Below are 57,671 nucleotides of genomic sequence, written 5' to 3' on the forward strand. Positions count from 1 at the left end.
CATGCAAAAACGCTGCTTAAAAACTCCGATGACAAGGTTTATAAAGTAGCCAAGCAGCTTGGCTTCGACAATCCGAAATACTTCTTCCGGGTATTCAAAAAAATCACTGGCGCGACACCCGAGGAATTCAGAAAAAGCTGATCATCAAGTGTAAACGGCTGAAGCCGTTTTTTCTATAGACGGCATGGTTTCGGCGAAACGAATAGAGAAGGGATGAGCAAACTCATATCCTCTCCTATACGTCAAGAAGAAACGGCTTCACTGTCCTCTGCAAGAGAAAGGTGTCCGTTTCTCCTAGAAACAGAAGACTACTTTATCGCTTGAAACATATAAAGTCTTATATTTGCAGCAAAAACAGCCTGCCCTCAAATGAGGAGCAGGCTGTTTTCTCTTTACAAAATTACGGGATCAAATTCACGATAGTGCCTTGTGTACGGAGGGCAACAGCAGCAAGCTCCGCACGGGTAATGGTGCTTGCAGGCAGCAATTGCTGCGCAGGCGTCCCTTTGAAAATGCCGTATTTGATAGCAATAGCCATTGCGCTACGGTTCTCTTTGGAAATGCTTGATGCGTCCTTATAGCTTTGGAGCAGCTTGCTGACCTCTGCATCGCTCAGCGCAATGTCAACGCCTGCATGCTTAAGGGCATTAGCAAGCACAGCAGCCATTCCTTCGCGCGACATGGGCGTATCGGATGCCAGAGTTGAATAATCTACCAGCTTAAGCTGGCCCGCCGCTCTCACAACCGCATCATACCATTTCGTATCGGAAGTGCTTGTAATTGGAGCTATGCCGAGCACGTTCAGCGCAACCATTAGCGTTTGCGCTTTCGTGGTAGGAGCGCTCGGTTGCATCGTCGAAGTCGTCACGCCATTGATCAGCAGCAGGCTATTCGCCTTCGCGATTTCACTGGCGTACCAAGCACTTGCAGCCACGTCGGTGAACTCGCGTTCCGAAGAAATGGCTACATATGTGCCGCTCTTAGAAACGAGCGCTTTAATAACGGTCTTCCCGCTCGCATCCGTCGTCAGCTTGCCAGGCACCGGTGTCAGCGTACCGTCATCCGCAACCAAAGCGAGCGCCGTCACCTTTTTGCCGGCTTCTTTCTCTACCGTAACGGTCGCTGTTGCATAGGAACCGCTCAGTTGATTGACTTTGATGCTTACCGGCGCTGAAGCTACCGTAACGCCGTCTGCTTTAACATTGTTCACTTTCGCTATATCCGCGGCGCTCGCGGGCGTAACCTGCACGGCAGGCGTCGAAGTGACCGGGGCGCCTCCTCCGCCATTTGTTGGAGCCGCTTCAATCGCAAGCGTCAGCTTGTTGCTGTCCGTCACATTGCCGTTAAACGCAGCCGCTTTTGCAAGGATGCTGATCGAAGCAGCTTTCGCTGTGCCATTGAGCTGAAGCGCTGCTTCCGTGCCTGATTCATTTACTTGAACCGAAGCCAGCGTAAGTCCGCTTAATGCTGGGTCAAAGCTCCAGTTATCGATGTTTGAAGCCTCATTCGCAAACGGAGCGCTGTCGCTTTTAATTACAATAATCGGATTTACTTGTCCTGCTGTGAGCTGGCTGGCTGTGCTCACAGCGGCTTCGCTCTCGAATGCCAAGCTGTCGATACGTAGGTCAGCCGATTTGAATACAACATACAAATGATGCTCGCCTTTCAAGCTTGTGTTGCTCAAATCTGAATGAACGTCAACATAACCAAGCTCCGTTACCGGAACCGCTGCATTTGCAATCGTGTAGGATCGAGGCTGTGTGGTCGGAACCTCAATCATAGCGATCGGCGCGCTGCTTGGCGAGTCCGCATGCAAAGTGATAATCCCGCCTGCAGCATCGGATGCAACGGATGCGCTCACACGCAATGCACCTGTCATATCTACATTAGGAATGGCAACGTATGAGCCATTTTGTTTGGATCTAACCGCATAATAGCCGCCTACGACATTTTTCGCTTTCAGGTTTTGTGCCGTACGCTCTTTGGACACCTCGTGATAGATGACCTCATTCGTGACAAATGAATGGTCAAACACATTAAACGGCTCATAAACCTTCAGAGTTGCCACATCGTCGCCATTGATTTGAATCGTCTTCTCGCCGTGGATATCTTGGGAGGAAGACCCTACCAGCAATGAATAAGCGCCTTTTTCTACAACGAAGCTATTTTGGTTCACATCCCAAATGCCAAAGTCGCTTGCGTCAACCGTCAAAGTAACGGTACGGCTCTCTCCGGCAGCCAAATGAACTTTCTCAAAGCCGACAAGCTGCTGCTTGGGAGCAGCATCGCCATAGGCGGATTGCTTGTTTTTAATATAAAGCTGCACGACTTCAGAAGTATCCACGCTGCCTTCGTTTTTCACTTTAACGGAAACGGTAAACGTGTCATCTCCATTTGCGCTCACAGGAGCAGCGAAATCGCTGTATGAGAACGAACTGTAAGAAAGACCGAATCCAAATGGATACGTAACCTGCGCATCTGTGTACATATAGGTAAGCTTGGACTCGATTGGGTCAGCATTCGTCATGTCAAGCGTAAACCGCGGATCAATCGTTGCAAGCGAAGCGGTTTTATTGCCTTCTGGAACGACATATTTATTAATGGCCGGGAATGCTGACATATCGGCATACCAGGAAGAGGTTAAACGGCCTGTTGGCGCATAGTCGCCGTATAATACTTGGGCCAGCGCTTGCGAATCATATTGGCCGCCATAAGGCTGGTATACGATAGCCGCAACATTCGGATTGTTTTGAATTTCTTCCACGCCTACAGGGAAGCTGCTTTTAACAACAACAATTGACTTTTTGCCTTTTGCCGCGAAAGCAGCCGATACCTTATCAACCAGCTCATAATCGGCATCGCCCATGTACAGGCTCGAGCGATCATTGCCTTCGCCCGCGCTATGACGCGGAACTGCGCCGACGAATACGACAGCATAATCGTCAATCGCTGCACGTGCAACCGTATCTTCGCCAACTTCCTTCACTATGGTTTCCTTGAATTTCACGTCTGCGCTGCGAACCGCTGCGTTCGCAGCGTTGCCCAGTACCGCTGACGCTGCCTTCAGCTTAGCATCCGCGCCTGCCGTAACGAAACGGCCATTCGAGTAATACCAGTTCGTGAAGTCGCCGGAGAAGCCGCTTCTGTATCCGTTCGCTACAAGGGAGATCGTCTGGTCCGCGTTATTTTCTATGCGAAGCCTTGGCGGAATCGCACTCGTATTGCCAAGCATCGCCGCAAGATCCCAGTCATTATCAGTCAGGTTCAATCTTGTAGCATCCGTATTGCCTACAACCGCATTGTTTGCAGTCGGAGATGTCACCCAGCGATTGTTTTTGAGCGAGAGCAAGCTGGACCCTTCCTGACCCCAATCGAATACCTCGAACAATTGGGCTGTATCAGCTGGATTCACCGGATCAGCCGTCGTAATAAGCTGAGCTCCGCTTGCAATAACAGCCGGGTCGTATACATTCGCCGTAACCGTCTGATTAGTGCCCATAGCTGTAAGAGCTATGACTTTGCCTGCTGGATCATACGAGACGTGGTTCGCGCCATTCGCATTAATGATCGCCAGCAGCGGCGAGATTCCCGATTGCGGAAGCGTAGGCGTCGTGCCTACCGAATAAGTCGTTTTGAATCTGGCATCCGCGTAAACACCGGAGATGGCCGCATTTTTATTTTTCGCGAGCGGCAGCACGCCGTCATTTTTGAGCAAAACAATGCTTTCTTGTGCTGCTTGGAGCGCAACTTCCTGATGCTCCGGCAAGCTATAGGTTGCAGCCGCAGCCGTACGCACGTCCTTAGCATCTTGGGCAAATGGATAAAACTTCGGAATACCGTTCTCATCCACCTCGTTAAAAATGCCCACACGCACCATTTGGTTCACATGCGATCTTGCAGCCTTGATCAGATCATCGGCAGTTATGCCGTACTCGCCCTTGTTCACGAGCGCAACAAGATCAGGAACATCCGCAGGCGTCGTCCCTGACGGACGGCCGGCATTCGCTTCAGCGAGCGCCATAAGTACAGTCGCATGCGTGCGATCAACAGCATAGTTGGCATCATAGCCGTTGCTAAGGTTGCCGGAGCTCGAAACATGAGCGTCGCCATTAAAGTCAGGCGAGCTGTAAGCCCCGTATTTGGAGAAATCATTTGCATGAAGCTGTAGCGGCGAAAGTATATTAGGAATACCGTTCGTACGTCCAAATGATGTCATAACGCCCGCAATTGCGCCAGATTCCAACCCTTTGAGCGGACTGCGCGTCTGGTACTCGAACATAGCTCTTGCCCCAGCGCTGTTGTTCGCACTCTCGCGGAACCACTGCGCATTATATACCGAATAATGTTTAGTGCCGACAGCTGCACGCATCCAGAAGCCGTCTTCGCTGGCTGGCTGGTCAATACCGCTTAGTCCAGATGCCATCTCGTCGATAAGTGTCCCTGCCATATACGGATCCTCGGAGTAGCCTTCATCAAATCGCCCACTCAATGGGTTGATCCGCATATCGCTGACGACCGTAAAGGCAACAGTCGCAGATGCATTGGCGCCGCCATGAATATTCGACTCACCTTGTTTTACCTTGAGCAAACTGATTTTTTCATTTCCCATCACCTTGCCAATATCCGCAAGCAGCTCCTTATTCCAGGTTTGTCCCATTCCGACCAGTGCAGGAAAGTCGGTTGATACGCCTTGAACGTTATCCGCAGCAGCCAATGCACCAGGAATAACTTTTCCGGCATTGGCTCCTTGGGTGAGCGTGTAATGATTGCGTGAGCCTGTCACATAGACCGCCGGACCCTCCAGGCCCGTATAATCGAAATAAGTATCCACATAAGCGTCCAAGTGTTCCGGATTGCCGTCAAACAACGGCATCCCGTTGAAGACCCCTCCGACTTGTGTTTTAAAAACAATGTTCTCCGCCGCATAGACAGGTGTTCCGGCATTTGCTGACACACTGGTCACGAGGACTCCGGCAAGCACCATCGACAACATCTTTTTTCCCCATTTTCGTTGAATCGTTTGATTCATTCTTCCGCACCCTTTCTCCCGTCAATTTGAAACCGCTTTCATATTTGTCCCATGCTTATTATACAATTGCAAAGAGTACACTTTGTTTTTACCTTTTGGTGCAATAATTTTAGATTCGAGCAATGCCTCACATTAAGGTCATGATTGCTCTTTCCCTGCAGCTTCACCTCTGATAAGATATTCACAAATGAACAGCGAATGGAGGAATGGTGATGGGCAACCTACACAATCGAGTCGCCATCATTAGCGGAGCTGGAAGCGGGCTGGGGCGCGCTGCATCGATTTCTTTTGCAGCCGCGGGCGCGGAGGTCGTATTGTTGGGAAGGCGCTTATCCAAATTAGAAGAGACGGCAGCACTCGTTAAGGCGAAGTCTCAGAAGGAAGCGCTCATTTTGCAAACGGATGTTGCGGAGGAGCAGCAAGTTCAGGATACCATCGCAGCTGTCATCGAACATTTCGGACGCATCGATATTCTGCTGAACAACGCTGCAGTATTTGAATCCGGCACTGTGCTCGAGCTTACCTCCGAAGAATGGCAAAACCAAATCGCGACAAACCTAACGGGTCCCTTTTTGTTGACGAAAGCCGCACTGCCAGCTATGCGCAAAGCAAAATACGGGCGCATTATCAATATAACCTCGGGACTATCATGGAGCGGCGCTGGCGGCTATGCCGCTTACAGCGCAGCCAAGGCTGGATTAGAATCTTTGACGCGCACGCTCGCAGGCGAGGAGCATGAGCACGGTATTCTAGCCAACCTCTATAATCCAGGGACGCTGCGCTCAGAAATGCATGCGACAGGCAAAGATCCCGCCATCGTAACGCCTGACCTGATTCGGTTAGCGAGCTTGCCAGTTGGCGGACCAACAGGCACAATCGTTTCATATGGTTAATGGAGCTTTTCTTGATTCATGGAGGAGTTGTCCCAGAAGGTAACCCCGAGTCGTCCAATCCCATAACATGCGCAAAAAACCTTCAGCACCACTATAAAAGTGGTGCTGAAGGTTTTTTAACCGTATATAGATTAACAAATGGAAACTGAAAGCTCCAAAAATGCCTTTTAAGATAGCCCGGTTGCAATGCAACGTTACTTACTCGGGCAGCTAGCTATGCTCAATGAGCTCAATCCACTCATTATATTCCGTCTGCAGCTTCGAATACTCGTTTTTCAGCTTATGGTGCTGCTCCTGCAAGTCGGCATGATCTTCTGCGAGCTTCTCAGCAGAGCGGGTTGCTTCATCCCGTTCAAAGGAGAGTGACTCCAGTGCGCTGGCTGCCGCTTCACGCTCTCTGGCAAGCTTCAGGGCATGCTCGCTTAGCTCCTCTTTGAGCTCAGTGGCTGCTGCAGCCTCTTGCATGGCCAGCTCAAGCCGCTCACGCATGGCTTTCTCCTCCGCTTCACGCGATAGCTTCTCGCGCGCAAGCCGGTCCGCTTCAGCTGCAGCCAGCTCCGCGAATTGCTGCTGATCTTGCAATTGGCTGCTAAGCTCACGTTCGCGGGCCGAAGCTGCTTCAAGCTGCTGTGCAGCAATCCGCTCTCTGGCAGCCGTCCACTCAAGCTGCTCGGTAAGTTCCTGCTCTCTAAGCTGCAGCTGCTCCAACTCCGTTTTCATCGATTGCTCCACATGGGCTGCGGAAGCTGCGATTTGCTCAATTTGGTCCAACTGCGCCTGCAGCTTCTGAAGCATTCTCTCGTAATCATGCTGCTGCTGCAGAAGAAGCTCCTCTTGGTTTGCTGCCAACTGCTTAAGATGCTCGTCATGCTCAGACTCCATTTGAACAATGCGATCCTGCTGCTCTTGTACCAGCAAGGCCCGCTCTTCTTCCTGCTTAGCAGCAAGGGCAATGTATCGTTCCTCATATTGGTCAACCAGCTGCTCGGAGCGGGCTGACTGCTGTGCTGCGTAAGCTTTGGCCTTCTGCTCGTACTCGTCAGCCAGCTGCTTGTTCTGCTCCTCATGCTCGCGAATAAGCTGTTTAACATGTTCCTCGTGCTGCATTGCTTGCTCCAGAAGCTGCTCTTCATATTGATTGGCAAGCTCCTTTTGCTTACCTGCGAACTCGGCACTCTTCTGCCCTAGCTGCTCCTCATGCTCGCGAGCAAGCTGTTTAACCTGCTCCTCTTGCTGCATCGTTTGCTCCAGAAGCTGGTCTTCATATTGATTGGCAAGCTGCTTGTACTGGCCTTCAAGCTCGGCACTTTTCTGCCCTAGCTGCTCCTCATGCTCGCGAGCAAGCTGCTTAACCTGCTCCTCTTGCTGCATCACTTGCTCCAGAAGCTGCTCTTCATATTGATTGGCAAGCTGCTTATTCTGATCTTCAAACTCAGCGCTCTTCTGCCTCAACTGCTCGTCATGCTCGCGAGCAAGCAGCTTAACCTGCTCCTCGTGCTGCATCGCTTGCTCCAGAAGCTGTTCTTCCAGCTGTTGGGCCAGCTTGCTGCCTTGCTCGGCATGATCGGCATCCTTCTGCAGAAGCTGACTTTCAAATGCAAGAGTTAGCTGTTTGCGCTGTTCCTCGTTTTGCATTTCTTGCTCCAGCAACTGCTCCTCGTAGCGATTAACAAGCTGATTCTGCTTCGTTTCATGCTCTTCTGCCATTGAGGCAAGGCGAGCGTCGCGCTCTGCAGCAAGCTGATCATAACGCTCGCTGTTCTCCGCGGACAGCTGCTTGAACAGCTCATCATTTTCTGCCTCGACGATTCTAAGCTGCTCCTCGTGTTCCAAGCGCAGCGTTCTTGCCTGCTCGCGCTTCTCTTCCTCCACCCCAGCAAGCTGGTGTTCATGCTCTGCTTGCAGCTGGTCGCGCTGATTCTCAAGCTCGGTGCGCAGCAGAGTTCGCTGTTCTTCCCTTTGCACCTGCTCGCCAAGCGCCTTCTCCTCAAGCTCAAGCTGCAGCTGCAGCACTTGCTCCTCAAGCCGTTTTTGCAGTTCTTCGAGCTGCGCCAGCTCTTGTCCTTGCTGCTGCTCGCGCTCCAGAGCATCCTTCAGACGCTGCTGCAAGTCCGAGGCCCGCTTATCCGCAGCCGAGACATGGCTGCGTTCATGGACAAGCTTCTGTTCAAGCTCTTGGATCTGAGCAGCCGCCCCAGTAAGGCTTTCGCGCAGTTCTTCAACCTGCAAGGCATTCTCTGCAAACTCGCTTTGAATAAGCTGCAATTCGGTTTCTTTATCACCTAATCGGATCTCCAGCTCCGCGTATGAGGTTCGGGACGCTTCTTCCTGCTCCATCGCCTGAACGAGCTGCTCCTCTGCCTCCGATATGCGCGCTCCGAGCGTATCCTTGTCTGCCGTCCAACCTTGCTGGAGCTCTGCAATCTGCGTCTGCAGCCTGCTTCGCTCCTCCAGCCAGCCGTTTCTGCGGCGCTCCAGGTCTGCGCGGAATGCCTGCTCCGCTTTTGCTGCTTCAGCTTTCCAAGCCTGCTCCCGCTCCTCGCTGAGACGTGCCAGCTCCAATTGCGATGATTCCGCATGAGCAAGCCAGCTTAACTCCCGCTCATCCCACTTGGATTGCCAGCCCTCCGCAAGCTCGGCGAGCAGCTGCTCCTTCTCGCCGATTGCCGCGTGCAGCGCTGCTTCATGCGCTGTTGTCAACGTACTTAGCTGCTCGTCTTTTTCCTCACGCAGCACCCTCAGCTCATTATCCTTCCTGCTTTCAAGCTCTGAAAGCTGGATGTCCTTCTCCAGCTCAAGCTCCTGCTGCAAGCTTGCTTTCGCTTCCCTCAGCTCATAAATTTCAGCTTCCGTTACCCTTTTCAGCGCAGCAAGCTCAGCTTCTCGCTGACCTTGAAGCTCCTCTAGCTCTAATTCCTTCATGGTTTGCAGCTCTGAGAGTTCCGACTCTTTCTGACTTTGCAGCTCTGCTAACTCCGTCTCCTTCTGGCTTTGCAATGCGGCAAGCTCCAGCTGAAGATGGCTTTTCTGCCTCGCAAGCTCCGCATCCTTCGTGCTTCGCAACTCTGACAGCTGCGCCTCCAGCGTCCGTTTTAGCTCATGCAGCTCGGAATCCTTTTTAGACTGGATCTGGGCCAGCTGCTCGTCCTTCTTCGTCCGCAGCTCGGCCAGCTGTTCCGCATGCTCTTGTGTCAGAAATGCAAGGGCAGCCTCCTGCTGCTCCATCGCCTCGGCGGCAGCGGCTTTCTCCGCGGCAGCCTGCTCCGTTGCCAGCGCCAGCATTTCGGCCAGCTCGGCCTCCGCCGCGTCCTTCGCTTGCTGCAGCTGCTCGCTTGCCATGCGCTTCGTCTCTGCAAGCTCCGCCTTCAGCGCCTCGGCCTGCTCGCTGATCTGCTCCAGCTCTCTAATGAGCAGATTCAGCTTCGCTTCCTCCTCCAGAAGCCGAACGTTATCACGACGAAGCCGGAACACTTCCTCCGTAATTTGAACCGCGGAGAGCACCGCAAGCTTTGGCATATCGAGGCGTGGATAACCTTTTGCCAGCTTCTTCATGCTCTCGTCTATCGCTGTTGCAACTCTCTTCATATATTCCACATTGGAATGACCTTTTAATTTATATTGAACTCCATATATATCAACCGTAACTACCGTTTGTTCAGCATCCATTAAGGCGAATCCTCCTATTGTCCAAGTAGAGCAAGCATAGACGTCTTTCGTCCAGATAAAGGAGCTGCTTTCTTTTCGCGGTGAATGAAAGGCATAAATCGACCTGCATCGTGCGTTATGCCTCATGTTCAAAAGGAAAAAAGCCGCATCATTAGCTCACTAGGAACTATTTCGATGCGGCTTTAAAGGTTTCCTGCCTACTTGCGCAATTCAGCAGCAAAAGATTGTTCTAATTGTAAAACGACCTTGCCATGCAGCTCTGTTACCTCTTCATCGGTCAGCGTGCGCTCGCCATGACGGTAAACGAGGGACAGCGCTACGCTTTTCTTGCCTGCGCCAAGCTTCTCTCCCGTGAATACGTCAAAGATTCGAGCCGACTCCAGCAATTCGCCGGCAATATCCCATGCGACGCCTGTCAGCTTGGCAGCGGCTACCTCATGATCCACCACGACTGCAATATCACGCTGCATTGACGGATAACGAGGAAGCACCTTATAAGCAATCGCGGAATCTGCTAGATCGTAAACAAGATCAAGTCCGATTTCGAGCACGTAGGTGTCAGCTAGATCAGCTTCCAGTTGAAGGGCTGGATGCAATTGACCCACATAGCCGATAACCTCGTTGCCTTTCGGCGTATGAAGAACGACGGCTGCCGTTCTGCCTGGATGGAAATGCTCCGGCTGCGCCGCCTCATAAGATACGCTTGCCGTTAAGCCAAGCACTGCAAATACCGTCTCAAGGATGCCTTTTGCATCATAGAAGTCTACCTGAGCAGCCTTTGCGTTCCACTGCGCGTCCGAGCGATTGCCTGTAAGCAATGCTGCAAAACGGTGCTTCTCCTGCGGCAAACGCGTAAGCTGCGCTTCATCGGTATGGAATACGCTGCCGATTTCAAACAACAATGCGGATTCATTTTTGCGATTGCGATTATAAGCGGCTGTTTCCAGCAGCTGTGCAATCAGCGTCGTACGCAGTACGCTCCGGTCTTCGCTCATTGGCATTGCGAGCTTTACAGGTTGAGCTTGCTCAGCAAGTGCTGGGAAGAGCCTCGTACGCTCAGGTCCCGTGAAGGAATAGCTGACCACCTCATGCATTCCCGCATCCGATAGGCGCTTGCGCAGCTCGCGGCGGATCGCCTGCGGCTTCGTCAAAGAGCCAGGCACCACATCGCCGTGAATCAAGGTTGTCGGAATTTCATCATAGCCGTGGAGACGAGCGACTTCCTCGATGAGGTCAACCGCACGTGTAATATCGCCTCGGCGCGATGGCACGTTCACGGTAAATACATTGCTGTCAGACAGCTCATACTCAAAGTGCAAACGCCCGAATATGGTTTGTACCTCTAGGCGGGATAGTTCCGTTCCAAGGTAGCCATTGATTTTGTCCAGCGATACCGCTACTTTGGCTGGCTTCGCTTCCGCTGACGCAGCCTCTACGATTCCTTCTGTGACTAATCCTTGCGCGAGCTCAGCGATAAGCGCCGCGGCACGATCCAGCGCCGGAATAACGCGTGCAGGGTCAACCTCTTTCTCGAAGCGGATGCTTGACTCCGAACGAAGGCCGAGCTGACGCGATGTTTTGCGTACCGTACCGCCGTCGAACTTCGCCGATTCCAGCAATATATTAACCGTTTCGCCCGTTACCTCCGTGCTAGCTCCGCCCATCACGCCTGCCAGGGCAATCGGCTGTGCTCCGTCAGTAATTACGAGCATATGAGGCTCAAGCTTGCGCTCCTGATCATCCAACGTTACCAAGGTTTCTCCCGATTTCGCAAGCCGGACATCAATACGGCCGCCTGGCAAACGATCCGCATCGAATGCATGCAGCGGCTGGCCATATTCGAGCATCACGAAGTTGGTCACATCCACGACGTTATTGATAGGACGAACGCCTGCAGCCATCAAACGGTTCTGCAGCCATAGCGGCGAAGCCGCAATCTTAACGCCTTTAATGTAACGTGCGGAATAGTGCGAGCATTGCTCTGGCGCACTGATGCTCACCGATACCAAGCTGTCCGTACGTACTGTCGTATGATTAATATTTGCGCTCGGAAGGCGAACCTCTCGGCCAGTCAATGCACCAATCTCATAGGCTACGCCCAGCATGCTAAGGCAGTCCGAGCGATTAGGCGTCAGATCAAGCTCAAGCACCTCATCGTTAATGCCAAGCACATCGCCGATAGGCGTTCCGATTTTGGCCGATTCCGGCAGGACGAGAATGCCCTCCTGCTGCTCCTTCGGCAGAAGCTTCTCATTCAAGCCGAGCTCCTTTGCCGAGCAGATCATGCCTTGCGACTCTACGCCGCGCAGCTTAGCGCGCTTAATCTTGAAATCGCCTGGCAGAACCGCTCCGATAACGGCAACAGGAACGAGCTGGCCTGCATCAACGTTTTTGGCGCCGCATACGATCTGCAGCTCCTCGCCTGTGCCCACATCCACCTTGCACACGTTCAATTTATCGGCATCCGGGTGCTTTTCCTTCGATTTCACATAGCCGACAACAACGCCGTTTACGCCTTTATTGCGGGATTCGACAACGTCGATTTCGATGCCGCCGCGTGTCATTTTCTCCGCCAGCTCCTGCCCTGTGAAGCCGGACAGGTCGATATATTCGTTTAACCATTTATAGGATACGTTCATCTGTTATCATCCTTTCTCTCTTTGCTACATTCTTGCGAATTGACTTAAGAACCTCAGGTCGTTCGTATAGAAATGACGAATATCGTCAATGCCGTATTTCAATAGAGCGATACGCTCAACCCCCATGCCGAATGCAAAGCCGCTAACCTCTTCTGGATCATAGCCGCCCATCTCAAGCACGCGCGGGTGAACCATGCCGCAGCCAAGAATTTCAAGCCAGCCCGTTTGCTTGCACATCCGGCAGCCTTTGCCGCCGCATTGCACGCAGGTAACGTCAACCTCGGCGCTAGGCTCCGTGAATGGGAAGAAGCTTGGACGGAGCCTGATTTGCGCTTGCGAGCCAAACATTTGCTGCACGAATTGCAGCAGCGTACCCTTCAAATCGCTCATCCGGATGTTTTTGCCGATGACGAGTCCTTCGATTTGGTTGAACTGGAACGAATGCGTTGCATCGTCGTCATCGCGGCGGTATACCTTGCCTGGGCAAATAACCTTAACCGGCGTCTGGCCGTTCATCGCCTTCATCGTGCGAACCTGTACCGGTGATGTATGGGTACGCATCAGAATGTCGTCGGTCACGTAGAAGGAATCCTGCATATCGCGAGCCGGGTGGTTCTTAGGCAGGTTTAACGCTTCGAAATTATAATAATCCTCTTCAACCTCTGGTCCTTCGGCTATCGTGTAGCCTAGGCCGATAAATACATCCTCAATCTCCTGCGCCACTTTATTAAGCGGATGCACGGAGCCTGTCGGCAGCTGCTTGCCAGGAAGGGTAACATCAAGGGTTTCAGCCAACAAGCGGTTATTGGTTTCGGCTTGCTGGAACGCTTCCTGCTTCTCGTCAATAACCGTTTCGATCGCAGCGCGAACATCGTTCGCTACCTGGCCGATAACCGGGCGCTCTTCAGCGCTCAATCCGCCCATCCCCCGCAATATTTCAGTCAATGCGCCTTTTTTGCCCAAATACTTTACGCGCAAATCATTAAGCTGCTGCGGAGTGTTCACTTGCTGAAGCTCCTGAAGCGCTTCGACGCGCAATCCTTCCAATCTGTCCTTCATTATTCTTCGCCTCCATGTCTTTATTCCTATTTCTTGACACAAAAAAAGGCCCTCTCTCCCTGAAGGGACGAAAGAACCGTGGTACCACCCTAATTCGGACAACGCTCACGCCATTGCCATTAACCTTTTTCGGTTAACGCTTGACTGCTCTAGCGGATTGTTATCCCTTAGCCCCATAACGGCGGGAACCGGACACTCCCTACTCGCGCCGTGCGGCAAGCCGCTTGTGGCGTTTCAGGCGTCTGCTCCGGAGTGAATCTTCGGCAGCCTGTTTCCGTAAGACGCTCTCAATCAACGGCGTCTTCTCCCTGTGCGAAAGTACTGCTTACTCTTCTCCATCATTGCTTTGCTGCGAATATGAAACAATAATCTATATTATATGCAATCTGACGAATGCTTGCAACCGCAAAGCATGCTTTCCTGCTATGAATCAATTCGCATCATCATTTCTTCAAGCAGCCTTATGCGGGCAAACGATGCGCGAAGCAAGCCGATTCCGATCTCCGGATACAGCCGTATGAGCCGAGAAACGTTCTCGCCGAGCAGCTTCAGCACCTTGACGTCGCCGAGCAAGGACTGCGCCGTTACGGTCGAAGCCGTATTGTCGAGCGCAGATGTTACGCCGCACACGTCGCCAGTGCCCAGTACGCCGATCGTTCCTTCCCAGCCGGCTGCCGAGATGCTCGTAAGCTCAATATTGCCGTCAACGATGACGTACATGGCCGGATTAGGCTCCCCTCGCTCCAGCAGGTTTTCTCCGTCCAGGCAAATATGCTCCTCCGCAATATTAGCGATCAAGCCAAGCTCCTCCAGCGACAGATCAGCGAAATAAGGAACCTGCCGAAGAAAGATAACCTTATTCAAGCGGCTCATCATCTGCTGTTCGCTTCCCACTTGTGTTTCCTCCTCTACTAAAGCCGCAGCGGCAATCTCCCGCCACCAATCATCATTGCCTTGCTTTGCATTCTCCAATTGCGTGATTGCATCGGAATCCGAATCGACGGCTATTCCTTCTTCCCCGCGCTCAAGGACGGTGAGCAGGTACTGGGAAAGTCGCCGTTCGCCCATACCTTCCGCCAATACCTCCCACGCATTGCTGCGGATTTCTTCATCCTCATCGGCTGCGGCACGCCTAATAGCATCGACGACCTGCTCGTCCGCAAGCTTCGTCAATACAGCCCATACCCCTTCAATAATAAAGGTGCGAACCTCGCGCCAGCGCCGCAGGGCGAGCTCCGCAAGCTCGGATTGACCGAGTCGCTGAAGCGAAGCGGAATAACCTAAGGCCGCTTCCAGCTCGCCAAGTCGCTTTAGCGCCTCATCGGTAAGCACCGTACGAACCTGATCATCCGGCAGCAGCATTGAGAGAGCAGACATCGCTGAATTCCAGTGCTTCGGCGGGGAGTCCGGCAAGCTGTCGAGCAGCGGCCGAACCGCGCCATTCCCCATAGCGATAAAGCTCTGCGTCGCCGTTCTCAGCATTTCCTGGTCCATCAGCGGCAGCTTCTCAAGCAGCATCGGAATAATCGTAACGACCTGCAGCCGTCCAAGACAATCAATTGCCGCTACCCTGGCAGCAGGGTGGGCCTCTTCGGCTAGCCGTTCGACCTTAGGGATGAAGCTTCTAATTTCCAGCTCCGCAATGACACGGCAAATATAAACAGACGATTCTCCGCCTTCATCCAAAATACGGTCAATCACCTCGGCGCATGCTTCAATGCTTGGGGCATTATTAAAGGAATACATCGCTTTGACTGCTTCCGCGACAACGCTCGGATGGTTATCGAGCAGCTTTTGGCGCAGGAAGAAAAACGCCTGATGCTCCATATGCTTCATCCTGCCGATTTGCCTGACGCCCTCTGCGCGCATCTCGTCGTCTGGATCCTCAAGAAATGCCGCAACCTTGACCATTGCATGCAGGTCGGCACTCTCCAAATTCATAGCCCTTACCGCAGCGACCCTAATACGCGGATTCGGATTGTCGATAAGCTCCAGCAATTCAGGAACGTCATTCGGGTTTTGCAGCCTTGCCAAAATCTGCAACGCAATCTCTTTCGCTGAATCAGCCGGCAGCTTTAGCATCTTTTTAACCTCGGCAATCGCTGCATCGTTCCGGCCGAATTCATCGAATTGCTCGGCCAAATCCTGCTCGCCGATCGTTTGCACGCTGCTCACAAGCTCGCGCATATAAAACCTTCTGCCGAACCACGCCAGCACGAAAAGCAGTACTGCGCCCGCGAATCCAACAAAGGACAGCACCGTCCAGGATAAGCCGAAGCCCGAATGCAGAAACTGAAGCCCCGCCCCGATCATGATGCCGGCTGATGCCGCAATTCCTTGGGCTGCATAACGATAGCTGTCGCGCTGCGCAAGCGGAAGCGTCTTGAAGAACAGCTGGTACGAAGGCTCTGCAGAGTAATACAAAAGCAAATATAGCAGCATGTAGCCGACCGATATAATCGGCAAAGCCGCCGTGCCGCCTACGAAGAACAAAGCAGCCGCAAAGGAGAGCACGTATACGCCGGAAATGGCCGTAAGCATCTGGCTCGCGCCAAGCCGTGCCATCAGTTTTCCGGATACGATTTGCAGCAGGAACGCAAGCACGAACAATACCATCGTAATCATTCCGAAGAAGCGGCTAAAGGCCTGCTCGCTTGGGAAAGACAGCTTGGTTACATTCAGAAACTCGTATTCCATGAGGAAATACAGCGCCGGCATGAGCGTCATCAGCAGGATGACAGTCAGCAGAAAAGGAGACCTGAGCGCGTGCTTGAACACGGCGGTTGTTGAGACATGCTCCTCTTCCTGCGCATTAGCCTCCATTTTAATGGATAGGGGAACCAAATAACGAGTGATAACTTTACGGTAATTAGGCATAGCTGCAAGCAGCAGCAGCCCTCCCGCTGCATAAACGACTTCAGGTCCAAAAGCTAAACTAATGAGCTGAGCGAGCAAGCCAGCTGCTACTCCGCCAAGCGTGGCGGAGCCTACGAACACTGGCATCAGCCGCTTCGCCTGCTGCGTGGAGCATAAGTCTACAGCAAGGCTCCATAGCAGCAGCGTCTGCTGCCGGACAACGAAGCTCGAAGCGATGAACAGAACCGGATAGTAGGCTCTTGCTTCCAGCCCCAAACCTTGCAGCACTAGCAGAATTGTGGCATTCAACAGCACGATGCCGAGCAAAATGCCATACAATACCCGCATCAGCTTTGGTTTGGGCAGCTTTGCCGCCAGCCATGACAGCAACCATGCCTCTAGCGGCAAAATAACCGCTTCCGCTGCGTAGACATAGGGCAAGTATTCGCTTCCGAACCGTTGATTGAAAAGTGTCATAAACCCGTTGTAATTGAGCATCTCGGATATGCCGCAAATAAAAAAAACAGGCGCCATCATAAGCAGCTTACGCTGATCTTCAGGACGGGCGCCGATTGCACGCAATATTCTTTCTATGTTCATTTCCCTTTAAACCAGCTTTCGATGATAGATTAACCGGTCTTCCCCTTCGTAGTAATAATCCGGGCATCTGCCGACTAGTGTAAATCCGCTTTTCTCAAAAACCTGACGAATCCGGTTATACTCCGGCAAATCGCATGTATAAGTGACCAAATATCTGGCTTGCTTCGCTTTCAAAAAATCATACATTTGCTCCATCAGCATCGCTGCGACGCCTACCTTGCGGTAATCATGATGGACGACCATATAATCCCAGCTATAGCCGCCTGTTTTTTGCTCGTTTTCCGCGACGCAGTTAATTCCGATAATATTGCCGTCCTCGTCCTCTGCATACCAGAAATAGATTTCTTCTTTTAAAGCTCGGTAAGGAAGCTCATGGAAATGGACCAACTCGCCTGGCGTATAGCGTGTATCGTCAAAGGAATGATCCGATAATAAAAAGTGCACGATTTTCTCTGCTTCTTCTGCCGTAGATAAGCGATTTAATCGAATTTGTCCCACAAGCATATGCCCGCCTCCCTTGTATGTTGGAATTATACAGCCAGCGTTCCATTCCAGCCCTCTGTCGAGCCTTTTTGGTAATATTCATCGCAAAGGTAGAAATACAGCTTTGCAGCTTTGTCGAAACGGTTGATTTTGATAACCTCGATAAAGGTTTCCCTTGCGTCGAAGAAACGGCCCTCCTGGCAAAGCATAATGCCCTTCTCGAACATTGTTTTCGTCCGGTCCTTCAAGCCCCGCTCCATATCTGAATCGCCCTCGTACACATCGATCAGCTCAATCGGCTCATCCTTGCCCTCGATCCGAACTCGCCCAAGCTGACGGAAACGGAAGCGCTCAGGCGCGCGCAGCTGCTCGAAGAAAGTGCGCGTTACGAGAATCGATGCTCCCATCGTATCCGACATTCGCTCCAGCGTTGCCGTAATGTTAACATCATCCGAAATCACGTTGCCCTCCATGCGCTGCTCCTCGCCCACGATGCCGAGCATCAGCGGTCCCTTGTGAATCGCCATGCCAAGGTCCACGGTAGCGTAGCCGGAAGCCTTCAAGCTCTCGTTATACGATACAAGTTCTCTGCGAATGGATACTGCCGCACGCAGGGCGTCCTCATTGCGGGCTGGGAAAAGCGCCATGAAGCCTGCTCCCAGATACTTGCTTATGAGACCTTCCTCCGTCCGCACGAATGGACTGAAACGCTTGAGGAACGCATTCATGAAATCAAAATTTTGTTTAGGGGACAGCTGCTTGGACAACTGGTGGAATGAGCGGATGTTCGCCACCATAACGGTCATATTCTGCTGTACCTGATCGCCAAGATGGATATCCGTGATGCCTTTTTTGCCAAGGTATTTGAAAATCTGCTGCGGTACGAACCGGTGCGACGCCTCGCTAAAGGATGTAATATCCTTAATGTAAGTCCGGATATGGACGGCCATTCTGTTAAACTGCTCACCAAGATCACCGACCTCATCCTGCGAGCGTATATTCACCCTTACATCCCAATTTCCGTTCGCCATTTCCATCACGCTTTTGCGAAGCTTACGGAGCGACGACAGCAGGTAATAGGTAACCGCGAGGACCAGTATGATCAACGCCACACTTATCAATCCAATATTCCGCATAATGCTCTTATAAATGGTTTGATTGGATTGATATAGGACATTGACATCGCGGCCTGTTTCATAGACACCTACGATCTTGTTCGAAGAATCATAGATCGGTCCGATCGCATAGAGCCACTTTCCTGTCGCGTCCTCCCAGCGATCCGTCACGACCTCGCCGTTCTCTACGACAAGCCGGTTCAGCTCGTTTATGGGAAAAGGCTTATACATGTTAACGCCGTCATCATCGTCCATAATGATGAAAATTTCACCATTCTCATATCTGTAAAGCGTGCTGTACAGACCTTTGCGGTTGGCAGGATCCTCGCTTTCGAACAAGAAATTCATCTTGCTTCGAATCGTTTGATAGTCCTTGCTCATATAGTCATTGGGCGATGTCAAACGGTTTAACTGGTCGCCATTAATTATATTTTGTCCGTTACGCGCAAGCAGCGAAAGCTGCTTCTGCATCTCGTCCTCCATTTTGCTGGAGAAGCTGTTGTAAATAAAATTCGATAATAGGATCATTGCGACAATCAGAATAGGTACGATAGCGAAAACTTGCTTGAAAAACAAAGAAATTCTGCGATTTAGCACGTACACGTAGAACAGCCTGAACAGAAAAATCAAGATGATGAGCAGCGCCGCGGCGCCTAGCCATGTCACCCAGCCTTTCACTATTGTGCTTCGATCATAGGTTAGCTTCATTAATACCTGTGCTGGACTCTTATCCCCGCTAATCGTAACCTTGCTGTCACCCAGTATTAGCTCCATGCGTCCCGCAGCATCAAGCGTTAAATCCATGATGTCGAGGCTTTCTGCGCTTGGTGCCAAAGCGCTTAATGCAGCTTCGTCGATGACCGTAATCAAATCACTGGAGTCCGAAGCATTCATGCTTGAAACCGCATTTACGAGGCGGTCAATGAAATAGAGCCGCCCATTATCTCCGAGCAGCAGTCCTTCGGGAAAGTTTTTGCGCGTGCGGTCCATTCCCTCAAGCGGGTATGACATTTCACTAGTGCCGTCCGCCTTCACATTAAATATGGCCCCGCGCTTCGTAGAATAATAGATTTGCCCTGCTTCATAACCGACAATCTCCGATAAATAGCGATCTGCCGGCAGCTCGAATGCCAGCGTCTGCTCAGGCTTGCCTCCAGCTGCGGACAATCGATTCAATGTGACGCTTGTGTCTTCGTTTATGTAGAAGTAAATACTGTCGCCGGCAACCTGAAGTCCTTTGATCAGACCGACACGCTTGTTCGTTCCACTCCCCTTATAGGTATAAAGGAGCTTTCCCTTCGTATCGCCAGGCGTATAGCTAACGATTCTTTCCTCTTGGACATAGAGACCGTAGCCATCCAATATCGTGTCTAGAACATAAATAGTGCCATCGGCAGCCACCGCAATTTCCGTAAAATCATGCCTGCTTCCATCACTGGAGTCCTGCCTTACCAGCTCTTCAATAGAGCCCTCGCTGCTCATCCTTACAATTTCTTGACGGGAATCGCCAATAACAATGGTGCTCCCTTCTGGTCCTGCAGCTACTTTCGATAAATAAGTAAGTGGTTTTTCTGTTGTGTACGGGGGAGTTTGGAAGTGATCGGCATTCGGATAAAGCCAAAAGCCGAGACCGATTGCCATAAGTAACAGCAGAGCTATTCCCAACGTGGACCTTCGCATGCGCACCATCGCTTTCATCTTGCAAAATTCTTCTATTTCCATAGTACTACAAGTTTAGCCGTTTCGCATCAGTATACTTGTTATAATTCATCGAATGTTAGCTATTTTAGTAGGTTTTTGTTGATGGTCCTATTGGCTTATAGTACTATTAAAATAGTAGAACACAGGAGGGGCCAGCTAATGAATGCCCACTCACGGAAAGGAAATTTATGGGACAACTTGTATGCGGCGGAGCTACGATGCAATGCTCCTTCGGAGCAGCTCCAGGAACGTTTAACGTGCTGCCTGCCAACCTTGTTCTGACGGCTATGCCGATCGCGAACATCATGGATAACAAGCCAATGGTTAATATCATGCCTTTTGGCGTATGCAACTCAATGGCCAACCCGATGGTGGCAGCCGCTACGGCTGCGGCACTCGGAGCACTCACGCCCCAACCTTGCATTCCAGTCACTGCCGCTCCATGGGCTCCGGGCTCCCCGACCGTGCTGGTCGCGAATATGCCCGCGCTCAATCAAACTTCGAAATGCATGTGTAACTGGGGAGGCGTCATTCAGTTCATCAATCCCGGACAGATGACGATACAGGTGCCATGATATGATTGAGCAAATATTAAATCCCATTATAAAGCCGATTAAACGGAAGATCATCGCCCCTCTGAAACGCGCCAAGACGCTACCGAAGCGTGCGCTTGCCGTAATCCGCAAATGGCTGGTTACCGCCATATTCGGACCGCTGCGCTCGCTTAACAATTATTTGCGGGTTGGCAGTTATTTCATTGCTAAGAAGCTCATTGCACTCGTATTGATTATTACGCTTTTCATCGTTTATTTTGGCTTTATTAGTCCGCCGGCGTTTATTAACAAATGGTTCGGGCGTACGCCGCAGCTCGAAGCAAGCGCCGCAGTCGACAAAGGCTTCACGGGACCAGCCTCTATCATGGACGCCGATGGCAATCTGCTCTTCAAAGGACAGCTTGAGAATGGGCAATATACCGGTAACGGCAAGCTGTTTTTTCCTGACGGCAAGCTCCGCTATCAAGGTGACTTTGCTAAAGGAATGATGGAAGGCGCTGGTGAGCTCTATAGCGCTGAAGGCATTCTGCTTTACCGCGGAGCGTTCGCAGCAGACCAATACAGCGGTGCAGGAACACTCTTTTATCCCGATGGAAAGCCTAAGTACGAGGGACAATTTCTAGCAGGCGCCTATGAAGGCGCAGGTACCGCCTTCGCCGCCGATGGCAGCATGATCTATGCAGGCGCTTTTGCGAAAGGCGTATTTAGCGGGGACGGCAAGCTTTATAGCGGCAAAGATAAATTGCTTTATGAGGGCCAGTTTAACAATGGCATCTACGAGGGCGCTGGCAAACAATTTGACGGCAATGGCGTGTTATTGTATGAAGGAAACTTTCTTGCCGGTAAACTCTCAGGCCCGGCCAAACAATATTTTCCATCCGGCTTTGTGCAGTACGACGGCGCTTTCCTTCTAGGCAGCTACCATGGTGCTGGCAGTCTGTTTAATGAAACCGGTTCAGCCGTTTATGTAGGTTCTTTTGCGAATGGCGTGCAGAATGGCAGCGGACAAGCGTTCAATGCCGCCGGAGGCGTTGTTTATGACGGCAAGTTCGTAAATGGCAAATACGAAGGCGTAGGTACGCTCTTCGACGCGGACGGCGCGCCGCTGTACAAAGGCTTTTTCCGGCAAGGCAACCTCTATGCAGAAGGCTTTATGAGCCTCTCGCTCGTGAAGCTGCAAGAAACGTTAGGAGCGCCTGATGCGCCAGTCCTTCCGCTTGAGGAGGAACCGCTCGAAGATGGAACCGTTATAGAAGGTACTTTGCCGGACGATGCCAGCGATGCGGACGGATCGGTGATCTCGCCGTTGCCGTCTGCTACGTCTACCGCAACGGATCAGGGAGCTATTCAGCCATCTGCAACGCCAACCGCAACGGATCAAGGAGCAATTCAGCCATCCGCAACGCCAGAGGCGAGTGCTGTACCTTCTTCATCGCCGACTCCGAACAATGAGGTCCAGACGTTATCCGCTTCAAACGAAACTGTCACGATTGCAGATATCGCCACAATGACGGACGCTCCTGCATCAGATAGTGTACCACCTATTGAAGGAGAAATAGGCGAAGAGGTTATTTTACCTCAAACCCTAACCTTTAGCGCGATGCAGCTATCCTTTGTTCTTGAAGTTGATGTGGACAATCCTGAAGCCTTTTATGTCCAGAGGCTTACGACATGGAATCCGGTCATCATGGAGCAAACTTACAGCCGCTTGCTGGCAGCCAAGACTGTATCAGTCAAGGAGCAGCTGGAAAATGGACGGACAAACCTTATTTTCAAATCAGGCAACACGCTGCTTACTTTTTTAATGAACAAGAACAAGCCCGTACGGCTTGAAATGTCATCCATCCTAACGGAATCCGAATAAAAAAGGCAGGCTGAGAACGAACTCTCAGCCTGCCTTTTTCTGTTCATAGACCTTATTTGAATGCTGCCTAATTTCTTATTAGATTACTTATCGTCGCGAGAGGTTGCTTTGTACTTCATTCCTTGACTATCATAAGCGATCCATTCACCAACGGGCTCACCCTTGTCGAAATAACCTGAACGCTTTATCGTTCCATTGAGTCGATACTATTCCCAATATCCGTCCGGTTGATCATCCATCAATTTCCCTTTAGACCACATCGTTTTTCCATTAGCATGGTAGTTAATCGTGTAGTCGTTAATTACGTCAACGTTTTTTTGTTTAACAGCGCTTTTTGGTGTCAAGTCGCATTTCTCGTTTTCCATGACATGCCTCCGAGAATCAGATTTTGCATTCATATTATCACATCACATAGGCAGTAAAAAAGCATTCTCTGATACTATCGAACTACGTGTTTCAAACACAAGGCAGCTGACGGTACCAATCGGCTGCTTTTTCCTTGAAGAAATAGGAAGAGAAATGAAAAGGCAGCTTCTTCAAGTGAGGCTATCAGCACAACCAATTGTATGACTTTGGTAAAAAAGGGGAAGATACACTTTAGACAATGAGGGTAACGAAGGGACTGTACACATGGATTTTTTCAAAAGCCAAGAGTCGTTGACGGCAACGGGATGGATATTGCGCAGCATTGTCGGATTCGTATTTCTGATCGTTGCTGCCAAATTTATGGGCCAGCGTTCCATATCACAGCTTCGGTTTCTTGATTTCATTATTGCGCTGACGCTTGGCAACATTATTGCCCATCCGTTATCGGACGAGCATCTTGGGCTTAAAGGTTCCATGATTACGACTGTTTCTCTCGTTATCTTATATATTCTAGCGATCTGGCTCAGCCTAAAGATCCCGCTGTTAAAACAATTTTTCGATCCTCCCGCGATTATTCTTATTCAGGAGGGAAAGCTTGATTATCGAAACCTAACGAAAGCTAAGCTGCCTATTGAGTTCTTGTTCGCAGAGCTGAGAAAAGCTAATGTAGATGATATCTCAAAGGTTGCTTTTGCTGCATGGGAGCCCGGTGGAACGTTATCTGTTTTCATGAATACGGCTTTCCAGCCTATAACGCCAACTGATTTGAAGTTATCGACGGAACCCTTCAACTTGACTAAACCGATCATTGCGGATGGTCACATTGAACATGCTCTGCTGCGCGAGATTGGAAAAGACCGCGAATGGCTGGAAGCAGAAATACGCCCCCGCGTACTAAAGGATATAATTTTAGCAACGGTAGACAGCAAGCAGTCCGTTCAGGTACAAGTAGTTCGAGAACCTTAAACACAGTGCCGCAGCTTTGTGGACAAGAAGGTCAGATATGAGAAAAAAGGCATCTCGATGTTACATAAACAAGGAACGTCCGTTCAATCAAGCGGTGACAGCCTAAGACTTTCTTCATGTCTGCGGCTGCCATCGCTCTTTTTAGTTTGAATCCATCTAACTAATTACCTTGTATCTGGCTTAAGAATAAAGCCGAATGAACTCAAGTATTGGGCTGGGATTCTCTAGGCTATGCGGATGATGGCCGACTCCCGGCTTCACGATTAACGAAATTATTCCGCCTAACTCGCTGACTCTCTCTGCGAACGGAGCACCATTCTCGGACAGCGGCACCGGAATATCCGCATCACCTGCTACGATTAATATCGGTATATTCGTAGCGGCTAGCGCCTGCACGTTATCTATCGGAGAGAGCTTCGCCTCTGAAACGGTCTCTTCATTAACGCCGTAGACAGCCAAACACTCCTGCCATTCTAATTCCGATCTCGTTCCAGCACCTCTCCCGGCCGGCCAGCTCAATATGTCCAACACAGGCGCATCCAAATACAGCATCTTCACCTGACCAGGATAGGCTATTGCATAGTTACAGGAATATAGTCCTCCACGGCTAAAGCCGAAGAGCACTGTCTTAGGGGATAACTCGAAGGCTTCTGTGACATAATCTTGAAATACTCGCATATGTGCAACGGCACCCGGAGCTCCGTACATATCGCTTACATGATCATATGCGATTGCCCATCCCTGCTCTAATAGAGCCATATCCGCATAGGAAAAGGCATCAAAAAAGGAAGCCCGCCATATCCATGGCTTGCCTTCAGCGAATATTTTAGGTAATACGAGCAGGCCCTCTCTGCCCTCCAGCATAAAATCGATCCGTTCATAGCCTTTCCATAGCGAGCTGCGATGCGTCGCGACAACATCCAGCTTGGAAGCGATGTCCCGAATCTGTGCCGCCAAGCCTTCTCCCCGCTCAATGGCTATATTCAGTGGCAGCGCATCTGACTTGCTTGGATTGGTATGGCCGACATGCTCCTTCCACGCGGAGCTAAGCAAGCGATGCCGTTCCGAGACCGCTGCGAATACAGGTGACTGTTCCGGCTGCAGCACATGCTGCGGGACTTGCTGGAGCGATATATTAAATAATACACGAAGCAGCTCGCGAGCGATGACCCAGTGCCCCTCAGCACCTGGATGTATGCCGTCACCGGTTACATAATCGGGATCTTTCTCGCGCTTTTCACTCCATAGCTCAAGCAATGGATCGTGGATGGACACGACAGCATCTGCTCTGCCATGCAAAGTAAGCACCCAATCCGCATACCGCTTCAACACTTCCTCGTAATGGGCAAAAGGCGCATCATAGCTGTAGTCAGATTGGCCTTCTGGCTGCATCGGCGCGTCGTACGATACTGCATCGAATGGAGGCGGCGTCATTAGAATGACTTGGGCATCAGCGGCTTTGACAAGCTCGACTGCGCGGAGAATGCCGCTCTGATAAGCCTCAAATCTCTCGTCTGAGAATGGATAATAAATACCGTCATTCATTCCATAACAAAGCACGACCCAGTCAGGCTTACTCTCCTCTAACGCCCGCACCAAACGATCATGCACGCAGGGGCGCGGAAACGGATGCCTCGGCTCGCTCAGACCCGATGCTGTTTCGCTGCTTACGCCAAGGTTAATGAGTGTAATCTCATGCCCAGGCCAATGTTGAAGCAAATACGCATCCATGAAGGCGAGATACGTTCCCTCATCTGTGATGCTATCCCCAAAAAATACGATTTTTTTCTTATTCGGGATGACCGAGTCCTTCCCATAAAGTGGTTTCATTCTTTATTCCTCCTTTTGATTCGAACCTCATATTGATGCATCGCTACGGGAAGACCGCGGAAGGACAGGGTTCCAGCACTAATCAAAACCCAAAGCCGATATTCCATAAAGCCAAAGTCGATTAGCTGGTCAGCATGCTCCTGAAGATCGCCAATGACTGCACCCGCTCTTACATAGCCGTCGTTGATTGCCTGGCTTTCAAGTCTTTTTACAGCCTCCAAAAGCATGGAATCAAGCTCCTCCTCAGCTGCCGCCCTCACCTCACCATTCTCCCAAAATCGCAAAGTGTCCTTCCGATCAGACAGCTTCAGCCAATCCATTTCATATTGCTTCCGGCTGTCATCCGATAGGGCTGCTGCGAATTTGCTCTGCTCTATTGCCTGCATGTAAGCATCCAAATCCAGTAAACCTAGCGTGTATAATCGCTTTTCCTGCTCTGCCGCCAGCCCGTTTTGCCTAGAAACATTAATGACACGTATCGCGTTCCGTTTGCCTTTCAGAATATGCAACGCAAAGCGCAATCCAATCTGATCGTGAGCGTTATCTGCACACCAGATGTCGATAGATTTATGCTCCGGAATGGCGGAAAGCCGCTCGGTAATTCGTTCGACTTGATGCTCACGGTTAACAAGCTGGTAATGTGTATAATTCCGTATACGGTCGGCAAGCCACATATCCCGGTAACGTTGTCCCTCTGCATGTTCAAGCCCATGAATCGGACCTGTAGAAAATACTTCATTAAAAGCGATGACTTCATTTTCCATTCTTCTTCCCAGCTTGCTCAGCGCCACTTTAAAAGATCCTGCTGCCGATAAGCCGAAGATAAGATGAACGGTTGTTTTTCGCTGCTCTGCTGCACGGCGGCGAGACAGCGCAGCCGCAATGTGGCTGCTGCACAAATCAGCTGCATGCTGTGCTAAAGCCGCCTTTCCTTCATCTTCATGATTTAATTGGGAAAGTGACAGCTCAAGAAGCTCACTTAGAAGCTTTCTTGCCTCATAATCGTTAAGCTCCTTTAGCTGTTCGCATATGGATTCCACGCTCAACCTCCTTCAGCCTCTCTACTATGGAGCGCTTTCAATTAGCCACGTCATTCTGTTCTCGAATAGCCGCAGCGTACCTGTTCTTTCCAGCATCTTCAGCTGGATCTGCAAGTTTATAATCTATCTAGCATTATAGCTTATCCAACCCAGCCTACGCGTGGATAAACAAAAAGCTGTCTGAAAGATCAACATCTACGCGTCGATCTTCCCTACAGCTTATTTCTATTACTCCTGCTCTGAGGCTGCCGCCTCGGAGAGACCCTCGTCCGCGGGATCATCGGCTAATGGAGCAGCTTGCCCAGCACCCAGGCTTTTGAATGCCCACCAGCGTACTGCAATGACAGATGCCGCCGACTCCGTCTCTCCCTGCAGCTTCATTCCGATTCGGAACGTGCCTTTCTCTGGATAAACAATCGTTCCGAGCGATACATTCGGAATATCAGGCTCGAATTCGGTCCCCTTGAACACATCGCTTTGACCGTAATAAATCTTTTTCATCGTGCTTGTCCGATCTGCGAGCACTGTCCGATCGACTTCTTCAAGGCCAACGACCACCGAAACCTGACCTTCGCCTAACCCATGCGAAATTTCTTCGGATACGTAGTTTTTCTTGCCGCGGGAGAAAAAGAATCCGCCGGTCTTGCCAATTGATTCAAGCGCAACCTCCATCGTACCGGTTGCGATTTCGTCGTACAAATGCTGAGGGCGCGGAATGCCAAGCTTGAAGTCAAATTCATTGCGATCCGGATGATATTGCACATCCAGCGACGGCTTTGCGTCATATTCCAAATCATGCGTCTCGGCACTGGCATAAAATTTATTAAGCGACGAACCTCGAGAGGTTTGGGCTAACCGCTGCAGCAGCGATGTGCTTTCGATATATTCGTCAAAAGGCACCCGATCCACTTTCTCGATCATATAGGTTGGGCCCATTTGCAGCAAGCTGATTTTGGCTAAGCATATGCTTTGATCCGCAGCGCCTTCTACGGCCTGCTCCAACGTCCGCTCATGCCAATCCTTCAGAATACGATTCGCAACCGGCTCGTCCAGCACATCAATGCTGTGCTTGGCATTCGTGTCCAGCGGTATAGCTGAATCGCCAATGGTCAGCTTAGCCGCTTGGTTGGGAACGGACAGCTCTGCCTTCACGCCAGCTGTCTGCGGAGCTTTCACATGGAAGCTCACCGCATATTCCGTTTCCTGCGCATCCCCCGGCTCCACGAACACCACCTTAGTGCCGTCATGCCCGACAGAGGTGAAGCCTGAAGCCTCGTAATCATATTGGAACGCAATTCGAGGCGTTTGCAGCGTTTTCTCAACTACAAGCTTGACCTCGACAACCTCGCCAACATTGACATACTTAGGCATGCGCTGCGTAATCCGCACGTTCGCATCCTCATAGATCGTCACGACATTTTCCAGCAAACGGACAAATTCGAAGGAGGAAGGAGCAGGTGCCTCTTCGTTAATGAATAGGCGATAGGATTCCAGCACCCGATTATATTCGCTTACTTCATCGTTCCGAATAGCCGAATTGCCTACGGAATGCACGGGCTCTTTGCCCTTCTCATCATAAGCGACGCATAGGTAGACGTTTTTCTTGTACTCATTGTTCGTAAAGCCTTCAATCATGGACAGCTTGAGTGTGACGGGAGAAGGGATGACGAGCTCACGTCCGATATAATCGATGGCTACGCCCATTTCAACAGAGATCGTTTTGTCGTCAACAGCCACAACCTGCATGCCCGACAATACGCCGCTGCCGTAAAGCAAACGGTTCAGCAATCTTCTTTTGTCATTGAAATATTTCTGCTCAGACTCGAAATCGCGCACTGTAAGCAGCTTCCCGTAAAAATAACGATTTCTCTCAAATGGATACAGCCTCGATTTTTTCACCTGTACCGCTCCTTCGCGTTTTTATATTATTCCAGCTCTGAATCCATTTCTAAGCGTGTATGGACATCTAGGCGCTTCTCCATGCCAATATCTACGATTAGCGTATCGTTAGGCATCGTCCGATCAGGGTTCAGCTTAAGCAGCGATGGCTCCGTGAGCACCGTATTAATACCTAGGTATGTATGCAGATCCAAGTACATCCATGGCTGCAGCAGCACAAGCTTGGCTTCTGTGAAGGCTGGCTTCTGCTCTTCGAGCAATTGCTCGATCACGACGCGCTGCTTCTCGGACGGAGCTTGCTCCGGCTTAAGGAGCACGGTGAAGGTGTAAGGATCTCCCCCGTACAGCTGGTCCGTCAATTGACGCAGCTCCGCATGGTCACGCATCGCTTTCGTTTGGAAGTACTCCACAATCAGCGGCTTTACTCCCGTATAAATCTCAATGGTTTTCATTAAGCCCTGACGTGTGCCGCGGTAACGGTACAGCTCTGGTGCAGCCTGGATAAAAGTTTGCACCTGGTCATCCGTCCAGTAATCATCGGTTTCCAGACCAACCCAGGTTGCAAGCCACCGAAGATGCTCGCCGGTCGCCCTTTCCGGATCAATGTACCGAGATAAATCCTCGATATCCTCCTCGATGCCGGAGAACAACGTGCCGAATAATGATAAATAACGCTCAAGAAAATCGCGACTGGCCGGGTCCTCTTGATAAACCGCCGGCAAATAAGACAGATACGTGTCCCGAGGGAAATAAATGCGCATCGATTCTATGAGAGGCGTATATCGCTCCGAAGCGATAAACTCCATCTTTAACCATAAATATCGACCCTTTGCCCCAAAGAATAAAGCATCATTCGGATTAATAACGGGCTTCGACCAAAAGCCCTCAAGCCCTTTCAGTTTCTCGCGGTAAGGGATTGTCCGATCTGCCAGCCAATCATCAACCTTGCGGTAACTGCCGGCAATGATGCAGCTATCCTCATTTTGGCTGAAATAGGATACATGCAGCTGTGTGCCGTCTGGAATGAACGTTTCCAGCGCCATTTTGTGCCAGACTGTCTCTGCTTCGGCGCTGTCGAATGCCGTTGAGAGCCAAACCCCCTCCGGAACGCCAGTCTCCTCCATAAGCAATGTTTGCGGCTGCAGATTTAATATCGTAACGGTGCCATCCTCGCCGTTCAATATGTACATGCGGTCCTTATCGTCAATCAGCAGCTGGTCCGCCTTGCCCCGGAAGCCCGTAATGCGCCCGATGGTCTCCCCGGCAGCATTTAACTGTGTAATGAAGCGGTCATCCTCGCTGACTTGATCCATTTGACGCGTATCGCCTACGTACAGCTTTCCGCTTCCATCCGTGCAAAGCCCTGCGTAAGGCTGCGAAGGAAGCTCCCGTTTTATGTTTAATTGGCCATTCGCCCGAAAGCTGAACAGCTTGGCATACAAGGTATCGAATATATAAAGCTCGCCGGACGATGCAATGGTCATATAATACGTTCGGTTCAAATGTCTAAGCTTGGCTCGTACATGCTGCGTAAAAGCAGGATCGCTCCATACGGCTGCGACTGCTCCGCCCAGCGTGAATTGAATTATGCCAAGCTTCGCCCCTTCCGCAACCGTCGGCTCATCCGCTCCCGGATCGAGAGCAAGCGGTGTAAGAATATAAATATAGCGATCGTCAGCCGCAATGGCGAGGGGGTGCAGGGGGATCCCATCCGCCTCATCTCCCATTCGGGACCAAAGCGTCTGGCCGTTCCCGGTATGGTAGGCTGCTACCGTTCTTTCACTCGAGCGATCGGCTGCAATGAGAAGGTCACCAGAGGCAGCCAGCCTGGCATGTGAGCTAAACAAGCGATGGCCCTGCGTAAATAAGCGCTTATGGTCGGCATTGCGGCGGTCGTATATCCAGAGATCTGCACGCTCATCCAGCAAATACATATGCTCATGCTGAGAGACTGCGAATTCCTTGACCGGTGCAGTGCCCGTAAGCTCATTCAGTTGTATGGTTCCCGCGATGCCGTAGCGGCTATCGCGTTGAACGCCATATCCCGCGATATGATATTCAAGATTGTATCCCGTGCCGCGCTGCCAATCCTGCTCGCGGCTGATCGAGAAAAAGTGGTTTTGTCCGTTCATGCTGTGCCTCCTTTGCAGCCGATTACCACAATGCTACAGATGCGTGCGACTAATGAGTTCAATTTCATGCTGTCCCGAGAAAACGAGACCATGCGGCGGCAGTATAATGTCTCCGCCCGCGCTCTTCCTTACATGCGGACCCTCCGCATCGATCCATAGGTCCTGAACGTAGACGACACCGCTCCCAAGGCTCAATGCGCTATAAATGTCGCCTTTATACACGGAGCGGCCAAAGGTCCAGCCTTTTATCCCGTGTTCGCCATCAAGCGGACGCAGCAGTTTTTTCAAATGCTCAACCAAGCGTTGTCCTTCGTCCACGAACTGCGGCTCAACGACGACGACAGCATTCACCGTCACTTTAATATAGACGGGAGGAATAACATGCACCTCGGTCGTAACAAGCCTTCTCGTATCCAGATGGCGCTTTACGGTTTGCAGAAAACCAGCGCTGGGGGTTGGCGTATCCGTCAGGCCGAACGGGACAACGACGACAGATATTTGTCCCGGAGCGGTTTCCCTCGGATAATCAGCCAATCCTGGCTTAAATAATGGGATTGCATGTACTCTAGCTACAGCTACGCCAGGTGTCGCTCTAGCAAGCGTCTCGTAATCCTCGTTTGTGACAGCTCGGAATGTATGCTTAAGCTCCGCCTGTGCCCGCTGCAAAGTGAGCTGCAGCGTTTCAGCCTCTGCTCCGCCTGCTGCAAATCCAGGGTTGTCCGCTTTTATATGTAAAGCCTTCTGAGCCTCGTTCACCCATTCGGTAATGAGATGTGGCTTCACGTTGCCCCGATCTCCCCCTCCGAGCTCACAGGCTATGAGTACGATATTCGTATCGATGCTCGCTTCAGGAATGGCGCCTTTTTCTCCATTGCCAAAGTGAATCAGCCGCTTAGCCGGATCGTATATGAAATGGCGGTCCTCCGGTTTGGAGCGGTCAAATTCATCTACCCGCGTCCAGTCCTGCCACCGGTAAGCGCCTTGCGGCTCGGGCACGCCTACCTGCAAGCGTAAAGCGTCACGCTTCTTGCAAGACAGGCTGTACAGCTCAAAGGTCTGCTCCGGAAGTCCATTGCTTCGTCCAACCTGCCTGTACAGATCGAATTTGGCATCGCTCGCAATGACTCTTACCGTTTGTCCAGGTGGGGGAATTGCGCCTGACAAGCCGTCGCTGAACTTGACGGTCACGCTGTCCAGCGTTTCATGCCTGACAAGGGTAAAAACGGATGGCGGTCGGTCCATTGGAGGCAGATTCTCGAAAGACGGTGTTTCCTGCCAGTAGCGCCAAGCGCCGTCTGCATCCTTTACTTGAACGCGTATTTGTCCGAAAACGGCCAAATAGCTATCCATATGTATTTCTTCGTTCGGCTCTCCATCAACGACAAAATCGACGATTTCGCTTAAGGTGTCTTTCTGCTGGACGGCTACCGTATGTAGCATAAGCTGGCGTATGCGAGGCGGCATTTCATAGCCTGCCTCCTCAACCGTAGCGCATATCCAATAACGGGCCTGCTCACTGGCAGGATGTACCGTGACGCTGCGCATTTGCGATTTAATCGCAAACGTAATCCTTCCGCTAAGCGTCAAATGCAGCGTCTCGTCCTCGATCATCTCAACGGGCATCCAGCCCGCGGAGCCTGAAGACTCATCCCAGCAATAAGCCTTCCAGGAAAGGCGAGCCGACGGAGAAATAGCGGAGCGATTTACAACAAACTCCTGTTCCGCATCCTTTAACATGTCGAAGCCTGCTTCCAGCAGCTTAACGTTAATCGTTATTTGCTCTTGCGGCTCAAGCTCACGGTCAAAGGAAAGATACAGCTTCGAGGCTGCCTTCGCATCCTTGCCGAATGCATAAAAGGCGACATTCGCATGATCATTGGTAGCCGTAACATCATTTGCTTCCCGTTCAGTCCGGGTAACAATCCGTTCCAGCGCGAGCGGTACGAGCGAAATGGATGCTTCGGTCTCGAACATTTGATCCTCAGCCATCAGCTTCGATCCACGAGGCAGCGTTACCGCTTTGTTCACATTCGAAAAGCGCACGATCGCTTGCGCCGAGCTGGCATCCGCTGGCGCAATGCCCAGCAGATCCAGAAATCTGTGTTTGTTTCGATCTGGAACACGTCCAATGAAATATCGCTGCATCTCTGTCAGCCAGGCGAACAGCTCGATAAAGGTAATCCCCGGGTCATGCGCGTTCTCGTCCGTCCATTCAGGCACGCGTTTCGGAATAAGCCTTCTAGCTTGTTGAACAATTTCCGCATAGGTGCGGTCGTCCAAGGGCAGCCTTGGCAGCATATGATCTCTCCTTTCTCTTAAGGAATTGTATCAAGCTCAATGCAGGGATAGCTGCTGTTATTTAGGGGCAGGTATTGCTGTAATGGTATGTACTCCGTTGACAACAATACCGTGTATAACTTCATCCATTCGCGTTGGATCACATTCCGTCCTTACGCCATTTTCAATCTTAACCACATGCAAATACAGCCGCTCAATGTATAAAAGCGATCGGACCGCATGCAGCAGAGAATGCAGGACTGACACATGCAGCGCTTCGCCTATATTCCAGCCGTTTCCATCCACATTTCCCGTAACGGAATCGAGGAACGTATTCAGCTTTGCCGCGCAGGCTAGCTCTAACGGCAGCAGCTCGTCTACCGACTCCGTCGCAACCGTCGCATGGACGGATACCTCTAAGTATGCCGGTTCGATGACACGGATTGACCCGCTGAGGGAGACCATATTCGAAGCCGTCCGCGTCAGCTCCCGTTCGACTGCCTTGCGAAGCTCCGGAAACTGCGCCGCATTCGCCAAGCCGCCGGACGGGAAAGCAACAACCGTCATACATCCAGGAGAACGCTCCAGCAGACCATTGCGATTGCTGAGGCATTTGACCTTGGCAATTTGCGGGTAGGCTTCTCGGGCAATCCACTCCACATCCTTTGTCGTAACGGCCCGTCCGCGGTGCTTAAGCCGCTGCGGTCCTCGCTCGAGCACCTGCTCGACTCGCTCTGCATCGCCCCCGCCGATTGAAGGGGCTGGGTTGCTCACGCTGCTGATGAAAGCAAAGGGGAGCACCATGCCTGTAATTTGGCCGGCTTCCACATGGCCGCTGGCTCCGCTGGTCGTTTTGAACCGAACGCGGACCGTTTCGGCTGTATCGGAGGAAGGCATCTTCCCACGAACGCCATCGCCAAACTGCAGCGTGCCGCCGGCATGATCCGGCATATAATGCTGGTCAATCGGTCCTGATTCAGCGAGTGATGCAACCGGCTTCCATCTCACCCAGAAGCGCTGGTCATTGCCGTCTCCATCCCTCTGCAGCATGTAACGGTCGGGTTCTGCATCGCTTAGCGCGATTCGGTCCATTGGCGTGACATGCTCGAGTTCATCCACCCATACTTCTTCTTCTATATAAGCGGTTGGGGCTAAATGTACGAAACCATCAGACGGAATCGTGAGCTCCTTCTCCTGACTGATCTGCTGCCTGACGGATACAGCATTCAAATGCATGCTCTTTGCAATCGGATTGCTTGGATAAGAATCTCCAAGCGTACTATCCCGATTGATGACCCGTATCCAAAATCGCTCCCGACCGAACAATCTTGCCAAAACCATTGCCGGCGGACCCACAAATTGTAATTCTCCGCTTACCGTAAAGGCTTCCGTACTGTCAACGACCTTGAGCGGCTGCCACACGTAACGGCCAGCTTCGAGGCATAGCGCCTCCCATTCCACCCATGGCGGCTGATTGCGCACCGAGAATCTTCGCTCCAGCTCGATATGCAAACGAATCGGTCCTTTTAACGGAGCCATGTCAAAGGAAGCATACATCGCGGGATGACTCGCTTCAATCGGTTCAAACAGCTTGAATGACTGCCCGCCCTGCTGAGCCGAAATCGTTCGGTCACGATTGTCGATATTGCTTCTCGTAAAGGCATGCTCCGGCATGAACAAGGTTTGCGATCCATGCGCATATGACAGCGACGGCTCGCCTAACCACGGCGACATATATTCAACAACGGGAGCGATAATCGGATCGGTCTGCAGAACCCGTGCCCGGATCCAATAATCGGATGCGCCGTTGACAAAGGTTTGCGTCATGTCCTCGGGACAGATGAAATCCAGCGTGAAGCTTCTCTCGCTTTGCTCGGGCAGTTCTGCGAACATGCCGCCGTAACGCTCGCTGCCCGGCAGCCTTGCCCAGTTGCCTCCATCCCAGTACTCCCATTGCACGCTCCGAATGCAAATACGCGGCGGGTCCTTCTCGTCAAAGTCCGAGGTCCGCATGACCATCTTCCATTTCACTTCCGGATCCTGCGCCATACGAAGCCTGCTCGGATTCGCTTTCGCCTTGAACGACAATTTAATTTTGCTCTCGCGCTTGGTGAATGCTTCTTCACAGGACAAATAAAATACGGAATATGGAACAAAATGCTCGCCGAAAGGATAGAAGCCATCGCGCAGCAGCTCTGTGTCATTAAAGTACAATGCGCCTGGCTGGATGCCAACGTCGTCGTTTGCAGCATCATGAGCAGCGCGCAGCCTGATCTTGTCCATTTCCAAATGCTTCTTCAGCAAAGGAGAAGCCGCACCTTGGAGCTGCTTCAGCGTACAGCGGATCCAGCGGCCGCTTATGCCTTCATGCTCCGTCTTTTCAAGCTTTCCTGCTTGTTTCTTATGTAATACGACCATATTTCCGGCAGCCGTAGCCGAATCGAAAGCCACCCAGTTTCCGTTGGAGAAATAAGTCCACTCTACCCACTCCGACGCAAGCGAAGCAGCTAGCTCCGGCTCTGAATACCGTTTTTCGGTATGGTGAACATTCAGGTAAAAGCGATTCGGACGATTGACTAGAAATAAGTCGTCATGGCGAATAAAGAGCGTATGCTCCTGCTCATTCTGCTTCGAGCTCGTATCAAACAGGCTGACCGGCTCTGCAAGGCCGCCTTTCAGGCGATCGCCGTATTCGATCGCGGCAGTTGCGATATGATCCCGCTCCGGATGGACGTTGATCCATTCCATCAGCTTGGCAGGCGTTGCAAGGAGCACCTTCTCCGTTTCAAATACAAGCGGCTCACCGCCTTCTGGATGAGGAGCAGTCAAAGCAATTCCAGCAGGCAAATATACCGGATCTACCGCACCCTCGCTAAGCTGAAAAACAACCGAAGCGCGGGCTGGTCTAGGCGGCTGCAGTTTGACCTCAATGAGATCAAGAAAAGCGAGAAAATGATTAAGCGGTGCTTGGTTGAGCCGCTTGACCGTTCCCTCCAGCATCTCGGCGGTCAAATAGGCGAGTCCCGTCCCCGCATCCGGCTCTTCTTGCGAGAAGCGCCATTCCGGCGTGTAATGCGGTGCCATCTCCTTCAGCTGAGACATAAAGGAGGAGAGCGTATTATGGTTTATTTTTGGCGGACGGTTGTCACCGCCCTTACTTCCCCCGTGCTTCATCACGTTGTTCGCTCCCGTTATTTCGTCCCTTCCTCCAAATAGAAAGGAAAGACCTGATTAAATAGATTGTTTGTTGAACGTACGGCATAGGAAACATTCATTAGCACGCGTCCGTTGTTTTCACGGTCCGGCTTTACTTCCACCTCGACGTCCTTTACACGCGGCTCCCAGATCCGGATCGCTTCCTGCACATCGCTCGCGATTAGGCGCAGGGAGGTTTCGTCCGTCGTACCAAAAACAAAATCCCTTAGCCCGCAGCCAAAGTCTGGCCGCATCAAACGCTCGCCCTTAGACGTTCGTAGAATTATTCGAATCGACTCTTCAATGTCCTCTTCGCCTTCCGCCATCCGAATGCGGCCGGTCGTTGCGTCAACCTGAACCGGGAATTTCCATCCTTTTCCCAAAAATGATGCCGACACCAGCTGCAGCCCCCTTCGCTGTTAATTGATTTTGACCATAGCGCCCTTAAGGGTTAGCATACCGGTGGCCTTAACCTCGAGCATGCCATTCGATTGAAGCGTCAGCGACGCATCGGCCTCCACCTTTACCTGCGTGCCCTTCACGGTAACCGATTTCGTCCCCGTAACCTTAATATCGCCCTGAGCATTCATCTCGATCGTCGATGTCGTCCCGCACTTGATCGTAATCTTCTTGCCGGTTTCATCCAGCTTTATCGACTGCTGTTTATCCTGCGTTTCCACCGTTACCGTCTTCTCTTTATCGGCGAAGGTAATGTTATGCCCCTTTGAAGTCTTTATCGTTACCGTGCCGGCACTGCTCGTATCGTCGAACGTAATTTCATGGCCGGTCTTCGTCTTGATTTTGCGGACATCGTTTTTTTCGTTCGGCTCTGGCGGCTTCTGCTTCTTGCTCCACAATGAACCAATGACAACAGGCTGATCGAGGCGTCCCATTAAGAATGCTACCAGCACCTCGTCGTTCACTTCCGGCAAAAAGAGCGATCCCATATCGTTGCCGCCCATTAAGGTTGCGACGCGGATCCATTCCGTCTGCAGCTCACCCTCTCGCAGCGGAAATTTCACTTTTACGCGGCCGAGCTTGTCAGGGTCCTTGTTGTCGGTAACGATCGCATTCCAGACGCCGGACAGCTGCTCGGATTGCATGGAACGCTGATGCTGGTCAAAAAAACCAGGATACATGGTGCTCATATCGCATTCCCCTCCGTCTCAAAATAAATCATATAGCCGCTCGTCGCGTCGAGCCGGTGCGTTACCTTCGTTAATCGCAGCTGCTGATCCAGCTTCTCGCTGCCAAGCCCTTCGATCTTGATCAGCTCGCCTGGCTTCATCTCAGGAAACCCAATTGAGGTGCCGTGCCCGATGACAAGTTCCCTCGATATTCGATCCAGCATCGCCTTAGCAAGCGACTGCGCTTCATCCATTGATGCAGCTTGCGTATATACAACTTCCATTTTTTGAGAAGACAGCATGCTCGCAACGCTAGGCCCGCTCTTTGCGTTCGACCCGATAACCGTTACCGAGCTTGCAACCGACTCGATGGCCTGCATCTTGTCTACGTCATAGCCGCGCACTTTGACCTGCGAGGTTTGGCTGGAAGCATCAACAGTAAGCGTGAACTGAACGAGATTCTTCCCATATTTAAGCGTTATGAGCGGCGAACCGGACGTTTTAGGCTTTTTGAAATAAAGCTTGGATGCCACCACGTAAAATTGCCGGTCATTATCCATCGCTAGGGAACGAATGAAATGATAGTCGCTGACACCAATCTGCTCGATCGTCTTTTTGGTAACCGTCGTATCGTCCAAGTCCACGGAAAGTCCATAATTGCCGGCAATTTGTCTGACGACATCGGTATCCTTCATTTGGTTCCACACCTTGGAATGCGCAGATTTCATCATGAGGAAGGATCTGTCCATTGCCGTTACGGTTACCGTTGGACTTCCGTTGGACGGGAAATCAACCGAATAACCCGTAATAATCCCATCAAAAACGAGTGATTTCTTATCCGCATAGCCCAGCTTGATCTGCAGCTTCTTGCCTACCGTAATCGTCGATCCGACCCACTGCATGCGGGACTCGCTCCAAATGTAGCCGTTAGATATCGCAAATCGTGCAATGTCCGCCTGCGCGTCCGTCGTCTGCTCAACATCGACCCATTCAACCGCCATATTGGAGAGCTTCGTTAATTGTCCTTCAATTAAAATATCTACTTCCGGCGCATTGAAATCACCGTATTTGGATTCCAGGCTTTCAAAGGTAAGGGCCACTCTCCATCACTCCAATCTCGGAATCGTCAAGCTTCTTCCGGATAGCAGCATGCGTGGATTGTCAATGCCGTTCGCTTCGGCGATATGCCGCCATGCCCCTGGATCTTCATATTCCTCTGCAGCAATCGACCACAGCTGATCACCCTGCTTGACCGTTTTTTGTTTCGTTCGATCAGCGGACTGACGGGGAATTTCCTGATATTGCTCCTTCATCGTCTGCGAGCTGAGCATGGAAACCGTCAATGATGCGCGGACGGGTACGCCCGTTTCCAGAAACATGGTATACTTTTGCGTAATGCTCGTTATTACCCCTTTGAAATCCAGCGAACCCCAGATGAACTTGCATGTCGGCGGTGTATGCAGATCCGAATCAACATCGAGAATGCCTACGATTTTGGAGGTATGGGTACGTACGTCAATACCAGCTTCATAGGTATCGAAAAACAAATTCAGCGTTAGCGTCGTACGCTCTCCGCTCGTGAATTGGGAGAGCGGGGTTTGCAGGCCGGCTATTTCCTGCTCCGAATATTGATTGCCCGACTCCATTTCATACTCGGTCGGGTTGAATAGAACGTCTACCTTATCGGTTGCTTTTGAACGAAAAATCCAAAACTGCGCTTTGCTTAAAGTCATTGGCCATTCCCTCCTTACCCGGCTCCTCTAGTAGCCTCGTCTTCGCTGCTCCAGCTTCATCTTGCGCTCTAATGCTTGATAAACTTGATCCGCTATCGCTTCCGGGCGAAGATGCGGTATTTTCATAATCATTTTTTGCAGCTTATCAGGATCCATCTCGCGCGGTGCCTCTACCTTAACCTGGCGCGGCGGCTCCTGCGGAACAGTCTGCATGGGCTTATGGTGAGCAAGCGTTGGCATAGCGCCCCTATCCATGGAAGCCGGCGGTGCCGCGCTTGCTTCCAGCCTTCCGAATCCATTGCGATTGCTGCCTTTTGCAGCATAGCTAAGCGATGCTTGCTCAATAACTGCAGCACTTGGCAACACTCCGTTCTTTTGCGAGTCGTCGCCCGCTTGTACAAGCGTCGTCAATCCACGCAGCGCTGATCGGCTGCTTGCTTGCGCAGCGGCTGCACTTTGGGAACGCTTTTGAAGAGTATGCAGCAGCTGGCTTCCCGTTCTCATGCCTTTGCTTGCAAAAACAGCAGGCTGCGCTTGCCGATGCGCGCGATTCGCTGCCGGTTTCACTGCACTGGATAGCTGTGGGCTGACTGGCCGCGTTTCTTCACCATTGCGTTCCGCATCATCAGCTTCGATAAACCGCTTTCTCTGTACGCTCAGCGCTGGGTAAACGCGCATGACATCGGATGCCTTCACTGCAGCCACAGCGGAAGCTTTCGCCGCATTATGCTGAATGTTAGCCTGCGCTGATCTAGTCGAAGCAGTCGCAGAAAGCCTAGAAGCGCCTGCATGGTGACGATGCTGCTGCGACCGGCTCTGCAGGGCGGCTTGTCCGCGATCGAACCGCTGTACCAGCCTACTCGCTGACAGTCTGCTTAAATCAGCTGTGGTCGTGCGCGGCACAACGGCCGCTCTTGTCAATGTACCTCGCGGTGTAGGCGGCAGGTTAGCTTCTGGATCATCAGACTGCTGGGAATAATCTATTCCTCGAGCCGTCTTGACGATGAGCTGTTCTTTATGTCTTGCCTCCTGCTGAGCGTTCACAGCCTGTGAACGCTGCGACGGCTGAGCAGAAGTTTCGCTTTGTAGCGCTGATGTCTGATCGCTTGGCTTCGCCTGGATGGGATTCGCTTGCAGGCTTCGCGCAACCAGCTTGCTTTCGGCTTGTATAAGTTCGGCTTCCTGACGCTGCCGCTTTCTCGTTGCTTTTAATCCTGTGGTTGCAAATTCATTTGTCGAAGCAGTATTGTTCGCCATTTGGGAATGTTCAACTGCTGGGCGACTAGATCTTATGCCCTTCGTTATCAATCCGCTATCACTAGATTTTGAATTTCGAGTATTCTCCTGCTGCTTATGCAATAGTCTTAGCGGTCTGCGTAAAAGCTTCGCTCTCCCGTTCATTGACCTTGCAAGCAATTGGCCGCGTGCTGTATTCGGCATGTTCATGCCCGCTGCCTTCACGGATTCACTTTGCAATTGCGCAGCTGTATGTGTTAGTTGTAATACTTGTTGCGCTTGTACAGATTGCGCCGTTTGTGTTGCTTGTAACGTTTTTAATGCTTGTGATTGTTCAGATGCTTGTTGTGCTTGTTGTGCTTGTTGTGCTTGTTGTGCTTGTTGTGCTTGTTGTGCTTGTTGTGCTTGTTGTGCTTGTTGTGTATTTGACGCTTGCTGTGCTTGTATATCTTTCAGTGAAGATCCAGCGGCATATGTACGATCGCTGCTGTGTCCATCCGGATTAATTGGCGCATCAGCAATTGATGGGTTTCTATGAATCATTGCTTTGCGGCTTCGTGACGCGACTGGCTCATTCTGCTGCTTCCATGTATCCAACACTGTTTGCTGACCGTTTCTCTTCCCGATTCGATTCACATCATTCGTTACAGCCTGTTGTTGCGCTTGTAATAAAGGCTGTTCAACCGTTAAATGGGATTTCCGCTCTCCAAATCGCCGCAAAATCAATGACATCGGTTTCGACGAAATGTTTTTTTTACCGCGTCCCACTGTTTTATACAGTGCGGTTTCAGAGTTTTGCGGTAGTCTATGCGTGAGACTCTGGCTCTGTTTATCCAATATAACGGGCTTAATTGAAGATGATTCCGTTGATGCATTGTTCTGTACTAAGCCTTTCGCGGTCCTAGCTGGAACGATGCTTTTCTCAGAGGCCTTTTCTCTATTTGCTTGTGATAGGGCCGATGAGTCCATACTTGCCTTGTTCTGCTCGTTAGGCCTAGCTCTATGTGAATGATCGCCAGCATCGGAATGCTCCGATTGCGTGCGCTGTGTTCGATGGATGAAGCGCTTTGCAGCTATCGCAAAGCTGCTTGTGTCATTTTGCTGCTTGGACTGTAAAGTCAATGACTGCGGCTTGCGCTGCAGCGTTAACATTTGAAGTCTTACGCGGTCATAATCAGCTATCGAGCCTGATATCATCCACTTGTTGGAATGGCGAGTTAGCTTTGTTTCAAATGGCTTGCTAGCTGTACGTACTAGAGTTGCATTTGTACGAGAAGCTTTGACCTCATCAGAAGCCTCATGCTCATCGTACTTGTTGTCAGCAGAATCTGACTTCTGCTCTTTCATTTGCTTGGGATTGGTACGATGTTCCAGCGTATTCCGCCTATTCTCGCTTGCAAGCTTGCTCTTGCTGCCATCCTCCTGCCTAAGCCCCTCGGCCCGCTTCGCTGCCTCGCGCTGCTCCAACCCCGCAGTCGCCGCGCCACGCTCCGTCTCCTGCCTCAGCCCCTCGGCCCGCTTCGCTGCCTCGCGCTGCTCCAACCCCGCAGTCGCCGCGCCACGCTCCGTCTCCTGCCTCAGCCCCTCGGCCCGCTTTGCTGCCTCGCGCTGCTCCAAACCCGCAGTCGCCGCGCCACGCTCCGTCTCCTGCCTCAGCCCCTCGGCCCGCTTCGCCGCCTCGCGCTGCTCCAAACCCGCAGTCGCCGCGCCACGCTCCGTCTCCTGCCTCAGCCCCTCGGCTGACTGCTCCTGCCGAGACCATGCCCGCCTTGCATTCGTTAGCTGCATCGGCTTGAAACCCGATGCTGCGCCAGAACGAGGCGCAGACGATAGAAGCTGCACTTTTTCTTCAGCCAAGGGCTTTCGAAGCTCCCTTAGCCCGCGAATCGATTGAATTCGAATACCCGGCTGAAGCCTTGCTTCAAGCCATTTATAATAATCCGCAAGCTGCGCAGCTTTCAGCGCCTTAACAGGCCTGCCGTTCAATTGCGGTACTGGTCCATTTGACAATTCAGAGTTAAGCTTTACGGTATGATTTAAATGTTGCTTATGCTCTTCCGAATGACCTTTTTCGGTACGAGCGTTCTCTTTCTGATGCTTTTCACTATGTTCAAGCCGTTTTTCCAGCTGCTTCCTCGTATTTTGCTCGATATGTCCGATATTTTTGTTCTTGTCTGATTCAGACTTTCCAACTTGCTGCTTAAAGCTGCTGGTGTTCTTTTCCGTTTGCTTTCGGTTCTGCTCCAGTGCTATGTCGGCTTGCTGCTGCATGCTGCGCACCGTTTTTTCAAGCTCCTTTGTGCTGCTTTGAGCTTTTGTTTCCATTTGCTTGGCAATCTGCTTGCTTCGCTTCACCTCAATTGCGGCTTCTGCTTCAGCAGGCTGCGTCATTGCCATTTCCCTTACCGTTCTTTGCTCTCTAATGACATGCGTTACGTCACGGAACACAATTTTCTCGCGTTCAATCGTCACGCGCTCACGCTCAATGATTCGTTCAACTTTGCGTTCTGCACTTGGCAGCATTGGTTTCTTGGTCAGTTGCTTAGGCGCTTCCAGCTTAGGAGCAACAACCTGGATATGCAAGGTTTGCTGCGTAATGCTCGGCTGGCTTTTGAGTACATGCGACATGGCTGCACGCTCAAAACGATTGCGTCCAGCGGTTGTTTTATATTTATTCAAGATGCCCCCGGCAAACGGCTGAACCGACGTTGATTGCGTTGTTGCAGTTTTGCTCGTTCGGTCCGCTATATGTTTCATCCGCAGCATCCTCCTATTTGCATTCAAATGATCTCTATTTAGCTACAACACTTTCACTCTTTCACTCTTTCACTCTTTCACTCTTTCACTCTTTCACTCTTTCACTCTTTCACTCTATAAGCTCTATCAGCTCTATCAGCTCTATCAGCTCTATCAAATCTTTAGCTCTATCAACTCATTAGATCTTTCAATTCTTTCAGCTCTTTCAACACTCTTAGAGCTTCACGCTTATGCCTGAAAATCTCCGTACAAACCGCTATGAATGATTTCAATCGTTTCAACGGCTACGTCGCTCGTGCTCGCATTGAGCTGCGGCCCCGTCCACTTCACCGGATACGCGTCAAAAAAACTCCACCGTCCAAATTCTGTACCATCTGCAGACTGAAGCACAATCGCGCCGGTCTTGCGCTCAATCGTTCCCTCAATCGTGCTTTCATACCAACTCCAAAGCGCCGGGGACTTGGTCATGCCTTTGCTCAATACAAGATTAGGAAAGCGAACGCCTTTTGGCAGCTTATGGACATAACCGTTAACTCCGCCTTCGCGGTACTCTTCAATTTCCGTTTCTGCTTCCAGACCGGATACTTGAGAGAAACCCGCCACAAAAATATCGTCCAGCTCTATCCAAAACATAAACGTTGTCGCTACATCGTGAAAGCGACCCTTCTCTTGCCCCTTCATGACTGCCATAGCGCAGCGTCACCTCTTTCCGAATACGTCGAAAATGTTTTTCTTGCTGCTGTCTGTGTCATCATTCATCTTGCGGTTGATTCTCGAAATTTCGTCGCACCAGCGACGGCGCTCCGCATGCTCCATATTCATAATGTCATCATGCGACCAATGGAAATAATAAGCGACGAAGCCGACCTCCTCGTACAGCCGGTCAACCGGGTACCCTAGGAGAGAGCTTCCGTTAAGGACAAAAAATCGACAGCCACCTCGAACTCATGATCGCATTTCGGACAAACGGTAAGCACTTTAGGGGCTTCCAAGTCGTTAATTTGGCGATATAAGTTTTGCAAATAGGCTAGGTCTGCTGTAAATAGCTTCTCAATCAGCTTCGTATCAATATGTCTGACATCACCGAGCTTTGTTACTACCCTTGCCATCAGAATGACTGTCAAATAGCTGGGGTTGGACTGGACACGCGGGTCCTTCATCGGCAAAATCTCATCGGCAGCTGTAGCAAGCCGCATGATGCCTCTGCGATGCAAATTCCCTTGATCATCTACATAGCCGCGCGGTAATTCAAATTCATATTCCGTTTGAAATGCCATTGCTGTTTCACTCCAATCATTTCCTATGGCTGCTGCTTTCAAAAAAGCGGAAAACAAGAGAGGAGCAAGCGATTACTCACCAGCTGCCATCCCTTGTTCACCATAATGCAAGCTCTAATTACGTTGTACTTACGCTGAGCGCTCCAAGCCCTCATGCGCGAATTCAATAAGCTCAAGCGCAACTTCATTGCCGGTACCGTTGAAGGTAGGCGCAGTGTATTTAACTGGCCATGCTTCAATAACCTGCCATGTTGCTACGTCTTCGCCTTCTTCGTCAAGCGCGATGATCGTAATCGTCTTACGCTCGATCGTGCCTTGTGCACATTCTTGAATCCATTCGTACAGCTCCATGGATTCTGTTGTGCCCCATTTCAATGTAATATTGCCGTATTTAATCAAGCCTGGAAGCTTGCGGGGTGTAATCACTTCATTACCCTCGCGGTATTCGACAACATCAAAGGTCGCCTCGAATCCAGAAACCTCGCTAAAACCTGCTTGCTCTAAACCTTCTACTTCTACGCGGAATCTAAAATTCCGATATGGATCAATACGATCTCCTGGCATGTGGATCCCCTTCCGTTATTCGATATGGAAGCAAATGATTATTCAGAGCCTGTCTTCTGAGTGATGCGGAACACGACAAATTCAGCTGGTTTCACCGGCGCTACACCGATAACGCATATTAGGCGACCGTTATCAATGTCATCCTGTGTCATCGTGGAACGGCCGATTTCAACGTAAAACGCTTCTGAAGGGTTCGTACCCGACAAAGCGCCGTCACGCCATACTCTAGTCAAGAAGGCTTCGATTGTACGCTGCACGCGCGCCCATAGCTGTTCGGTATTCGGCTCGAATACGACCCAGCTTGAACCGTTTTTGATGGAGCCTTCAATGAAAATGAACAAACGACGAACGTTGATATATTTCCAAAGCGTGTTGGATGAGCATGTGCGTGCTCCCCATACGCGAATGCCTTGACCCGTGAACGCGCGAATTAAGTTAACGCCTGCAGGGTTCAAAATGTCTTGCTCGCCATTGTTGTATTGCACGTCTAGACCAACTACGCCGCGTAGCGTTTCGTTAGCTGGCGCCTTCTGTACGCCGCGCGTCGTGTCCGAGCGGGAGTAAACCCCTGCAATTGTACCGGACGGCGGAACAAAAATGTTGCGTTTGTCGAGCGGATCAAACACTTGCAGCCATGGGTTGTACAGCGCGCAATAGCTGGAATCGAACAAATCGCGATGAGCGAGTACGTCCTGTACTTTCGTTGCCTCGCGAGGCAGATCGAGAATCGCAAAGCGGCTTCCCAAAATTTCGCAATGTGCAACAAGGGACAGCTGTACGTTCGGATCCGTTACGCCTGGAATCGCCATAATGCTTACTACATCATTATCAATAAACGATTGAATGCCCGTTCTTTTGCCAGGACCGAAATCCTCGCCGATAAAGTCAGCAGCCGATAGGCTTGCCGCAGTACCGTCGCTTCCGCCTGACAATAGAATTTCGAATACAGCTGCGTCTGCGCCAGCTATTTCCTCAAGCGGAGCTACATTCGCATCCGAAGCTTTAAGCACTTGCACCGTAGCGATATTCGAACGGGAGATCAGTTTCTCTACGTAGTTCGGCGCTTCTGGATTAAGAGAAGCTTTCTCGTAGGTTTCCGATTCCGTGCCGTAGAGCACGTTCACCGTAAATTCAGAGGTACTCAATACCTTTGTCGGAACGAGTGCCGTATCCACAACGTCGCCTTTCAGCTCTTCCGCAAGCTCGATCACTTGATCATGCACGGATACGATGCGGTTGTATTGCTTTTCCGTACCGTTTGCAAATACGACAACGTCGCCTGCATAGAAGCCGGCTGCGTTCTTCACGCGATAGCGATTGCCTTCGCTTGCTTCGAAGATCGGTGTTTTTGCTTTGCTTGCAGGTACGATAACAACGCGGATCTGATTTCCCCATGCACCTGGATTTTTAGCGGCAATAGAGAGAACGGAATCCTTTTGCGTTTCATTCGAAGCCGTTTTGGCATCCGAAGGCGCTACCCGTGTTATGAAGCAGCGGGAACCTCCGTTTGTGAAAAACTGGTTAACGGCGTAAGCAAGGAAACGATACGAGCCGAACGCATTCTCAGATAAATAAGAACCGTATACACGCCCGAAATCAGCTGGACTTGTAATAAGCTGCGGCAATCCTTCGACTGGTCCGCGAGCAGCAAGACCGATAAAGCCGGCTGTGCTTGTGCTGACACCCTCCAGCGGTTTGGCGCCGCTTTCGAATTCCTCCACATAGACGCCTGGCGATAAATACTCAGCCATGTGTGATCTCCTCTCTGAATCTATTTATGTATTAGGTAACGGCAGGCCATATTCTCCTTCGTCAACCCCAAGACCAATTGGAATGCGGCAGATTACTTTTTATTCTGTTTAAGAATCAAGGTCTGCGCAGTTATAACTTCCCCGGCTCGTGCTGTCAGCTCGGCCGTAGTGCTGCTTTTTCCGTACGAAGCAACTGCTTTGACGACGAAAGAACGCGGCAGCGTACCCCGAAACGGAAGAATGACAATTCCGTTATGAGCGCTTTGCGTCTGCACAGCCGGCAGCAGCGACGCACCTCTGCGATAGCTTTTCTGCAGCGGCTTTTCGAAGCGCAGCCCGCCGCCCGGCAATACCTCGGCTACTTGTACAAGCTCCTCATTGCCCTGCCCTCTTATCAGCAAGCATTCTCCGGCTACTGTCTGTCCCTGCAGCAATCCAATGATCGCAACGTCTACTCCTGCAGCCAACGTATCTTGAGCAATTCTGCCTCTGGCAGCTTGATCTTCGCTCGCGTATGCCCATACGTCTGCACCGGCGCAAGGAGCGCCAGAATCATCGCAAAGCGGAAAGGCGACCGCAGTCGATGCTGACGGATAAGCGTAGACCGGGCTTGGAAGCAAAGGAACAGTAACGACCGGATTTAATTTATTCAAACCTGCTGTTTCAATTAATCGTTTGTAGGGTATAAAGTTAGGTGAGGTAACCGTAAGCAAGTAGCTGCCCGGCGGAAGATCAAGAAACAGGTAAGTCCCGTCAGGCTTTCGGACCGGTTTCTTATGGACGCCTTCAAGGGACACGCTCAGCGCCGAAGGTGCTGGCTGGCGTCTTGTCCAGATATCGATAGGCGCCACAACGAGCGAACAATGAGTAATGCTGATGGAACGCAGCTGTGACAAATTAGCCACCGCCCTTTTCTTCAAGCACAATATGTCGCTCGACTACACGGGAAACAGACTTGACTCGGTTCGAGTCGAGCATGACTGGTCCTACGCGGTAGACGACAGAAAGCTTGTACGGCATATCGCCGAACTGCCACAATTTCATCAATTCGTCACCCTCTAAGCTCATCAGAGCAAGCCTTATTGGGCTACCGCCTTCGGCAAGCGCCCCCTCTAGATAGGGTCCGCTAAGCACGCCATTATCGTACAGCACCTGCATCGCTCGTCCCAATATCCGATGCTCGTCCAAAGATCTTGTCAACCGATCTGCATTGGAATGCGCTGTCATGATGAAATAAAAATCCAGCGCCTGAGGTGGGTATTGCAGCACCCCTCCGCGGTCTATCATGCCGGTACGTCGCGATTCTCCGTTCTCTTTAACATTGTAAAGGAAGAGGGACAGCGCTAGGTCCCCTGCATCACGGGGCGAAGCCATACCGATCAGGTCGGGGCGAGGCACAGGGTCGGGCGTTAGATGATCGCGTAGCAAGCGCAGCAGACTGGCTCCCAAATCCGCAATGACCGTATATCCTCCCATTTGCCTATCACTCCCAAAAATACGTAATGATAAATCTATTTGTATACGAATTCTATTATAGCTTCTCTACTACCAATTGACTACGCAAAATTACTCATTTTTTGTCAATTTTACACGGAATACATAACAATCTATCATAAAAACTCACACGCAATGGCAATTGGGAAATTTCTCCTGTCAATTGTATGGCTCAAAAGACTCTTTAACGACAATTTTACCCATCTTATGAAGCTCTTGGCGGGTGGCCCGAACCATATGGCGCATGCCGATCGAAGCTTGCTCTGCCGCTGCCATAAAGGCGGCCGACAAGACGATATTTTTAATATGCCCGCCAGAGGCGTCTACGCGTGCTGCTAGGAAAGGCAAGTCCAAATCCGAGTCAAGCGGTGCTTCTTTGGGCAGCAAGGAACGGAAAATCTGCTCACGCTGCGCAGCGTCCGGGAAAGGAAATTTCACGATAACCTGCATTCGCCGGAGGAAGGCCTCATCCATATTCTGCAGCAAATTTGTCGCTAGAATAGAAACGCCGTCAAAGGTTTCGATTCGCTGAAGCAAATATGCAGCCTCCATATTCGCAAAGCGGTCGTTCGAATCCTTCACTTCCGTCCGTTTGCCGAACAGCGAATCTCCTTCATCAAAAAATAAAATAGCGCCGCTGTTCTCCGCTTCGGCAAACAGCTCCCTCAAATTCTTCTCTGTTTCTCCAATGTATTTGCTCACGACGCGAGAGAGATCGATACGATAGAGTTCAAGCCCCAATTCACCCGCAACCACTTCCGCCGCCATCGTTTTGCCTGTTCCGGGAGGACCCGCAAAGAGCATGCTCAGTCCGCGTCCATAGGGAAGCTTCTGCCCGAAGCCCCACCGATTAAAGACCGTTTCGTTATATTTATGCCTGCTGCAAGCATCCCGGAGCAATTCTAACGGCTCTTCAGGAAGAATAAGACTATCCCAAAGACGAACGACCTTCTGCTTTACCGCAAGCTCTGACAGCTTATGCTGGACTTGGCTTCTCGACGCGGATGCGTAATCGTCAAGCGTCGGATATTCATGCTTGCTTCGCGCTGCAAGGCGCTCCGCCTGCATGCTCATCCCCATAATCTGTCCCGCTGTGAATGCATATTTATCCGCAATGCGCTTTAACTGCTCTTGATCTACGCCTTCCCTGCTGCAGCGCTGCCATAATCGCAGTCGCACTTCAGCGCTAGGAACAGCCAGCTCTTGATTGATTACTGCGCCGCCGCGCGGTATTGGAAGCTGCGATGGACGCCGTTCCAATCGCGTCAGCCATAAGAGAACCGGACGCCTTGAAACCTCGCCATACGCAAACAGCGCGGATCTGATCCGCTCCTGCAAGGGCGGCCAGCCCTCGGAAGCTGCAAGCTCGCTCTCCCCTTCATCGAAGCAGAGCATCGCATCCGACAGCAGCGCTTCTCTTACAATGTTTCGCAACTGCTCGCCTAAGGCATCGCCGTCCCGCGCAAGCTTATCCAGCTGTACGACGAGCAGCGGCTGTTCCATTGCATGGGCAAGATGCCTGGCATGCAGCTTTTTCCCGACACCCGAAGGGCCGCTGAGCTGAATAAACGGCAAGCTCCTGATTCCGCCTCGCTCATAGGACGTTTCCTCATCCTCGCGCTTGCGCTCCAACTCCACAGCAAGTCTGAGGCTTGCCTGCACCTCTTCGTCGAATGCAAGCTCAGGCGCCGGCTCCTTAAAGTCAAATCTGGCGCAGACGTCAGCGATTCGCGCATCGAGACGCTCTGTCTCCAGAAGAAACGAAATGATACGCGCATCCATGCGAAGCGGCTGCTTGAGCGTGCTGCGCTCGGCAGCCGCCTTATCCGTACGCAGCACAAATCTGCTTAGCGTCGAGTATCCGGCAAGCAGCGATCGCAGGAAATAGCTGTCCTGCTCCCCGTCCCCAAGCAGCCTTAGCGCCAGCTCTGCAGTTGGAACACGCAGCGTGACGTCGTCATTCAAGTAGCCGAACCAGCTCTCGTAACGCGTGTCGAGCTCCGCTGCAAGGCATAGCAGCACGCAGCGCTTCTCCCAGCTGCCTAGGCGCAGCCGCCATGACAAATAAGCGAACGGGAGAATTTTCCCTTCGCCTATACTGTCATTTACATGTTGCAGCATTGCCTGCTCCTCTTCGATTCTGTAGCTTCTGAACGAAGCAAGCGTGTCCTCTTCGTCAAGCCATTCGCTTTCTTGCAGCGATCGCTCAATATCCGCAGGGCTGACCATAAGCCCACGCATGGACATCGGTGTTTGCCCATCCATTTCCTTGCTTTCGAAATCAGCAAGAAGAATACGCATTCCCCGCTCCAGCACGGCAAGCTCATCGCGCAAATATGCTAACCCTGTCTCATATAATCGCATAATCCTACTCCCTTATCGGAAGGCATCCTCGCTTATCGGCGCATGAGGCATAATACCGCAATGTCGTCTGATTGAGGCGCGCCGTCCGCGAACATGAATACGTCCATCAGCAGCGCATCAATAATCTCTGCGCTGGAATAGCCGGATGTTTGTGACAAAAACTGCTGCAGCCGATTCGTAGAATATTGCTCCTGGAGCGCATTCTCGGCTTCTGTAATCCCATCTGTATAAAGCACGAAACGATCTCCACGGTCCAGCGCTATCGTCTGATCGCGATAAGTGAATTCGGGGAACGAGCCCAGCGGGATTCCTTTGGGCAGCTTGATCGGAATGACCGTTCCGTCCTCTTTCACGATATAGGGCGTACAATGTCCCCCATCGCTAAGTACGACCTCGCCGGTTATTATGTTGAGCACGCCGCACACGATTGTCGCGAACAGCTGGGCGTTGTCCGTGCATAGCTCATCATTCACCTTCTCGAGCAGCTCGCCCGGTGTAAGATTAGAATTCATCTTCCCCTTGATAAGCGACAAAGTCATAGCCATGAATAGTGCCGCCGGTATGCCTTTGTCAGATACATCACCAAGCGTGAAGAACAGATGGTTCTCGTCGATTTTGAAAAAATTGTAGAAATCGCCCCCAACTTCCTTCGCCGACTTCAAGAGCGCGCATACATCAAACGGCTCATTCGCCGAAGGCATCGTCGTCGGCAGAAAGCTTAGTTGGATGCTTCCCGCAATCTGCAGCTCGTTCTCCAAACGATCCTTAAGCGCTGTCGCATATTGCAGCTCGCCGACCGATACCTCAAGCGCTTCGTAAAGTCTGGCGTTATCGAGCGCCAGCGCCAGCGGGCCGGCAAACTTCGTCAGCGTTTCCAGATCAGCCTCCCGAAACGGCGTACCGCCACTCTTCGTCGTCGCCTCCAGCACGCCAACCTTTCGTCCTCTCGCGATCATAGGCACGATTACTTTATCGTCTTTAAAGCTCACGCTGCTATCAAGCAGAGCCGTCTCCGATGTCTCCGAGCCTTGGATATCCTCATCGCATGCGAGAGCGACAGCCGCCTCGTCAGCGAATATGAGCTGCTTGGCTGCCTCGTTGACGGTCCCCAGCAGCTCTGGCTTATGCAAGGAAGAATGAACCTTTGTGCTCAAATCAAACAGCAATTCCGCACGTCTCAGCTTCGAGACAAGCTGACGGTTGCGAATGAATAAATATGACGCGGCGCCGAGGCCAGCAGCACCGATAATTAAATAGAGTACAGACAATATTGGTACCGCCTTTCCCCATACAGCTCAGAAATCATTATGCGCCCGCTCCTATTTTCTCCAGCGCCTCTTCACGCGTTGCTGCCATTTCCAATATCGTCGTAAAGCCTGACATTTCGAAAACGTCGTATACCTGTTCGCCAAGGCAAGCGCATACCATCCGCCCCTTGGATGCTCTGAGCTTCTTCGCCGCTACGAGAATAACGCGCAGCCCTGCGCTGCTTATGTACTGCAGATTGGTAAAATCAAATATGAATAGCTGTTTTCCGTCGGCAAACAGCTTAAGGAACGCCTGCTCCGCAACAGTAGCATTGTTGCCATCCAGCCTGCCCTCAAGTGGAATAATCGTGACCCCGTTCAGCTCAGTTGCTTCTATATTCATGTTTTTATATCCTCCCGCTTACGCTTGATCGTCATTTTGATGGGTGTAGCCAAATTGCTTGCGCATACGGAAGCGGTTTAAGCCTCCCGCATACTCATAATGGATATCATCCATTAACCGTTTCACGAAAAAAATGCCGAGTCCTCCGATAGGCCTATCTTCCAGCTCCAGCAATGTCGAAGCATCCGCCGTTTGCAAAGGATTAAAAGGCACTCCGCCGTCTTCTATTTTAACTTCCACGCTGCTAGGGGACGCTTGAATCAGGACATCGATATGGTGCTCTCCCCCTGACGGAAAGCCATAATTGACAATATTGACAACAAGCTCCTCGCATGCCAGCGACAAATCGAGAACTGCGCGTGCCGTCCAGCCAACCTCAGCACCGATCTCTTCCAAACCTTCATTCAAGCGTTGAAGCTCATCCATTCGATTATATAGCTTAATCTCGCGATCGATGGGAAATTGCCAATCGTTCGACATGCACTACCTCCCAATTGAATCTGACCTATCCGCTCATTAGCCTACTCGCATACGACTTTAGTAGTTCTACGAAACTTGTCTGAATCCTGCAATCTCTGTCGAATTGTTTGCAACACGCTTTATTCGACGATTCCCTGCTCGAAAGCGTATCTGGTCAGCTGTACCCGGTTGTCCAAATGAAGCTTCTGCAAAATATTTTTGAGATGGTTTTTGACGGTATGCTCCGACAGACCCAGCTCGCCGGCAATTTCACGATTGGACGCGCCCGTTGCAACACGCTCGAGCACTTCCTTTTCCCGGTCCGTCAGCGGTGTTGTCATCACGTCAGCATCCTTATCGAGAGTCTGTGCCCTGCCAGCAGCCTTTCTAGCTTGCTTCGGCTTGCCAGAGGAAAATTCCTGAAGCAAGCGGAATGCAAGCTCCTTCGACATAGGCGCCTCATCAAGGGAAATCGCCCGTAAATACTCAAGCCAAGCGGATGGTGCCAGATTTTTAAGCAAATAGCCCTGCGCGCCGCGCTTGATCGCCTCGAACAAATGCGTAATATCATCGGATACCGTAACCATTACTATCTTTAAGGCTGGTTTTGCTTGTTTTAACCTTTGCGTAGCTTCCAAACCGCCCATTCCCGGCATATTAATGTCCATCAAGACCAAATCCGGCTGCAGATTCGCAAGCGCGGCAATGGCTTCCTCCCCGCTCGACGCCTCTCCAATAACAGAGAAGGAGTCATCGCTCGTAACGATATCCCGCATCCCTTCTCGCCCATGGGGATGGTCATCTACCAGAAAAACACGCACGCGTCCCGTCACGCTCATTTTTTATTGCTCCCTCCGCTGATCAGTATGGTCGTCCCGTGCGGATCCGTCTTCTGTACGGACAGGCTCCAGCCCAGGGCATCCGCTCGCTCCTGCATCATTTTGACGCCGTACTTTCCTTTCTCGTAAAGCTTCTCCGCCGGCGCTCCGACGCCATCATCCGCTATGCTGCAGCAAAACACAGCCGGCTGAGCATCCCATTCCTGACCGCTCCCGCAGCGAATGACGATTTGCTCCGCCTTTGCATGCTTCTGTACGTTCATAAGCGCTTCTCGCATAATGGCAAGCAATTCGACCTTCTGCTTATGCGAAAGCACCCCCTCCTGCAGATGCCACTCTACTTTGGTGCGAATGCCGCAGGACTGCTCCATTTCCGCTGTTAAGTGGTGGATGCTCTGCATCCACGACAAATCCGCAGGAATCGGCAATTCCTGCAAATTGGCAATCGACTGCCGCACGTCATCATAAACATGTCTGACCGTTTTCCTCATTTGTTCCGTTGTCTGCTGCATGTCGTCCACCGTTTTGGCACGCTCCAGCTTGTCCAGCTTAACAGAAAGCATGAATAGCGATTGCGATATGCCGTCATGCAGTTCTCTTGCCAGCTGCTCGCGTTCTTCGAAAGCAGCCTTGACGACCCTCTCCCGCTGCAGCGATTCTTGCATGCTCTCAAGCTTCGCAAACAAAGCGCGCAGCAAGGTCAGCGTAATGACGAATACAAATACGGGAGCAAGAACGTTCCCCAAATCCATCGATATAAACGGCAGGAGCAGAGCATGCCGCAAATACTCCCATAAACCGATCGCTACGGTCGGTATCCACAGAATCAACCACTTCAGCCATTTATACGACATTCCTCTGCCCCTCTCCTTAGTCATTCCGCCATGCAATGATCTTCTTCGTTACGGCATCCGATTGATCCAATACGAGCAACTCGGCTTCCCAAGCGCCGCGATACGGAAGATCTACTTTGTGTGCAACATAATCGGTTTCGGTAAACCCTGGGAAAGCAAAAAAGTCCTCGCCGCTGTCGCTCTGGAGAATAGCCTCTACCGCTTTCTCCTTAGGGTGGTCAACAGAACGGAGCAATAGCCTGACTGAGACGGGAGACCCTAACTGCTCTGGCAGCCACACTTTAAGCGAAATACGGTTCGGGCCTGGACCATTCGGCGTTATGGCTAATGTATAGTGGAAGCTTTCCCCCATTTCGTGATGGGAGAAGGGCTCCGTCTCCGGCATTGGGCTTACGTAGGTGAAAATGCTCGCCACGATCAGCACCAAAGCCATCATCAGCCCGTCCAGCTTGAGCAGCTTGCCGCTCGGCAGCTTCTGGCTTTTGATCCTCCTGCGCAGCAGGAAGCCACAGCATGCGATAACGAGCACGAAGCCTGCTTTCGCAAGGAGCATGATCCCCCAGCTCGTATAGATCAAATAACGCCACGAAGGCAGCAATTGAATCGTCATGCCGATTCCGCTAACGCTTAGCAGCAGGATGGACAACCATGCCGCGCGCATGAACCGCTCAGCGAATCTCCCAGCTTCCTTCCGGTCTGCCCGCCAGAACAACAACAGCAGGATTAAGCCCCCTGCCCACAGTGCAGAACAAGCTACGTGTATGAAGTCGAGTACGACAGCAATCGAATTGCTAGGCAATGCCAGCACATGCCCATTGAAGCTTTCCGCCGCTGCAAGCAGCAAAGCCCATATTGCCCGCAGCGAATCTGGCAGACGCAGCATTACAAAACCGAGCAGAGACAGCACCACTAACGCTAGCCAGGATTGCCCCGTGGCCGTGTCGGTAAGAATCCGCAGCCACTCTTTGGGATCAGTGCCGTCATATCCGCTCATTAGCTGGCTGACATGAACGAATACAAATAACAGGACCGCAACCAGCAGCGCCCTCATGGCAGCAATGCTCCATTTGTTCAGCAGCTTTCGCTGCGCGTCATTCTGATCTGCTGGAATGGCGATGGACCACAGCATCAAGCCTGCTGCCAGCATAAATGCAAAGTAATAAAATAATCTAACCGCATAAAAGAATGCCTGCTGTACAGTGACGCCTTTATCGGTATGCTCTTCGGTTGAATGGTTGTGGCCAACCTGTTCATGCGAGTCGAATGATGTGTCTTCTATCGTCAGTGGAGCCCCTGCCATCGCCGTTGAAGGTAGCAGCCATAACGTACCGACTATGCAAAGCACCAATATAAGCATGCTGATTGACCTATATTTCGTCCTTCTTTCGAGCGCTGCTCGATGCATATAAACCTCATTAGTACCCAATTGATGTCACTTCCCTTTATGTCATTCTGCTTTAGTGTACTAGACCGCTGTCAACAGAACAATTATAGTCCGAAAAGCATTCGCTGCATACCTCCGTCCTAAGCCCGTTTGCATAACGGATGGGAATTAGGCTCATTCTACAATTAAACAAACCTTTACGAGGATGTGAACGCATGATGGACAGAGACTACCGCCTAGCCGAGCTTGGCAGCCACAGCGATGCGCTGGATGCCATTCGCAAGCTGGAGCAGCAATTGACAGACGCATATGGCACCGATGTAGCCTTAATTGCCTATGCCGCCGACCATGAGGAAGAGACGAAGTAGAACGCATCCGCAAAACAGCATCAAGGCATGTTCACGGCGCCGCAAGGCACGGCCCGGAACATGCCTTTTTTCATTCGCGAGACCGCTGTTTATAGGCTTGATAATCTGGCCAATAATCGAGCCCGACGACTGGATATCCTCTGGTTGAATCCCATACATAAGACCAGCCGGCAGTGGTTGCATCCTTGGCATCGGACAGCCATACACGCTCATAGTCGTTCTGCTCCTCGATCCCATAAAACTCCTCCAGCCTGTCCATCGCGGCAACGCCTGCTCTATCGACGGCAATCCATTGCCCGCGTATAATACTATTGCGCTTGATTGCAATTTCGTCGCGAACGGCTGCCGGATATGCGCCGCAATCAACAAGCCTTGCCGCAATCCAGCCCTCTTTGCATGCCAGCAAATGCGGTAAGATAATATGATGATTGCTTTGTCCCGGCAATAACGACCCATATACAAAAACAAAAAATGAACTCATTATGCTGCACCTTTTCTACCTATCGTATGTTTTAATCAATTTTGCTCTCACGGAGGTATATCTGATATGGAATTACAGCAGCCTTATGGCGTATACGGCTATCGCTTTCAGGATCCGCCCCATCTGCCGATCTATCAGCTGTTTGCCACAGGACATCAGGAGATCCGGGAATCCGATTATTATTGGGACGGCATGAAAAGAATTGATGGGCCGCTTTATTTGCTTCAGTATACCGTTTCCGGCTGCGGTCAGTTCAGGTTAGGCAACCAAACGCATGATATTCAACCCGGAATGGCTTTCCTAGCCGAAATTCCAGGCGACCATCATTACGGCTTGCCGAGCGGAAGCGACCAATGGACCTTTTATTTCGTCCTGTTTCGCCAGCAGCACTTAGAATCACTTTGGTCTGAGCTGCTCGACACCGTAGGCATAACTCCGTCGTTCGATCCATCCAGCAACGTCATCCATACGCTCAAATCGCTTTATACGGAAGCTAGAATGAATCGTATTCAAAACAGCTACCAAGCCTCCATGCTGATTTACAAGCTGATGATGGAGCTTCTTCAATCGAGCACCTTGCAGCGGCATGAAAAAGCGAATTGGCCTGAGCCTATTCAACTCGCCGCTGCCTATATGGAGGAGGAATATCATCGATTGCAAAACCTTGACGAGGTCGCTGATGCTGCCGGTCTCTCCAAGTATTATTTTACGCGAATGTTTACGAAGACAACAGGCATCTCACCAATGGATTATGTCACAAAAGTACGAATGGAGAAAGCTGTCAGCCTGCTGCGAAACAGCCCATTATCCGTCGAAGAAATCGCGTTCGCCGTAGGCTATTCGAGCAGCAGCTACTTTAGCAAAGTATTTCGCAGCCGAACAGGGTTCCCGCCTGCTAATTTCCGACTGGCCAAGGAGCTTCCTTCGATCGATCGCTTGCAATTCAATTGAAGAGCAATATTTTACATCTTATCGCAATAAATTATGCTAGTCACCCGCTATCGTTTCGTTTTACCATGATCGTATAGAGCAATATTACGATTAGAGAGGACGAGATTGCATGACAACTTCGGTTAAGCACCATCTATATGCAGAAACGCCGCCAATGGGCTGGAATAGCTGGGATTGCTACGGCGCCAGCGTAAGGGAGGATGAGGTTCGCGGGAATG

General features: G+C 51.2%; 42 protein-coding genes (2 of these 42 running past the window's edge). 8 read left to right on the forward strand and 34 right to left on the reverse strand.

All coding sequences use genetic code 11. The features are described 5' to 3' along the window. Positions 1 to 141, forward strand: the final stretch of a protein-coding gene (locus tag AB4Z29_RS01065; protein WP_441941317.1) for a response regulator. It extends 1,407 nt beyond the left edge of the window; only the last 141 of its 1,548 coding nucleotides appear in the window; its start codon lies beyond the left edge, outside the window; its stop codon occupies positions 139 to 141. Positions 142 to 400: 259 nt separating this feature from the next. Here the strand turns inward: AB4Z29_RS01065 and AB4Z29_RS01070 are convergent, their stop codons facing one another. Continuing rightward, positions 401 to 5,029 (reverse strand): glycoside hydrolase family 3 C-terminal domain-containing protein, encoded by a 4,629-nt coding sequence (locus AB4Z29_RS01070; protein WP_441941318.1) that lies wholly within the window; start codon positions 5,027 to 5,029, stop codon positions 401 to 403. A 212-nt stretch (positions 5,030 to 5,241) separates the two neighbouring features. On the opposite strand from AB4Z29_RS01070, the gene AB4Z29_RS01075 reads away from it, so the two are divergent. Continuing rightward, positions 5,242 to 5,922, forward strand: coding sequence for an SDR family NAD(P)-dependent oxidoreductase (locus tag AB4Z29_RS01075; protein WP_441941319.1), 681 nt, complete (start codon positions 5,242 to 5,244; stop codon positions 5,920 to 5,922). 210 nt (positions 5,923 to 6,132) lie between these two features. On the opposite strand, the gene AB4Z29_RS01080 is transcribed toward AB4Z29_RS01075, so the two are convergent. From AB4Z29_RS01080 to AB4Z29_RS01105, 6 genes are all read right to left on the reverse strand, one after another. Continuing rightward, complete coding sequence (locus AB4Z29_RS01080; RefSeq protein WP_441941320.1) at positions 6,133 to 9,588, reverse strand: hypothetical protein; 3,456 nt, start codon at positions 9,586 to 9,588, stop codon at positions 6,133 to 6,135. Between the two features lie 197 nt (positions 9,589 to 9,785). Further along, positions 9,786 to 12,227: a phenylalanine--tRNA ligase subunit beta gene (gene pheT / locus AB4Z29_RS01085; RefSeq protein WP_441941321.1), complete on the reverse strand. Its 2,442-nt coding sequence runs from the start codon at positions 12,225 to 12,227 to the stop codon at positions 9,786 to 9,788. A 24-nt stretch (positions 12,228 to 12,251) separates the two neighbouring features. Further along, entirely contained in the window at positions 12,252 to 13,286 is a 1,035-nt protein-coding gene (gene pheS, locus AB4Z29_RS01090) for a phenylalanine--tRNA ligase subunit alpha (RefSeq protein ID WP_441941322.1), read from the reverse strand. A gap of 423 nt (positions 13,287 to 13,709) precedes the next feature. Next, the gene (locus AB4Z29_RS01095; protein WP_441941323.1) at positions 13,710 to 16,742 is read right to left on the reverse strand and encodes an Npt1/Npt2 family nucleotide transporter; all 3,033 of its coding nucleotides are present in this window, start codon (positions 16,740 to 16,742) and stop codon (positions 13,710 to 13,712) included. A gap of 6 nt (positions 16,743 to 16,748) precedes the next feature. Beyond that, complete coding sequence (locus AB4Z29_RS01100; RefSeq protein ID WP_183557132.1) at positions 16,749 to 17,246, reverse strand: GNAT family N-acetyltransferase; 498 nt, start codon at positions 17,244 to 17,246, stop codon at positions 16,749 to 16,751. Between the two features lie 26 nt (positions 17,247 to 17,272). Beyond that, positions 17,273 to 20,038 carry an adenylate/guanylate cyclase domain-containing protein gene (locus AB4Z29_RS01105; protein ID WP_441941324.1) on the reverse strand — a complete coding sequence of 922 codons (2,766 nt, stop codon included), beginning with the start codon at positions 20,036 to 20,038 and terminating at the stop codon, positions 17,273 to 17,275. Positions 20,039 to 20,229: 191 nt separating this feature from the next. Between AB4Z29_RS01105 and AB4Z29_RS01110 the strand changes: the two genes are divergently transcribed. Together AB4Z29_RS01110 and AB4Z29_RS01115 are read left to right on the forward strand one after the other, a co-directional pair. Further along, positions 20,230 to 20,616: a DUF4280 domain-containing protein gene (locus AB4Z29_RS01110; RefSeq protein WP_441941325.1), complete on the forward strand. Its 387-nt coding sequence runs from the start codon at positions 20,230 to 20,232 to the stop codon at positions 20,614 to 20,616. Position 20,617: 1 nt separating this feature from the next. After that, positions 20,618 to 22,459 carry a hypothetical protein gene (locus tag AB4Z29_RS01115; RefSeq protein WP_441941326.1) on the forward strand — a complete coding sequence of 614 codons (1,842 nt, stop codon included), beginning with the start codon at positions 20,618 to 20,620 and terminating at the stop codon, positions 22,457 to 22,459. 206 nt (positions 22,460 to 22,665) lie between these two features. Here the strand turns inward: AB4Z29_RS01115 and AB4Z29_RS01120 are convergent, their stop codons facing one another. Then, positions 22,666 to 22,824, reverse strand: a complete 159-nt coding sequence (locus AB4Z29_RS01120) for a hypothetical protein (RefSeq protein WP_441941327.1) — start codon at positions 22,822 to 22,824, stop codon at positions 22,666 to 22,668. 265 nt (positions 22,825 to 23,089) lie between these two features. Between AB4Z29_RS01120 and AB4Z29_RS01125 the strand changes: the two genes are divergently transcribed. Next, positions 23,090 to 23,791 carry a DUF421 domain-containing protein gene (locus AB4Z29_RS01125; RefSeq protein WP_441941328.1) on the forward strand — a complete coding sequence of 234 codons (702 nt, stop codon included), beginning with the start codon at positions 23,090 to 23,092 and terminating at the stop codon, positions 23,789 to 23,791. Between the two features lie 180 nt (positions 23,792 to 23,971). Here the strand turns inward: AB4Z29_RS01125 and AB4Z29_RS01130 are convergent, their stop codons facing one another. The 25 genes from AB4Z29_RS01130 to AB4Z29_RS01250 form a co-directional block, all read right to left on the reverse strand. Beyond that, on the reverse strand, positions 23,972 to 25,621 hold the full coding sequence (locus AB4Z29_RS01130) for an SGNH/GDSL hydrolase family protein (RefSeq protein WP_441941329.1): 1,650 nt from the start codon (positions 25,619 to 25,621) through the stop codon (positions 23,972 to 23,974). Continuing rightward, the gene (locus tag AB4Z29_RS01135) at positions 25,618 to 26,661 is read right to left on the reverse strand and encodes a DUF1835 domain-containing protein (protein ID WP_441941330.1); all 1,044 of its coding nucleotides are present in this window, start codon (positions 26,659 to 26,661) and stop codon (positions 25,618 to 25,620) included. The genes AB4Z29_RS01130 and AB4Z29_RS01135 overlap by 4 nt, the downstream gene beginning before the upstream one ends. Before the next feature lie 228 nt (positions 26,662 to 26,889). Continuing rightward, positions 26,890 to 28,560 (reverse strand): hypothetical protein, encoded by a 1,671-nt coding sequence (locus AB4Z29_RS01140; protein WP_441941331.1) that lies wholly within the window; start codon positions 28,558 to 28,560, stop codon positions 26,890 to 26,892. 26 nt (positions 28,561 to 28,586) lie between these two features. Continuing rightward, on the reverse strand, positions 28,587 to 30,692 hold the full coding sequence (locus AB4Z29_RS01145; RefSeq protein WP_441941332.1) for a phage tail protein: 2,106 nt from the start codon (positions 30,690 to 30,692) through the stop codon (positions 28,587 to 28,589). Between the two features lie 33 nt (positions 30,693 to 30,725). Beyond that, complete coding sequence (locus tag AB4Z29_RS01150) at positions 30,726 to 32,990, reverse strand: putative baseplate assembly protein (RefSeq protein WP_441941333.1); 2,265 nt, start codon at positions 32,988 to 32,990, stop codon at positions 30,726 to 30,728. Positions 32,991 to 33,047: 57 nt separating this feature from the next. Next, positions 33,048 to 36,143, reverse strand: coding sequence for a baseplate J/gp47 family protein (locus tag AB4Z29_RS01155; protein ID WP_441941577.1), 3,096 nt, complete (start codon positions 36,141 to 36,143; stop codon positions 33,048 to 33,050). 17 nt (positions 36,144 to 36,160) lie between these two features. Continuing rightward, on the reverse strand, positions 36,161 to 36,562 hold the full coding sequence (locus AB4Z29_RS01160; protein ID WP_441941334.1) for a GPW/gp25 family protein: 402 nt from the start codon (positions 36,560 to 36,562) through the stop codon (positions 36,161 to 36,163). 21 nt (positions 36,563 to 36,583) lie between these two features. Further along, positions 36,584 to 37,312 carry a phage baseplate assembly protein V gene (locus tag AB4Z29_RS01165; RefSeq protein ID WP_441941335.1) on the reverse strand — a complete coding sequence of 243 codons (729 nt, stop codon included), beginning with the start codon at positions 37,310 to 37,312 and terminating at the stop codon, positions 36,584 to 36,586. After that, a complete protein-coding gene (locus AB4Z29_RS01170) occupies positions 37,309 to 38,391 on the reverse strand; it encodes a phage late control D family protein (protein WP_441941336.1) in 1,083 nt (360 codons plus the stop codon). Before AB4Z29_RS01170 ends, AB4Z29_RS01165 begins: the two co-directional genes overlap by 4 nt. A 6-nt stretch (positions 38,392 to 38,397) precedes the next feature. Continuing rightward, positions 38,398 to 39,024, reverse strand: a complete 627-nt coding sequence (locus AB4Z29_RS01175; RefSeq protein WP_441941337.1) for a CIS tube protein — start codon at positions 39,022 to 39,024, stop codon at positions 38,398 to 38,400. Positions 39,025 to 39,051: 27 nt separating this feature from the next. Then, entirely contained in the window at positions 39,052 to 43,017 is a 3,966-nt protein-coding gene (locus tag AB4Z29_RS01180; protein ID WP_441941338.1) for a hypothetical protein, read from the reverse strand. 228 nt (positions 43,018 to 43,245) lie between these two features. Continuing rightward, positions 43,246 to 43,707 carry a phage tail protein gene (locus tag AB4Z29_RS01185; RefSeq protein WP_246431886.1) on the reverse strand — a complete coding sequence of 154 codons (462 nt, stop codon included), beginning with the start codon at positions 43,705 to 43,707 and terminating at the stop codon, positions 43,246 to 43,248. A gap of 9 nt (positions 43,708 to 43,716) precedes the next feature. Further along, the gene (locus AB4Z29_RS01190; protein WP_312891019.1) at positions 43,717 to 43,896 is read right to left on the reverse strand and encodes a DUF6760 family protein; all 180 of its coding nucleotides are present in this window, start codon (positions 43,894 to 43,896) and stop codon (positions 43,717 to 43,719) included. 17 nt (positions 43,897 to 43,913) lie between these two features. Further along, a complete protein-coding gene (locus AB4Z29_RS01195; RefSeq protein ID WP_183567291.1) occupies positions 43,914 to 44,294 on the reverse strand; it encodes a phage tail assembly protein in 381 nt (126 codons plus the stop codon). A 129-nt stretch (positions 44,295 to 44,423) separates the two neighbouring features. Next, the gene (locus AB4Z29_RS01200; RefSeq protein ID WP_138752594.1) at positions 44,424 to 44,858 is read right to left on the reverse strand and encodes a phage tail protein; all 435 of its coding nucleotides are present in this window, start codon (positions 44,856 to 44,858) and stop codon (positions 44,424 to 44,426) included. A gap of 38 nt (positions 44,859 to 44,896) precedes the next feature. Then, positions 44,897 to 46,609 (reverse strand): phage tail sheath family protein, encoded by a 1,713-nt coding sequence (locus tag AB4Z29_RS01205; RefSeq protein WP_441941339.1) that lies wholly within the window; start codon positions 46,607 to 46,609, stop codon positions 44,897 to 44,899. Positions 46,610 to 46,701: 92 nt separating this feature from the next. Continuing rightward, entirely contained in the window at positions 46,702 to 47,505 is an 804-nt protein-coding gene (locus AB4Z29_RS01210; protein WP_441941340.1) for a hypothetical protein, read from the reverse strand. Between the two features lies 1 nt (position 47,506). Beyond that, complete coding sequence (locus AB4Z29_RS01215; protein ID WP_441941341.1) at positions 47,507 to 48,085, reverse strand: DUF4255 domain-containing protein; 579 nt, start codon at positions 48,083 to 48,085, stop codon at positions 47,507 to 47,509. 177 nt (positions 48,086 to 48,262) lie between these two features. Continuing rightward, entirely contained in the window at positions 48,263 to 50,467 is a 2,205-nt protein-coding gene (locus AB4Z29_RS01220; protein ID WP_441941342.1) for an AAA family ATPase, read from the reverse strand. Between the two features lie 32 nt (positions 50,468 to 50,499). Further along, positions 50,500 to 51,735, reverse strand: a complete 1,236-nt coding sequence (locus AB4Z29_RS01225; RefSeq protein WP_441941343.1) for a PP2C family protein-serine/threonine phosphatase — start codon at positions 51,733 to 51,735, stop codon at positions 50,500 to 50,502. Positions 51,736 to 51,772: 37 nt separating this feature from the next. Beyond that, positions 51,773 to 52,117, reverse strand: a complete 345-nt coding sequence (locus AB4Z29_RS01230; protein ID WP_441941344.1) for an STAS domain-containing protein — start codon at positions 52,115 to 52,117, stop codon at positions 51,773 to 51,775. 18 nt (positions 52,118 to 52,135) lie between these two features. Further along, positions 52,136 to 52,597, reverse strand: coding sequence for an ATP-binding protein (locus tag AB4Z29_RS01235; protein ID WP_441941345.1), 462 nt, complete (start codon positions 52,595 to 52,597; stop codon positions 52,136 to 52,138). A 119-nt stretch (positions 52,598 to 52,716) separates the two neighbouring features. Further along, complete coding sequence (locus AB4Z29_RS01240) at positions 52,717 to 53,415, reverse strand: response regulator (protein ID WP_441941346.1); 699 nt, start codon at positions 53,413 to 53,415, stop codon at positions 52,717 to 52,719. Continuing rightward, complete coding sequence (locus tag AB4Z29_RS01245) at positions 53,412 to 54,269, reverse strand: sensor histidine kinase (RefSeq protein ID WP_441941347.1); 858 nt, start codon at positions 54,267 to 54,269, stop codon at positions 53,412 to 53,414. Before AB4Z29_RS01245 ends, AB4Z29_RS01240 begins: the two co-directional genes overlap by 4 nt. A gap of 16 nt (positions 54,270 to 54,285) precedes the next feature. After that, positions 54,286 to 55,695, reverse strand: coding sequence for a copper resistance D family protein (locus AB4Z29_RS01250; protein WP_441941348.1), 1,410 nt, complete (start codon positions 55,693 to 55,695; stop codon positions 54,286 to 54,288). A 173-nt stretch (positions 55,696 to 55,868) separates the two neighbouring features. Here AB4Z29_RS01250 and AB4Z29_RS01255 point away from each other — a divergent pair, with 173 nt between their 5' ends. Next, a complete protein-coding gene (locus AB4Z29_RS01255) occupies positions 55,869 to 56,021 on the forward strand; it encodes a hypothetical protein (RefSeq protein ID WP_183567327.1) in 153 nt (50 codons plus the stop codon). A gap of 70 nt (positions 56,022 to 56,091) precedes the next feature. Here the strand turns inward: AB4Z29_RS01255 and AB4Z29_RS01260 are convergent, their stop codons facing one another. Next, on the reverse strand, positions 56,092 to 56,502 hold the full coding sequence (locus AB4Z29_RS01260) for a gamma-glutamylcyclotransferase family protein (protein ID WP_441941349.1): 411 nt from the start codon (positions 56,500 to 56,502) through the stop codon (positions 56,092 to 56,094). 66 nt (positions 56,503 to 56,568) lie between these two features. On the opposite strand from AB4Z29_RS01260, the gene AB4Z29_RS01265 reads away from it, so the two are divergent. After that, the gene (locus AB4Z29_RS01265) at positions 56,569 to 57,453 is read left to right on the forward strand and encodes an AraC family transcriptional regulator (RefSeq protein ID WP_441941350.1); all 885 of its coding nucleotides are present in this window, start codon (positions 56,569 to 56,571) and stop codon (positions 57,451 to 57,453) included. 109 nt (positions 57,454 to 57,562) lie between these two features. After that, positions 57,563 to 57,671: the 5' portion of a glycoside hydrolase family 27 protein gene (locus tag AB4Z29_RS01270; protein WP_441941351.1), read on the forward strand. The gene runs 1,181 nt beyond the window's last position; the window shows 109 of its 1,290 coding nt (coding positions 1-109); its start codon is at positions 57,563 to 57,565; the stop codon falls past the right edge of the window.

The sequence above is a fragment of the Paenibacillus sp. 2TAB23 genome (assembly GCF_052115165.1).
GTDB lineage: Bacteria > Bacillota > Bacilli > Paenibacillales > Paenibacillaceae > Pristimantibacillus.

What these genes read in the sequence shown, in the direction of transcription:
- AB4Z29_RS01120 (WP_441941327.1), bottom strand. Translation starts at nt 22,824, where the DNA reads ATGGAAAACGAGAAATGCGACTTGACACCAAAAAGCGCTGTTAAACAA.
- AB4Z29_RS01235 (WP_441941345.1), bottom strand. Translation starts at nt 52,597, where the DNA reads ATGTCGAACGATTGGCAATTTCCCATCGATCGCGAGATTAAGCTATAT.
- AB4Z29_RS01185 (WP_246431886.1), bottom strand. Translation starts at nt 43,707, where the DNA reads ATGGCAGTCATGAAGGGGCAAGAGAAGGGTCGCTTTCACGATGTAGCG.
- AB4Z29_RS01230 (WP_441941344.1), bottom strand. Translation starts at nt 52,117, where the DNA reads ATGAATATAGAAGCAACTGAGCTGAACGGGGTCACGATTATTCCACTT.
- AB4Z29_RS01130 (WP_441941329.1), bottom strand. Translation starts at nt 25,621, where the DNA reads ATGAAACCACTTTATGGGAAGGACTCGGTCATCCCGAATAAGAAAAAA.
- AB4Z29_RS01200 (WP_138752594.1), bottom strand. Translation starts at nt 44,858, where the DNA reads ATGCCAGGAGATCGTATTGATCCATATCGGAATTTTAGATTCCGCGTA.
- AB4Z29_RS01240 (WP_441941346.1), bottom strand. Translation starts at nt 53,415, where the DNA reads ATGAGCGTGACGGGACGCGTGCGTGTTTTTCTGGTAGATGACCATCCC.
- AB4Z29_RS01265 (WP_441941350.1), top strand. Translation starts at nt 56,569, where the DNA reads ATGGAATTACAGCAGCCTTATGGCGTATACGGCTATCGCTTTCAGGAT.
- AB4Z29_RS01215 (WP_441941341.1), bottom strand. Translation starts at nt 48,085, where the DNA reads ATGGGAGGATATACGGTCATTGCGGATTTGGGAGCCAGTCTGCTGCGC.
- AB4Z29_RS01220 (WP_441941342.1), bottom strand. Translation starts at nt 50,467, where the DNA reads ATGCGATTATATGAGACAGGGTTAGCATATTTGCGCGATGAGCTTGCC.
- AB4Z29_RS01105 (WP_441941324.1), bottom strand. Translation starts at nt 20,038, where the DNA reads ATGAAAGCGATGGTGCGCATGCGAAGGTCCACGTTGGGAATAGCTCTG.
- AB4Z29_RS01145 (WP_441941332.1), bottom strand. Translation starts at nt 30,692, where the DNA reads ATGAACGGACAAAACCACTTTTTCTCGATCAGCCGCGAGCAGGATTGG.
- AB4Z29_RS01125 (WP_441941328.1), top strand. Translation starts at nt 23,090, where the DNA reads ATGGATTTTTTCAAAAGCCAAGAGTCGTTGACGGCAACGGGATGGATA.
- AB4Z29_RS01150 (WP_441941333.1), bottom strand. Translation starts at nt 32,990, where the DNA reads ATGCTGCCAAGGCTGCCCTTGGACGACCGCACCTATGCGGAAATTGTT.
- pheT (WP_441941321.1), bottom strand. Translation starts at nt 12,227, where the DNA reads ATGAACGTATCCTATAAATGGTTAAACGAATATATCGACCTGTCCGGC.
- AB4Z29_RS01255 (WP_183567327.1), top strand. Translation starts at nt 55,869, where the DNA reads ATGATGGACAGAGACTACCGCCTAGCCGAGCTTGGCAGCCACAGCGAT.
- AB4Z29_RS01245 (WP_441941347.1), bottom strand. Translation starts at nt 54,269, where the DNA reads ATGTCGTATAAATGGCTGAAGTGGTTGATTCTGTGGATACCGACCGTA.
- AB4Z29_RS01100 (WP_183557132.1), bottom strand. Translation starts at nt 17,246, where the DNA reads ATGCTTGTGGGACAAATTCGATTAAATCGCTTATCTACGGCAGAAGAA.
- AB4Z29_RS01115 (WP_441941326.1), top strand. Translation starts at nt 20,618, where the DNA reads ATGATTGAGCAAATATTAAATCCCATTATAAAGCCGATTAAACGGAAG.
- AB4Z29_RS01195 (WP_183567291.1), bottom strand. Translation starts at nt 44,294, where the DNA reads ATGGCATTTCAAACGGAATATGAATTTGAATTACCGCGCGGCTATGTA.
- pheS (WP_441941322.1), bottom strand. Translation starts at nt 13,286, where the DNA reads ATGAAGGACAGATTGGAAGGATTGCGCGTCGAAGCGCTTCAGGAGCTT.
- AB4Z29_RS01070 (WP_441941318.1), bottom strand. Translation starts at nt 5,029, where the DNA reads ATGAATCAAACGATTCAACGAAAATGGGGAAAAAAGATGTTGTCGATG.
- AB4Z29_RS01165 (WP_441941335.1), bottom strand. Translation starts at nt 37,312, where the DNA reads ATGAGCACCATGTATCCTGGTTTTTTTGACCAGCATCAGCGTTCCATG.
- AB4Z29_RS01260 (WP_441941349.1), bottom strand. Translation starts at nt 56,502, where the DNA reads ATGAGTTCATTTTTTGTTTTTGTATATGGGTCGTTATTGCCGGGACAA.
- AB4Z29_RS01080 (WP_441941320.1), bottom strand. Translation starts at nt 9,588, where the DNA reads ATGGATGCTGAACAAACGGTAGTTACGGTTGATATATATGGAGTTCAA.
- AB4Z29_RS01180 (WP_441941338.1), bottom strand. Translation starts at nt 43,017, where the DNA reads ATGAAACATATAGCGGACCGAACGAGCAAAACTGCAACAACGCAATCA.
- AB4Z29_RS01155 (WP_441941577.1), bottom strand. Translation starts at nt 36,143, where the DNA reads ATGAAGCACGGGGGAAGTAAGGGCGGTGACAACCGTCCGCCAAAAATA.
- AB4Z29_RS01205 (WP_441941339.1), bottom strand. Translation starts at nt 46,609, where the DNA reads ATGGCTGAGTATTTATCGCCAGGCGTCTATGTGGAGGAATTCGAAAGC.
- AB4Z29_RS01075 (WP_441941319.1), top strand. Translation starts at nt 5,242, where the DNA reads ATGGGCAACCTACACAATCGAGTCGCCATCATTAGCGGAGCTGGAAGC.
- AB4Z29_RS01110 (WP_441941325.1), top strand. Translation starts at nt 20,230, where the DNA reads ATGGGACAACTTGTATGCGGCGGAGCTACGATGCAATGCTCCTTCGGA.
- AB4Z29_RS01095 (WP_441941323.1), bottom strand. Translation starts at nt 16,742, where the DNA reads ATGAACATAGAAAGAATATTGCGTGCAATCGGCGCCCGTCCTGAAGAT.
- AB4Z29_RS01175 (WP_441941337.1), bottom strand. Translation starts at nt 39,024, where the DNA reads ATGACTTTAAGCAAAGCGCAGTTTTGGATTTTTCGTTCAAAAGCAACC.